The organism is Rhodoferax sp. U2-2l, from assembly GCF_020594515.1.
Lineage (GTDB): Bacteria > Pseudomonadota > Gammaproteobacteria > Burkholderiales > Burkholderiaceae_C > Rhodoferax.
Map to the genome: position 1 here is coordinate 1 of NZ_JAJCTH010000019.1, position 57,671 is coordinate 57,671.

A 57,671-nucleotide genomic window follows, 5' to 3' on the forward strand; every position below is an offset into this window, starting at 1 on the left:
ACACGGAACGACCGCATTTATCGCTGAAAATGCAAACGCCCGATGTGGTGCATCGGGCGTCTATCGCCGGTTAACCCCGGCACTTTTCAACCGTTCTGAGTGTCAACGCAATTCAGGACGGGTCAGTGGGTTGCAAGGAACCCCTTGAACTGACCAAGTCGCCACCCCGGGCGACTTGAACACCTCGCTAACCCGCCCCGAACACCAGATTCGGCAGGAACAACACGCTGGTCGGCCACACAATCATGAGGATCACCAAACCGATCACAGCAGCCAACAAGGGCATGGCTTCCTTGATGTACTCGTCCATCGGGCATTTGAGAATGCCGCAGACGGTGAACATCGCCACACCCACGGGCGGTGTCATGCCACCCAGCGTGACGCAGGTCATCATCACCAGACCAAAATGCACCGGGTCAATGCCCACACGCTGGATGATGGGCATCAGGATCGGCGTCAGCAGCAACACAATGACGGTGGACTCCAGGAACATACCCAACAAGATGATGAAGGTGATCAACAGCAGCATCAAAGCAATCGGGTTCTCAGTGATACCCACCAAGAAAGAAGCCGCATCCTGTGGCACGCCTTCGAGCGTGATCATGTAACCAATCATCGAGGAGAACATGATGATCAGCATGATCATGCCGATGTCAGACACTGCATGGCGCAGCGCGTTGAGCAGTGCGTCAAGTGACAGTTCACGGTAGATCACCATACCCACAAAAATCGCGTAGGCCACCGCAAATGCACCCGCCTCCGAGGGGGTGAATATCCCGTAACGGATCCCCACAATCAGCAGAATTGGGAACATCAGCGCCCATTTGCATTCCCACATGCGTATCGCAATCTCTTTGAAGGTCGGGGGTTTGGCGAGCTCGGCGGTGTAACCACGGCGCCGTGCCACGATGTAAGCCACACTCATCAGCACAATGGTCATCAACACACCTGGCACGATACCGCCGACAAACAGGCGGCCGATCGATACATTGCCCATGAAGCCGTAGAGGATCAGCCCGATGCTGGGCGGAATGGTGGCGGTGATCAGTGAACCCACCGCGATCACCGCGCTGGTGTAGCCACGGGTGTAGCCCCGTTTGATCATGTCCGGGCCCAGAATGCGGGCCTCCATCGCGGCGTCGGCCACGGCCGAACCCGACACCCCACCCATCAAGGCGCTGAGCATGATGGCGACCTGCGCCAGGCCACCCCGCATCCAGCCCGTGAGCACGGTTGACAAGGAGATCAAACGGCTGGTGATGCCCGAAGCGTTCATCAAATGCCCGGCAAACACAAACAGTGGCACCGCCAGCAGCGGAAAGGACTGCGTTGCGGTGGCAATCTTCTGGATCGCAATCTCAGGTGGAACCGGGCCAAAAATGTAGAACATCACGGCCGAGATGCCAATCGCAAACGCCACCGGCATGCCGAGGAACATCAGCACCAAAAAGAGAAGAGTAAGGATGCCGCTCATATCGCCGTCCCGTCATGACCTTCAAGTGAAAGAACCTCGCGCCCGGTCAAACCACGCCACAAACGTGTGACAGCGGTGGCCAGCATCAGGAATGAACCGACCGGGATACACGCGGTGACCCAGCTGTAGCTGATACCGACGTCACCCAGCACACGTTCCACGTTTTGCAGCGTGAGCTTGGTGCCGTACCAGACCAGGAAACACAGGAAAAAGGTGATGGCGAACAACCAGGTAATGGCCAGCACCTTCCTGACCGAACGCGGAAACTTGCGGGTCAGGATGTCGATTTCGATGTGGGTGTTTTTCTTGAGCGCCAGATCGGCACCCAGCACACACGCCCAGGCAAAACTGAGTTGGGCCAGGTCCACCGCCCAGATGACGGGCACACCCGCCGTCCGGGTGGCAGCCCCGATCAGCACAAAGATGGAGGTGGCTGCAAAGAACGCCATGGCCAGGCGTTCCTCCAGCTTAAATAGCAGATGTGCCACAAAACGTCCTTACTTGGCCAGTACCGCGTTCACCTGCTTGCGCAGATCGGTGTAGCCCAGCTTCTCATAGACCACGCTGGTGGAGGCGATGAAGGGTTTGGTGTCGATGTCCACAATTTGCACCCCTTTTTCACGCATCAGCTTTTCATAGTTGCCAATGGAATCGATGGTGGCTTTGGACGCGGTATCACCAGCCTTGAGGGCTTCATCACCGACCACCTTTTGCAGGTCTGCGGGCAGCTTGTCGAACCAGACCTTGGAGCCGACCAAACCGGTGATCAGGCTGATGTGGCCGGTCTTGGTGATGTACTTCACCACCTCAAACAAACGCTGGCCATAGGTGGCAGGGGCCTGTGCTTCGGCGGCGTCGATGGCCTTCATCTGAAGGGCTGAATACACCTCTGCCCAGGGCATCGGGGTGGGGGTCGCACCCAGGCCACGAACGGTTTCCAGCCAGACCGGCGCACCAGGGGTGCGCATACGCACACCAGCCAGATCAGCAGGCACCTTGACCGGCTTCATGGTCAACAACTGGCGGTCACCCTGGTACCAGTTGAACGACAGGATCTGGTGGCCACTGGCAGCGCGCAGCTTCTGGTTCCAGTCATCCATCAACGGCGAGGTCACCACCTTGCGCATTTCGGTGTAACCATGTGTCAGGTAGGGCGCGCCAAGCACTCCAAACTCTTTGACAAACGGTGCCAGTCGGCCACCGTCCACCAGCACCGCCACCCCGGCACCGGAGCGCGCTTGTTCAAGCACGTCTTCGTCCGAACCAAGCTGGGAGCTCGGGAACAAACGGACAGAAATCTTGCCACCCGAGTTCTTTTCAACACTATCCTTGAACTGCTGCAGACCCTTGAACATCGGGTCATCCACGGTTAGGGACGAGCTCACGTTCAGGTTGAAATCTGCCGCATAGGCCGATGCGGCCAGCAGGACATTGGCGACCGCCAATGACAACAGTTTGATCTTTTTCATAAGTGTTTCCTCGATCGATGGTTTGTGTGGAACTTTGAGCCCCCGGGTGCCCCCAAAGGCACTGGTATGGTAGTATACTTTTTGCCAGGCCGCAATCGTTTTTGTGCTGATCCATGCCAAGGCACAAACCATCAGCGGACACCCAACCAACCTTTTCCTCACGATGGATATGAACAGGAGTTCTCGATGAAAATCATTGCTGCGCAAGTGATCGTGTGCTGCCCGGGGCGCAATTTCGTGACCTTGAAGATCACCACCGATGACGGCGTGACCGGCTTGGGCGACGGCACCTTGAACGGCCGCGAGTTGTCGGTCGCCTCCTACCTGCAAGACCACGTCTGCCCGCTGCTGATTGGCCGCGACCCGCAAAAGATCGAAGATATTTGGCAATACCTTTACAAAGGCGCCTACTGGCGCCGTGGCCCGGTCACCATGTCGGCCATCGGCGCGGTGGACATGGCCTTGTGGGACATCAAGGGCAAGCTGGCCAACATGCCGGTCTACCAGTTGCTGGGTGGCGCCTCCCGCGAACACGTGATGGTCTACAGCCACGCCACCGGCCGCGACATCCCTGAAGCGCTGGACGCCTTTGCCAAATACCAGGAAAAAGGCTTCAAGGCGATTCGCGCCCAGTGCGGCATCCCCGGCATGAAGTCAACCTACGGCGTCTCCAAAGGCGGCGCGTATGAGCCCGCCACCAAGGGCTGGCCTGAAGAACAGGTCTGGAACACCGAAAAGTACCTGAATTTTGTGCCCAAGCTGTTTGAGGCGATCCGCGAGAAGTTTGGCTTTGACACCCACCTGCTGCATGACGCCCACCACCGCCTGACACCGATTGAAGCCGCTCGCCTGGGCAAGGCGGTGGAAGACTCGCGCCTGTTCTGGCTGGAAGACCCGACACCGGCAGAAAACCAGGAAGCCTTCCGCCTGATCCGCCAGCACACCACCACCCCGATTGCAGTGGGTGAAGTGTTCAACAGCATCTGGGACTGCAAACAGCTGATCGAAGAGCAGCTGATCGACTACATCCGCATGACGATCACCCACTCGGGCGGCATCACCCACATGCGCCGTATTGCGGACTTTGCGGCCATGTACCAGGTGCGCACCGGCAGCCACGGCCCGTCTGACCTGTCACCGGTGTGTATGGGTGCCGCCCTGCACTTTGACCTGTGGGCGCCCAACTTCGGCATGCAGGAGTACATGGGTTACCACGAGCAGACCATGGACGTGTTCAAGTGCGGCTGGAGCTACCAGGACGGCTTCATGCACCCGGGCGACCAACCCGGGCTGGGGGTGGAGATCGACGAAGAGCTGGCCAAGAAATTCCCCTATGAGCCAGCCTATCTGCCGGTGGCCCGCCTGGAAGACGGCACCTTGTGGAATTGGTAATCGACCTGCCGGGCTGCTTCTGACGGTAAGTCAGTAGTGGCCCCTACCGGATCACTCTGACTCGAAAAGATCCGGAAACTGCGCGGCGATATTGGGCAGCGAGACAATGATCTCGTGTAAATGCGCGCGGATGGCGTTGGCAGCGGCCACCGGGTCGCGCGCTTCAATGCTGTCCACAATGCGGGTGTGCTGATCAATCAGCACAGACAGCGGCGTGGCGTCGTCCAGACTGAGGTAGCGGATGCGGTCCATCTGCGCCTTGATGCCTTCAATCACCCGCCAGGCATGGGCGCGGCGAACCGACAACGCAATGGTGCGGTGAAACTCTTCGTCCAGCGCCAGAAAATCCTCGGCGCGTCCATGCGCCACGGCTTTTTGCTGCGCAATCAGATCTCGCAGGTCTTTGACGGCGCTGGGTGTGGCAGATGTAGCGGCTTCCTGAACCACGGCCACCTCAATGGCTTCACGCACAAAGCGGGCGTCCAGCACATCGGCCACCGAAATCTTGACCACAAACGTGCCGCGCTGGGGCAGGATCGCCACCAGCCGCTCTTCGGCCAGCTTGATGAAGGCCTCGCGCACCGGCTGGCGACTCGTCGCATATTGTTTGGAAATTTCTGACTCAGATAGCGCCTGGCCAGGGCGAAACTCACCACGGATGATGGCACCACGCAAATGCCGGTGCAGCTGGGCGCCAATGGTGAGGGGTTCGACGTGCTTGAAAACGCGAACGGAGCGGGGAGACGAGCGCATGCCCCAAGTATCGCACCTCGCCTGTCGGTGGAGATCTTTCCTGCCACTGCGCCCGGTCAGGCCCGCGCCACAGTGCGCCGGCCAACCCCAAGCGCTGCCACCACGCTGAGCAGCAGCACGGCGGCAGCACCCATCAACGTGGCGCCGTACCAACCGCGGTCCATGAAAGCGCCAAACACCAGCGGCGAGATGGCAAACCCCGTGTCCAGCCCCGAATACACCAGCCCGTACACGCGGCCGGTCGCGCCCTTGGGCGTGGCTTTTTTGATCATCATGTCACGCGATGGGCCACCAATCCCCACCGCGAAGCCGGTGGCGGCCAGCACCACCATGCTCCAGGTCGGGCCAAACAGACCGGTGCCACACAGCGCCAGCAACACCGCCGCGGCTGACATCGACATCGCCACCACCCGGTCGCTGTGGCGCGAATGCGCCGCCACAAAACCGCCAACCAACATGCCCAGGGCGCCGCACAACATGTAGGCCGTGAGGGTGAAGGTTGCCGACTCAAAACTGATACCGTGCATCGCTTTCAAAATCGACACCGAAAAACTCTGCACCACCGCCAAGGTCATGGTGGAGAGCAAAAAGAAGGCAAAACACCACCACACCACCGGCAACTTCATGAACGCCAGGCTGTGCTCGGCCGGCGTATCCGGGTGGTGCACCGCCGCCTGGGTGCTGAGTTGGTCACGGTTGAACCACAACAGCGCGATGATGGCCAGGTACATCACCGCCGCCACCAGATACGCGGTACGCCAGTTGTAAAGACTGCTCAAGGTGGCAAAAAACACCGGCGCCAGTGCCCAGCCCAGGTTGCCAGTCAGCCCGTGCGCGCTGAAGGCATGGCCCAGGCGGGGTGCCGACACCCGCTGGTTCAAAATCGTGAAGTCCACCGGGTGAAAGGTGGCGTTGGCCAGGCCTGCCATGGCTGCCACCCCCATCAGACCGCCGTAACCCGTGACCTGTGAAGCCAGTAAACAGGCCAGCACAAACAGGCCCAGCGCCCCAAACAGCATCGGCCGCGCGCCAATTTTGTCCACCACAAAGCCGGCCGAGGCCTGGCCAATGCCGGAGACCACAAAAAACGTGCTCATCAAGAGGCCCAGCTCGGAGTAGCTCAGCCCAAACTCGGTCATGAACACCGGAAACAGCGGCGGCAGCAGCAAATGGCCAAAGTGCGAGGCCGCATGCGCCAGCCCAACCAGGCCGATGATGCGGGCGTCTTGCTGCAGGGAAACGGGCGTGCGAAGCGTGTGGCTGGCCGACGTCATGCTCAGGCCCGCTGCAGCCGCGCCAGCACCAGCGAATAGCTGTAAAACTTCTTGTTGCCGGGGTTCAGGGTGTGCACGCGCTCCAGCAGCTCACGCGCCTCAGCGGCCAGCGCCTCCTTGTAGCCCGCCTTGCTCATCTGGGCGATCAGCAGGCCGCACAGGTTGACCAGCATCACCTCGCTGGAGGGCAGCTTTTTGACGGCTTCACGCAACAAGATGACGCCCTGCTCAAACTGACCCTGTTTGGCCAGCATCACGCCCTGGTTGTTGATGTCGATGACTTCCTGGCGCGATGACTGGATCAGCGCCTGGCCCTCGCCCGCCAGGTTTTCAGCTTCAAAAATGGCTTCAATCTGAGATGACAGTTGGGCATTTTCGTGGTCATTGCGGACCGCCTGGCCCAGCAACGCGCAGGCTTTGTCCGTGTGGCCCAGCTTCAGTTGCGACGTGGCCAGCTCCATCATCAGCTCGGGGCTGAACTTATCACCCAACTGGGTCGCGATTTGTTCGGCACTGGCCAACGCGGCCTGGGCTCGGTCGGCCTGGCCCAGCTTCTGGTAGATACGGCTCTCGGCAGCGGCTGTTTGCAGCGCCGCCGCGGCGTTGTAACGGAAGTCGGTCTTGCTGCGCTTGAGCACGTTCAGTGCCTCTTGTGACTCACCCTTGTCCACCAGCAACTCGGCCAGACGGGTATACACCGCCGGATTTTTGTGGGCGGAAAATTCGCTGATCTTGATGGTCTTCTCAAACGCAGCTTGCGCCACATCGAGCTCACCGTTTTTCAGGGCGGTGTCGCCCAGCTTCTTTTGCCGCAGGGGCGAGTTGGGCGAGAGCTTGATGGCGTCTTGCAGCACCTGCTGCGCCCGCACCGTGTCGCCCAGCGTCTCATGGGTTTTGGCCAGCCAGTCGGCGGCCTCGATGTACATCTGGTTTTCTGCCAGCACCTGCTCAAACAGGGCCGCCGCCCCGGCGTGGTCACCGGTGTAAAACAGCACCTTGCCTAGCCCGGTTTTGGCCCAGGCCACACTGCGTTGCGCCAGCACCGTGTCATACACGACACGTGCGGCATCAAAGTCGCCCAGCGTCAGCAGCAGGTCGCTCTTGATGCGCAACACCTCTTGCGGACTGGCCGACTGCATGCGCAGCAACAAGTCACACTGCGCCAGCGCGGCGCCAAAGTCTTTGGCGCGGATGGCGTTTTCCACCGCGCCCAGCGACTGCTTGCGGGCAATCAACTTCTCCAGGCGGCTTTGCAGCAGCACCTGGTTGATGGGTTTGAGCAGGTAGTCATCGGGCTTGATCTCGGCCGCGCCCATCACCATGTCGGCGGTTTTTTCAGCGGTGACGATAACCCAGATAGTGGAGACACCGATCAGGTTGCGTGCGCGGGCTTCTTCCAGCACCTGCTGGCCGTTGGCACCCGGGCCCAGGTTGTAGTCACAGATGACGATGTCGTAGCGGCTGGCGGCCAGGTGGCTGATGGCGTCCTTGCCGTGGCAGGCGGTGTCGATGCGCGTCATGCCCATCGATTTGACAAAGTCGCGCAGCATGGTGCGCATGCTCTGAAAATCATCAACGATCAGGGTATTGGCTTGCTGAAGGGTGAGCGGCGTGGCCATTTTTCAGTGACCCCAAATCAAGGCAGGGTGACCACAAAGCAGCCGCCACCAAAAGCGCCGCCATTGGCGATTGTCAGCGTGCCGACGCGGCCATGGTTTTGATGCAGTTGCGCCACCCGGGCCGAAAAATAAAACCCCAGACCGGTGCTGCCGTTGGAGAAATTGACGCCTTTGCTGGCCTGGACACCCTGACCTTGCAGCATGTGGGCGGGGTAACCGACGCCGTTGTCCTCCACCCTCAGTGCCAATGTGCCGTCTTGCACATGGGCGGCAATGCGAATCTTGTCGTGGGTGTAGCTGCAGGCGTTGTTCAGCGCGTTGAGCAACACCCCGGCCATCAGGTCGCGGTCAAAGTACCCATAACAGGTGTCCGCACAGTCCACCTCAACGCTGATGCCCTTGAAGTCGAGCACCGCGCGCTGCTGCAGCACCGCCTCGGCAATCAGTTCTGCCACCGAGTGTTCCTGAATGTCCAGCGGGTAAGTGGATTTGCCGAACTTGTACAAGCTGAGCAACTGGATCAGGTTGGCGTTGACCCGGTGCGCCTGCGCAATCACCCCCACCAGGCTGTTGAAAGCCTCCAGATCGCCCCGCGCCTTGGCTGCGTTGGCGATGTACTCCAGCGCATGCACCTGCACATTCACCGAATTTTTCATGTCGTGGATGGACGAGGCCATCAAATCGGTGAAGCTGATTTCTTCCAGGCTCATGGTGCTATGTCTGGGCGGGCCAGGCGGCAAGTGATCGGGTTTCGATTCTAGAGACAAACCCAGCGCCCCAACAAGGACTTGGGTCCAGCACGCACCGCCAGCCGACTGCCGCCACACAGCGCCGACGCAGATGGCAGGCTTTTTTTGGCAGCGCTTGCCAAACACATGCATTGCGAGGACGATCTGTTTTTTCCGATGTTCAAATCACCGGCCCCCGTGGCCTGAAGTCCTGTCGACAACCTGCGCCGCAAGGCGGAAAGGAGTTCGCATGCCGTTCACACTCACCGCCCGGCACCTGGCCAGCATCGCCGGACGCACCACGCCCCTGATGGCGGACTTGGCCCACTGGATGAACCAGCTGTGCCAGCTGGTCGAGATTGACACGCCGCAGGAGTTTTGCCACTTTCTGGCGCAGGCCTGCCACGAGTCAGACCATTTTGTGACGCTGCGCGAATACGCCTCGGGCCGTGCGTATGAGGGCCGTGCGGATTTGGGCAACACCCAGCCCGGCGACGGCGTGCGGTTCAAGGGCCGGGGTATCTTCCAGACCACCGGACGCGCCAACTACCTGCAACTGGGCATCAAAAAAGGCCATCGTGACCTCTTCATCAACAACCCCGAGTTGCTGGAGCAGCCCGAATACGCGGTGTGGAGCGCCTGCGAATACTGGCGCACCCGCCGCCTGAACGACATCGCCAACCATGCCGACACGGATGTGTTGAAGAAAAAATACCGCGGCAAGGTCATCGACGTGTCACCCGTTGAATACATCAGCCTGGCCATCAATGGCGGCTACAACGGCATGGACGAGCGCAAGAAGTTTTATGCCCGAGCGCAACAGGTGCTGGTCGAACCCAGCGCCGTGCCCACGCCGCGCGGTCTGCCTGCCGCGCCAGCCAAGCCCAAAAAACGCAGCGCACCCGCACGCAAAAAGCTTGCTGTGCCAGCACGCCAATCACCGGCATCCAAGCTGGCCAGCTTGGCACCCGCGCCAGGCCAAACCATCCATAGTGGCACCCTCACCGCCATCAACGGCCACCTACTGACCGTGGTCATGGCCAAAGGCAAAAAACAGACGCTGGAAACCAGCGCACTGCGCGGCCTCAAGCCCGGCGTGCTGATCGCCTGGTGTGAGGAAGATTGCGGCCGCCTACGCATTGGCGAGCGCTGGCGGAAAGTGAGAAAAATCGCGCCGGTGCAGCGCTGATCAGCTCATAAAAACAAAACTTCCAGCACCTGTTGCCAAAGCGCTGGAAGCTTCCTTTTAAAAAGCCGGCAACAACCCCGGCGCAGCCCGGTTACACCGCTGCGCCCTGGGTAAAGTTGAATTGCCCGGGTGCCTGGATCGGATCAACACCCACCGCAATGGTGTCTTTCGGCGCAAACATGCCTTCGAGCAGCAGCTTGGAGAGCGGGTTCTCGATGCGCTGCTGGATCGCGCGTTTCAGCGGCCGGGCCCCAAAAATCGGGTCGAACCCCACCTTGGCCAGTTCGGCCACCGCCGCGTCGCTCACCTCAAAGCCCAGCTCCATGTGCGCCAAGCGGGCTTTCAGCACCGCAAGCTGGATCTTGGCAATCTCGGCAATGTGGCTGGCATCCAGGCTGTGGAACACCACCGTTTCATCGATGCGGTTCAGAAACTCGGGGCGGAAGTGGTTCTTGAGCTCATCCGTCACCGCGTCTTTCACATCCTCATAGGGTTGCCCCACCATGTTCTGGATCATTTGCGAGCCAATGTTGCTGGTCATCACAATCACCGTGTTTTTGAAGTCCACGGTACGGCCCTGCCCGTCGGTCAGGCGGCCATCGTCCAGCACTTGCAGCAACACGTTGAACACGTCCGGGTGGGCTTTCTCCACTTCGTCGAGCAACAACACGCTGTAGGGTTTGCGGCGCACTGCCTCGGTCAGGTGGCCACCTTCTTCGTAACCCACATAGCCCGGAGGCGCGCCAATCAGGCGGGCCACGCTGTGCTTTTCCATGAACTCACTCATGTCGACGCGGATCAGGTGGTCCTCACTGTCAAACAAAAAGCCCGCCAACGCCTTGCACAGCTCGGTCTTGCCAACACCCGTCGGGCCGAGGAACAGGAAACTGCCGGTGGGCCGGTTCGGGTCACTCAAGCCTGAGCGAGACCGGCGGATGGCGTTGGCCACCGCGCCAATGGCTTCGTCCTGACCCACCACGCGCTGGTGCAACTTGGTTTCCATCTGCAGCAGCTTGTCGCGCTCGCCTTGCATCATCTTGCTCACCGGGATGCCGGTGGCGCGGCTCACCACCTCAGCGATTTCTTCAGCCCCGACTTGCGTGCGCAGCAGGCGCGGCGCGGTGCCCTCGCCTTTGGATTCTTTGGCCTGGGCTTCTTTCAGGCTCTTTTCAAGTGCGGGCAGCTTGCCGTATTGCAGCTCGGCCACTTTGTTGAAGTCGCCCTTACGGGTGAGTTCCTCGATCTGGAATTTGAGCTTGTCGATCTGCTCGCGCAGGTCGCCACTGCCTTGGGCGCTGGCCTTCTCGGCTTTCCAGATTTCGTCCAGGTTGGCAATTTCTTTTTGCAGGCTGGTGATTTCGTCGTTGATAAGGTCCAGGCGCTTGCGTGAGGCTTCGTCCTTTTCCTTTTTCACCGCTTCGCGCTCAATCTGCAGCTGGATCAAACGGCGGTCGAGCTTGTCCATGACCTCGGGCTTGGAATCCATCTCGATCTTGATCTTGCTGGCCGCTTCGTCAATGAGGTCAATCGCCTTGTCCGGCAAAAAACGGTCGGTGATGTAACGGTTGGAGAGTTCGGCAGCGGCGACGATGGCCGGGTCGGTGATTTCAACGTTGTGGTGCTTTTCGTAGCGCTCTTTCAGGCCACGCAGGATGGCGATGGTGGCCTCCACCGAGGGTTCACCGACCAGGATTTTCTGAAAGCGTCGCTCCAGCGCAGCGTCTTTTTCAATGTACTTGCGGTACTCATCCAGCGTGGTGGCACCCACGCAGTGCAACTCACCCCGCGCCAGGGCGGGCTTGAGCATGTTGCCCGCGTCCATGGCGCCTTCGGCCTTCCCGGCCCCGACCATGGTGTGCAACTCGTCAATAAAAACAATGGTCTGACCTTCGTCCTTGGCCAAATCTTTCAGCACGTTTTTCAGCCGCTCTTCAAATTCACCCCGGAACTTGGCCCCCGCCAAAAGCGAGGCCATGTCCAGACTCAGCACACGTTTGCCCTTGAGCGACTCTGGCACTTCACCGGCCACGATGCGCTGCGCCAGGCCTTCCACGATGGCGGTCTTGCCGACACCGGGTTCACCAATCAACACCGGGTTGTTTTTGGTGCGGCGCTGCAGCACCTGGATGGCGCGGCGGATTTCGTCGTCGCGGCCAATTACCGGGTCGAGCTTGCCCGCGCGGGCGCGCTCGGTCAGGTCAATGCAGTATTTTTTGAGCGACTCGCGCTGGTCTTCGGCATCGGCGCTGTCCACATTTTGGCCGCCGCGCACCGCCTCAATGGCCGCCTCCAGGCTCTTGCGGGTCAGGCCGTTGGCCCGCGCCACATCGCCCAAGGCGCCCTTGGCATCGCTCAAAGCCAGCAAAAACAGCTCGCTGGCGACAAACTGGTCATTGCGCTTGATGGCTTCTTTCTCGGTAGCTTGCAAAATTTTGCCCAGCTCCGGCCCACCCTGCACCTGGTCTTGCCCGGTGACTTGCGGCAGCCGTTTGACTGCAGCCTCGGCGGCAGACAGCAGACCGGGCACGTTGACCCCGGCGCGTTGCAGCAGCGCCTTGGGACCGTCGGTCTGCTTGATCATGGCCACCAGCAGGTGGGCCGGCTCAATGTATGCGTGGTCATTGGCGAGCGCCAGCGATTGCGCGTCGGCCAGCGCTTCCTGGAACTTGGTGGTGAATTTTTCGATACGCATGGAACACTCCAATGGATTTTGTACTGCCACTTACATGGGGTGACCAACCCGGCTTTCAAGCGGTCAATGCCGCACCTGCCGTCACGGCCCGGTGGCCGGTCGCAGCGCTTCGGGGTCGGCCGGTGCCGTCGGTGCACGCAACTGGCGGCGCAAAATCTTGCCGATCGTGGATTTGGGCAACGGCTCATCGCGGAACTCGACGACCTTGGGCACCTTGTAGTCGGTCAGATGCTGCCTGCAGTGCGCGAGCAAGGCTTCTTGCGTCAGCGCCGGGTCTTTTTTGACCACGACGATCTTGACGACCTCGCCAGAGTGCTCGCTGAACATGCCGATGGCCGCGACTTCGGCCACACCGGGGTGCAGCGCCACGGCGTCTTCGATCTGGTTCGGAAACACCTTGAAGCCCGAAACAATGATCATGTCTTTCTTGCGATCGGTGATCTTGAAATAGCCGCGCTCATCCATGTAGCCCATGTCGCCGGTGCGCAGCCAGCCGTCGGGGGTAAACACCTGGGCGGTTTCATCCGGCCGGTTCCAGTAACCGGGCGTGACTTGCGGCCCACGGATGCAGATCTCACCCACCTCGCCGAGCGGCAGTTCGTTGTCACTCTCGTCCAGAATGGTGGCCTGGGTGGAGGGGATCGGCATGCCGACGGTCCCCGTCCACGCATCGATGTCCAGCGGGTTGGCCATCACCACCGGCGAGGTCTCGGTCAGACCATAACCTTCAATGATCGGCACGCCTGTGGCTTGCTTCCAGCGCCCCGCCACCACCTGCTGTACCGCCATGCCACCGGCAATGACCACCCTCAGGGCGCGGGTGTCCACTTCGGCAAATTCAGGGGCATCCAGCAACGCCCGGTACAAGGTGTTGACCCCGATGATGGCCGTGAAGGGGTGCTTTTTGAGGTCATGGATGAAGGCGTGCATGTCCCGCGGGTTGGTGATCAGGACGCTGTGGCCACCCATCTTGACGAACACCAGCATCGCCGTCAGGGCAAAGATGTGGTAGAGCGGCAAGGGGCAGACGACCACCTCCTGGCCTTCGCGCAAATTCTGGGCAATCCAGGCACTCACCTGCTGCACGTTGGCCACCAGGTTGCCATGTGTCAACACCGCACCTTTGGCCACCCCCGTGGTGCCACCGGTGTATTGCAGGAAAGCGATGTCGTCCGGCGTCAGCGCAACAGGCTGCAGGGTGTGTTCGCGTCCGTCGCGCAAGGCGGCGTTGAACTCGACGGCATCGGCGATCTGCCACGGCGGCACCATCTTTTTGACGAACTTGACCACCATGTTGGTGATCACCTCCTTGACCAGCGGAAACAAGTCACCCACCTCGGTGGTGATGACGACCAGACTCATCAGCGGGTTGCGTTCCAGCACCGCTTGCACGGTGTGGGCAAAGTTCTCCAGCACCACAATGGCGACCGCACCCGAATCCTTGAGCTGGTGCGCCAGTTCAGGCACCGTGTACTGCGGGTTGACGTTCACCACCACCAGACCGGCGCGCAGCACGCCAAACAGCGCCACCGGGTACTGCAGCAGATTGGGGCTCATGATCGCCACCCGGTCACCCTTGTGCAGACCCAGCTCACACTGCAGGTAGGCAGCGAAATCGCGACTCAGTTGGTCAAGCTGGGCATAGCTGATCGACGCCCCCATGTTGCTGTAGGCCGGCAGGTCGGCAAAACGCTCGCAGCTGCTTTGCAACACCTGTGTGAGCGAGGCGAACGCGTGCACATCCGCCTCGGCCGCCACCCCTTTCGGGTAATGGTTCAACCAGATTTTTTCCATGTTGACGTCTCCTTTGGCTTGTACTTGAAGCCCACTGCGCGCCAGCGCGAAGCCCGTCAGGTCAGGCTGCCAATCCAGTCCGGCATCCAACCCTGTACCGCAAAAGTCTAACGATTAGCCGCCCGAACAGCTTGCCAATTTGGGTAAGGGGAACTACTGACGCAGAGGCTCACCCGCCCATGTCTGCGTTGCTGGCCTTGATGCCCCACTTGGCCAGCGCTGCGTCGTCGCTGACACGGGCATCAACCCAGTGTGCGCCGTCCGGGGTGGCTTCTTTTTTCCAGAACGGCGCCTGGGTTTTGAGGTAGTCCATCAAAAATTCGCAGGCCGCAAAACTCTCGCCACGGTGTGCCGAAGTGACGGCCACCATCACGATCTGGTCCAGCGGCGCCAACAGCCCCACGCGGTGGATGACGCGCGCGCCAAAGATGTCAAACCTGGCATGGGCCGCGTCAATCATCGCCTCGATGGCTTTCTCGGTCATGCCGGGGTAGTGTTCCAGCTCCATGCTGAGAACAGAATTTGTCGCCGCCGGGCCGCCCCAAGGCGACGGTGCTCCTGAGGGGCTGAGTCCTGCGGCTCCAGATGAGCCTGCGCTTATCTGGACAGGACGAAGAGACATCGCCTCTGGCAAGGGCACGTCCAGCGCCGCACACGAAGTGGCAAGCGTGGGGGCATTCCTCTCGCGCACGGTGCCAATAAAGCTGCAGACTGCGCCGATACGACCGTCCTGCGCGCGAAGCAGGGCAAGCTCGGCCGCCACATCAAAGTCCTGGGTCTGAATGGTCACGCGTGGTGTTTGATGCATCAAAATTCACTCCAGCGTTTGTGGCATGAGCGTCAACAGCTATTGAAAATGGAAGCGCCTAACCGCCCGTGACGGGTGGGAAAAACGCCACTTCAGCGCCCTCGCGCAAGGCCACCGATTCATTCACCATCACCTGATCCAGCGCAAGCCGCACCGCTTTGCCGCGCGCCAGGCTCTCGGCATGCTCACCGCCAAGCGCAATGAGTTCGTCACGCAAGCCCGCCAAGGTGCTTGCCTGCGTGTCGCGTACCTCGGCGCCCAGACCGATGGCCTCGCGGATGGAGGCGAAATACTTCACAGTGACTTTCATGACAACACCTCGGCAAACGGGATAAAGCGCACCACATCACCTGGCGCAATGGTCTGGCCGGGCGGGTTGTCCACCAAGCCATCGCCCCACACTGCCGAGGTCAACACCCCGGCGCTCTGGTTGGGAAACAAAGCCAGCGTCCCGGTCGCCGTACGACGCACACGCAAGAACTCACGACGTTGATCGGCTCTGGGCCAGGTGAAGTCTGCCGTAGCAGCTATGGAAGTTGGAGCAAGATTGGAGACCCCCTGCAGCTTGAGCAAAAACGGCCGCACCAGCATCAAAAACGTCACAAAGCTCGACACCGGGTTGCCTGGCAGACCGATGAAGTGCGCCAACCCTTTGCCTGCAGTCGCGTCCGCTGCAGCACTTGCCTCCCCGGCCACACCCACACGGCGCACCTGGCCGTAGGCAAAGGGTTTGCCGGGTTTGATGGCAATCTGCCACAAATCCAGCTGCCCCAAGGCCTGCACCGCGGGTTTGATGTGGTCTTCTTCCCCTACCGACACGCCGCCGCTGGTCAAGATCAGGTCATGGTGTTGCGCCGCCTCGCGCAGCGCTTGGATGGTGGCGGCGCGGTCGTCGGGCACGATGCCCAGGTCACTCACCTCGCAGCCCAGCCGTTTGAGCAGGGCTTGCAAGAAAAAACGGTTGGAGTTGTAAATGGCGCCGGGTGGCATGCGTTCAGGCGGCACGTCGCCCGGCATCACCAGTTCGTCACCCGTGGAAAAAAGCGCCACGCGCGGAGAACGCACCACCTGCAGCTGGCTCATGCCAATACTGGCTGCCAGCCCAATGGAGGCTGGCGTCAGGCGCTCCCCTTTTGGGAGGATCACGGCGCCTTGGGTCACGTCCTCGCCACGGCGTCGGATCCATTGCCCCAACGGCACCGGCGCGCTGATCCGCACCGCACCATCGTCCTGCGGCGTGCAATCTTCCTGCATCACCACCGCGTCGGCACCCGGTGGCACAGGCGCGCCGGTGAAGATGCGCGCCACAGACATTGGCGCCAACGCGTGGCCGCTGCTGCCCGCCGCAATGCGCTGGCTGACCGGCAAGGCCACACCCGCGGCCAGATCGGCGCAGCGCACCGCGTAGCCGTCCATGGCGCTGTTGTCCTGCGGCGGCACTTGCAGGCTTGAGACAACGTCTTGCGCCAGCACGCGGCCATCGGCCGCCAAGGTGGGCACGGATTCGGTGTTGCTCAGGCAGGTGGCATGGCCCAGCAGTTCGGCCAGCGCGTCGTCCAGCGAGCGCAAGGGTGCGCGGGCCGGTGCGGCCAGGCCAGGCGTGGCAACTTGGGCGGGGGTCATGCGTACAGCTCCGGGTTGTAGATGAAGCGCTCACCTTGTGAGAGCAACCAATCGACCACAGCGCTGGGATTGTTCAGGTCCAGCACCGGCAGACCGGTGGGTGTGGGCAGATCAGACGGTGAATCGGTGGCGATGGCGACGACAAAATCGTCGCTCGGGTACAGCACGTTTTTGCCGGTGGCGGCGCGCCAGACCTCGATCTTGAGCAGGTCTGCCTCGCGAAAACCTTCCACCAGCACCCAATCCACCCCGTCGTACAGCTCGGCAATGAGGTTGTGCACGGTCAGTTCGCAGGGCTGCTCGAACTCGCGCAGCAGCGCCAGGCGCTGTGGCGAGGCCACCACCACCTCCAACGCGCCAGCCTCGCGGTGGCGAAAGCTGTCTTTGCCCGGCGAGTCCATGCCAAACCCGTGGCGCGCGTGTTTGACCACCGACACACGCAGCCCGCGCGCGCGCAACAGCGCAATGAGCTGCGCCACCAAGGTGGTTTTTCCCGCGCCCGAATAACCGGCGAACCCTAGGACATGCATGCTTGATCGCTCTTGGTTAAACCGCTGTCAGCCCATGTCCATCAAGGGCAGCAGCATGATGTCAGGCACACGTCTTGGCAATGAAGTCTTTGACAGCGGCAGCGTCCGCAGCCATCTCGACGACCCGCTTGGGCAACGCTTCAATGCCATCGAACTTGGGCGGCCGATCCGGCTCGCGACCGGTCGCCTCGACGATGGTCTCGGAAAACTTGATCGGCAGTGCGGTCTCCAGCACGATCATCGGGACACCGGCTTGCAGGTGCTCGCGGGCCACCTTGACACCGTCGGCGGTGTGCGGGTCGATCATCATCGCGTGGCGCTCAAACGTGTCTTTGATGGTGGCCAGACGGTTGGCGTGGGTGCTGGTGCCGCTGACAAAACCATAACGCAGGCGGCAGTCGTTGAAGGCCGGGTGCTGGCTCAGGTCAAACCGGCCATCACGCGCCAGCGCATCACCAAACAGCGCCTTGACACGCGCACCGTCTCGGCCTAACAGGTCAAAAATGAAGCGCTCGAAGTTGCTGGCCTTGGAGATGTCCATCGACGGGCTGGACGTTTCATGCGTGTCGCTGCTGGTGCGCACACGGTAGACACCCGTCTGGAAGAACTCGGCCAGCACGTCATTTTCGTTGGTGGCCACCACCAGTTTGGCCACGGGCAAGCCCATCATGCGCGCCACATGGCCCGCGCAGACGTTGCCAAAGTTGCCGCTGGGCACGGCAAAACTCACCTTCTCAGAATTCTTTTCAGTGGCCTGGAAGTAACCGGCAAAGTAGTAGACGACTTGCGCCAGCAGGCGCGCCCAGTTGATCGAGTTGACGGTGCCAATCTTGTAACGGCGCTTGAAGTCCAGGTCATTGCTGACCGCCTTGACCATGTCCTGGCAGTCGTCAAACACGCCGTCCACCGCGATGTTGAAGATGTTGTCATCCATCAGGCTGAACATCTGCGCCTGCTGGAACGGACTCATGCGGCCAGCCGGGCTGGTCATGAACACACGCACGCCTTTTTTGCCACGCATCGCGTATTCGGCGGCGCTGCCGGTGTCGCCACTGGTCGCGCCCAGGATGTTGAGCTCTTCGCCACGGCGCGCCAGTTCGTATTCGAACAGGTTGCCCAGCAGCTGCATCGCCATGTCCTTGAACGCCAGCGTCGGGCCGTTGGAGAGAGCCTCCAGCCAGATGCCGTTGTCCAGATGACGCAGCGGCACGATCTCGCCGGTGCCAAACACCTCGGCGGTGTAGGTCTTGGCGCAGATGGCGCGCAGGTCGTCAGCCGGGATGTCGTCGATATAGAGCGACAGGATCTCGAAAGCCAGCTCAGCGTAACCCTGCACGTGGTAAACCTTGCGCCAGCGACTCAGGGTGGCGTCATCCACCTGGGGATAGGACTCGGGCAGGTACAGGCCACCATCGGGCGCCAGGCCTTCGAGCAGGATGTCACAAAACCGCTTGGGGCTGTGGTCGCCGCGGGTGGAGAGGTAGTTCATCAGGCCAGTTCCTCCTTGCGGATGCGGGTGATGGGCTCCAACACGCTCGGCAGGGCCTGCATCTGGGCAATGGCGGCGTTCATGCAGGCTTCCACACAGTCGTGGGTCAAAATGATCACATCGGTTTGTGGCACCTGGCCAATACTTGCCTCGCCGCTGATCTCGTCAGCCTCGCGTTGCAACACCGCGTCGATGCTGATGCCCGCCTCGGCCAGGATGCCGGTCACCTTGGCCAACACACCGGTCTCATCGGCCACCCGCAGGCGCAGGTAATAACTGGTGACCACTTCGCTCATCGGCAGCACCGGCAGGTCGCTCATGGCATTGGGCTGGAAGGCCAAATGTGGCACGCGGTGCGCGGCATCAGCGGTGTGCAGGCGGGTGATGTCGACCAGGTCGGCAATCACCGCGCTGGCGGTGGGTTCACTGCCCGCACCCTTGCCGTAATAGAGCGTGGTGCCGACCGCGTCACCCTGCACTACCACGGCGTTCATGGCACCTTCCACATTGGCGATCAAGCGTTTGGCGGGAATCAGGCAGGGGTGCACACGCAGCTCGATACCGTCGGCTGTGCCCTTGGTCGCGTCGCCTTGGCGACGCCTAGTTATTCCCAGCAGCTTGATGCGGTAGCCCAGTTGCTCGGCGTATTTGATGTCGGCGGCGCCGAGTTTGGTGATGCCTTCAATGTAGGCCTTGTCAAACTGCACCGGCACACCAAAGGCGATGGCGCTCATGAGTGTGGCCTTGTGGGCGGCGTCGACACCTTCGATGTCAAAGGTCGGGTCAGCTTCGGCGTAACCCAGCGCCTGGGCTTCCTTGAGCACCACAGCAAAGTCCAGGCCCTTGTCGCGCATTTCGCTCAGGATGAAGTTGGTGGTGCCGTTGATGATGCCGGCAATCCACTGGATGCGGTTGGCAGTCAGCCCTTCGCGCAGCGCCTTGATGATCGGGATGCCACCGGCCACGGCGGCCTCAAACGCCACCATCACACCTTTGGCGGACGCTGCCGCAAAAATCTCGGTGCCATGCACTGCCAGCAGCGCCTTGTTGGCGGTGACCACATGTTTGCCTGCGGCAATGGCTTCCAACACCAAAGCTTTGGCGATGCCGTAACCACCAATCAGCTCAATCACGATGTCGATGTCGGGGTTGGCGATGACCGCACGGGCGTCGCTGACCACGTTCACACCGGGTCCGACCAGCTCCTGGGCGCGCGCCACATTGAGGTCGGCCACCATCGTGATCTCAATGCCACGGCCAGCACGGCGTTTGATTTCTTCCTGGTTGCGTTGCAGCACATTGAACGTGCCTGAACCCACCACACCGATGCCGAGCAGACCAACTTGAATAGGTTTCATGATTTTCAATAGTTACAGGTTAAATTAGCCTCTGGCCCTTATGCAATAAGCGCGAGTAGCTCTAAAAAACAGAGTGAGTCAGTTGCTGTGGCGCTTGCGGTAGCCTTCCAGAAACTTGGCAATCCGACCGATGGCCACACGCAAATCTTCCTCATGTGGCAAAAACACAATGCGGAAATGGTCCGGCTGCGGCCAGTTGAAGCCGGTGCCCTGCACCAGCATCACCCGTGTTTCACGCAGCAGTTCCAGGAAAAACTGGCGGTCGTCGGTGATCGGGTACAGCGTCGGATCCAGCTTGGGGAACATGTAGAGCGCAGCCTCAGGCTTGACACAGCTCACGCCGGGGATGGCGGTGATCAGCTCATAGGCCAGGTCGCGCTGTCGGCGCAGGCGCCCGCCCTCACACACCAGGTCGTTGATGCTCTGGTAACCGCCCAGCGCGGTCTGGATCGCCCATTGGCCGGGGACGTTGGAGCACAGCTTCATGTTCGAGAGCATGGTCAGGCCCTCGATGTAGTCTCCGGCGGCCTTCTTGTTGCCCGAGACCACCATCCAGCCGGCGCGGTAACCGCAGGATCGGTAACTCTTAGAGAGCGAGTTGAAGGTCAACGTCAGCACGTCTGTCGACAGGCTAGCCAGCGCCGTGTGTTTGACACCGTCGTAAAGCACCTTGTCGTACACCTCGTCAGCCAAAATCACCAAGCCGTGTTCACGGGCGATGGTCACAATACCCTGGAGCAGTTCATCGCTGTACAACACACCGGTCGGGTTGTTCGGGTTGATCACCACGATGCCCTTGGTCCGGGGTGTGATCTTGGCGCGGATATCGTCCAGGTCCGGCATCCAGCCATTGGCCTCGTCACACAGGTAATGCACCGGTGTGCCACCCGACAGGCTGGTCGATGCGGTCCACAGCGGGTAGTCGGGCATCGGCAGCAGCAGCTCGTCGCCGTTGTCGAGCAAGGCGTTGGTGGCCATGGTGATGAGTTCACTGGCGCCATTGCCCAGGTAGATGTCGTCGAGCGTCACACCCACAATGCCCTGCTTCTGGGTTTCGTGCATGACCGCCTTGCGCGCCGCAAAAATGCCCTTGCTGTCCGAATAACCCGCCGAATTGGGCAGGTTGCGGATCATGTCCTGCTGGATCTCTTCGGGCGCATCAAAACCAAACACCGCCAAGTTGCCCAGGTTGAGCTTGATGATCTTCTGGCCTTCATCTTCCATCTGGCGCGCCGCGTCCATGATCGGACCGCGGATGTCGTAAAGCACATTGGCCAGTTTGGCTGATTTGCGTATGGTTTTCAAAGTCCCTCCGGGAGTGGCTGCACGTGGGCGAAACTTATAATTTGACCACAAGTGTTTGGCCGTTTGTCCGCGTTGCCGTCACTCGTTTGGTCCAAGCCGATCTACGGCCCCTGTAACTTCTGCAACACGATGAAAATACACCCTGACAAGATCAACGTCCAGTCGATCTGGGGCTATGGCCCAGGCTGGGTGCAGGTAGCTGACCAGAAAATCACCCACAGTGTCATCATTGGCTCACGCGGCGAGCGCATCAACTGGCTGTGTGAACGCTTTGAGGATCTGACGACCGGCCATTTCGATCAACTGGCCGAATTGCGCACCGAGCTGGTCATCTTTGGCAGTGGCGACAAACTGCGATTTGTCAACCCGGCCCTGTCCCGTGCGTTGATCGAGCAACAAATTGGCCTGGAAACCATGGACACACACGCCGCTTGCCGCACTTACAACATTCTGGCCTCTGAGGGGCGCTGCGTCGCTGTGGCACTTCTAATGCGTTAAAATCCAAGGTTGGCAGTCGGGGGCGCCGCAGCGCTATAACAAAAGGATAGTGCCCACGACTTGAGAGACTGACGCATCCTGTCACACGAGACCGAAGCACCATGGCGATTGTTGTCAATAAACCCATCCCCGAATTTGAATCCAATGCCACTGGCGGTATCCGGGTCACCAACACCTCCCACCTTGGTCACATTGTTGTCTTGTATTTTTATCCCAAAGACAACACCCCAGGTTGTACCACCGAAGCCATGCAGTTCCGCGACAGGTACAAGGATTTTGTCAAGGCAGGCGCCACGGTGTTCGGCGTGTCGCGCGACAACATGAAGTCGCACGACGATTTCAAGCAGAAGCTGGAACTCCCGTTTGAGTTGATCGCCGACACCGAAGAAAAAATGTGCCACATGTTTGGTGTGGTCAAAAACAAGATCATGTACGGCAAAAAGGTCAAGGGCATTGAGCGCAGCACCTTCCTGATCGGTGCCGACGGCTACCTCAAGGAAGAATGGCGCGGCCTGAAAGTGCCAGGCCATGTGGACGAGGTGCTGGAGGCCGTCAAGACGCTCAAAAAAGCCGCGATACCAGCTTGATCCGTCCTTGCTGCTGAGGTTGAGATTTTGTTTCCAACGAATCCCCGCCTTGTATCCTGGTCAAATGGCTCATGCATAATGATTTGAATGTTGCTGACAGTTTCGACCGATTCTTTTGAAACAGCCGCCGTGGTGACATGGCGGCTGTTTTGCTTTTAAAGCTACCTTTAACTCACTTCGAGAGTTTTCATGCCTTTGCCCTCTGCACCCACCAAACGCGCTGCCTTGTTGTCACTGCAAGAGTATGAAATACCCGCCAAACCGCGGCCCAGGGCCAAATCTGCCAGCAAGGGCGAGGCACCCAGTCCGCCAGCAGTGCAGACCAGCACGTCCCCTGCTGATCTGGTTGACGTAACGGCATCGCCTGCGCCCGCGCCGACGCGTTCGCAGGCACCGAAGTCTTTCAAACCAGCCACAACCACACCAGCGCCCACGGCGGTGACCGCCACGCCACCTACCGCGGCGACCAAAACGCCCGAGCGCGTGAAAGGCAAAGCCAAGCGCCCGGTGGGACCCAAGCGCCTGTTTGTGCTCGACACCAATGTGCTGTTGCACGACCCCACCTGTCTGTTCCGTTTTGAAGAACACGACATCTTTTTGCCGATGATCGTGCTCGAAGAGCTCGACGCCCACAAAAAAGGCATGACCGAGGTGGCCCGCAACGGCCGCCAGACCAGCCGCTCGCTGGACGCGCTGGCCGAACATCAAGGTGGCGACATCACAACCGGCCTGCCGCTGGACGCCACCGGTCACCCGGAGGCCCGCGGTCGCCTGTTCTTCCAGACGCAGCTGCTCAACTACGACCTGCCGCTGAGCCTGCCCCAAGGCAAGGCTGACAACCAGATCCTGGGGGTGGTCGAAGCCCTGCGCCAGCAACATGCGCCGCGTGAGGTGGTGCTGGTGTCCAAAGACATCAACATGCGCGTCAAAGCGCGCGCCCTGGGTCTACTGACCGACGACTACCAAAATGACAAAACACTGGAAGACGGCGATCTGCTGTACTCCGGTGCTTATGCGCTACCCGCTGATTTCTGGATCACCCACGGCAAGTCGGTGGAAAGCTGGCAGCAGGGTGCCCAAACGTTCTACCGCATCAGCGGTCCGGTGGTGCCGCAGTTGCTGGTGAACCAGTTTGTCTATTTCGAGTCACCGGGTGAACCCAGCCTGTACGCCAAGGTGACTGAAATCCGGGGCAAGGTGGCGGTGTTCAAAACGCTACGCGACTTCACCCACCTGAAAAATGCGGTCTGGGGCATCACCACCCGCAACCGCGAGCAAAACTTTGCCATGAACCTGCTGATGGACCCGGAGGTCGACTTTGTCACCCTGACGGGCACCGCCGGCACCGGCAAAACGCTGATGGCGCTGGCCTCGGGCTTGACGCAGGTGCTCGACGAGCGGCGCTACACCGAGATCATCGTCACCCGCGCCACGGTCAGCGTGGGTGAAGACATCGGCTTTTTGCCGGGCACCGAGGAAGAAAAAATGGGCCCGTGGATGGGTGCGCTCGATGACAACCTGGAAGTGCTGGGCAAAACCGACACCGCCGCTGGCGAATGGGGTCGCGCTGCCACCAACGAGTTGATCCGCAGCCGCATCAAAATCAAGAGCATGAACTTCATGCGCGGGCGCACCTTCCTGAACAAATACGTGATCATCGATGAGGCGCAAAACCTGACGCCCAAGCAGATGAAAACGCTCATTACCCGCGCCGGCCCCGGCACCAAAATCATCTGTATGGGCAACATTGCGCAGATCGACACACCCTATTTGACCGAAGGCTCCTCCGGCCTGACTTACGCCGTGGACAAGTTCAAGGGCTGGGCGCACAGCGGGCACATCACTTTGGCGCGGGGTGAGCGCTCAAGGCTGGCAGACTTTGCCAGTGAAGTGCTTTAAATTGAATAACTACTAGCCCTTACAAAATAAGGGCTAGAGGCTATTTCATCTATCAACCTGATGATGAGTGGGCCTACCTGGACCCGTCTCAGCAGGCCTAGAAGTCACCGGTGCCGCCGCTAGCCAAAGACTCAAACTTGGTGATGTTTTTCAGGAATGCCAGCTTGACAATCCCGGTCGGGCCATTACGCTGCTTGGCAATGATCACCTCGGCCACACCAGGCTCTTTGGAGGTTTCGCGGTTGTAGTAATCGTCGCGGTAGATGAACATGATGATGTCGGCATCCTGCTCAATGGCGCCGGATTCGCGCAAGTCGCTCATCATGGGGCGTTTGTCAGGACGCTGCTCCACGCTTCGGTTGAGCTGCGACAAGGCAATCACCGGGCATTTGAGCTCCTTGGCCAGCATTTTTAAACCCCGGGAAATTTCACCCAACTCGGTGGCCCGGTTTTCACCATCGCTGCCGTTGGAGCCACTCATCAACTGCAAATAGTCCACCACAATCAGGCCGAGCTGGCCGCATTGCCGCGACAGGCGCCGCGCATTGGCGCGCAACTCGCTGGAGGTGAGGCCCGCAGTTTCATCAATGTGCAGCGAAATGGTGCGCAACTTCTCAATGGCTTCTGTCAGGCGCGGCCATTCGTCGTCGGTCAGCTTGCCCGTGCGCAGGTGGCCCTGGTCGATGCGGCCAATGGAGCCCACAATACGCACCGCCAACTGGGCGGCACCCATTTCCATCGAGAACACCGCCACCGGCAGGCCCTCGTTCATTGCCACATGCTCGGCAATGTTGATGGCAAACGCCGTCTTGCCCATCGATGGCCGTGCGGCCAGCACCACCAGGTCACCCGCCTGCAGGCCTGCGGTCATGCGATCGAGGTCGTAAAACCCGGTCGGCACACCGGTGACATCGTTCGGGTTGTCGGCCATCTCCTGGACACGGTCGAGCAAATCGACCACCAGCGTGTCCATGCTCTGAAAGCCTTGCTTGGTGCGCGCACCCTCTTCGCCAATGTTGAAGATCTTCTGCTCGGCCTCGTCCAGGATGGACGCCACAGGCCGACCCTTGGGGTTGAAGGCGTTGGCCGAGATTTCTTCGCTGGTGGAGACAAGCTTGCGCAGGATCGAGCGGTCACGCACGATCTCGGCGTAACGGCGGATGTTGCCGGCACTGGGCACGTATTGCGCCAGCGCGTTGAGGTAACTCAGGCCACCAATCTCCTCTGCCTTGCCCGCACTTTGCAGATGCTCATACACGGTGATCACGTCAGCCGGTTTGGACGCGTTGATCAGCAACGCCATGGCAGCGAACACGGCACGGTGTTCGTAACGGTAGAAATCCTGCTCGGTCAGCACATCACTCACCCGGTCCCAGGCGGCGTTGTCCAGCAACAAGCCACCCAAGACACTGGATTCAGCCTCAATGGAGTGCGGCGGAATGCGCAACTGTGCCACCTGGCGATCTGGTATCTGGTCGTCGTGAAGCGCGGAAAAAACAGCGGACATGGGTGATTCCTTGGAGTCCTGAATGCTAGTGCCTGCCAGTCAGGGTGTCGAGTGAGAAGCTGGGGGCGACCTCTGTAAAACCTGTGTACAAGCTGTGCAAATGATGTCTGCACGACAGCACCAAAACAAAAGCCGCCGAGGTGTACACCCCGGCGGCTTTGACACAATCGTGTGAAGCTTAAGCGGTTTCGCCGTAAACCGACACAGTGATGTCCACCACCACATCGGTGTGCAAGGCAACGCCTACCGTGCTATCGCCCACCACCTTGATGTGGCCATGTGGCATGCGAATTTGTGACTTGGCCACCGCAAAGCCAGCTTTGGTCAGCTCTTCAGCGATGTCCGCATTGGTGACGGAACCGAACAAACGGCCATCCACACCGGCTTTTTGGGTCAGTTTGCAGGTGGTACCTGCGAGCTTTTCGCCCAAAGCCTGGGATTCGGCCAGCTTTGCGGCAGCTGCTTTTTCAAGCTCAGCGCGGCGGACTTCGAATTCTTTCTTGGCGGTTTCCGTGGCGCGACGGGCGCGGCCAGACGGAATCAGGAAGTTGCGGGCGTAACCGTCTTTGACTTTGACGATTTCACCGAGGTTACCAAGGTTCACCACCTTGTCGAGCAGAATGATTTGCATGGTAGGTAGTCCTTAGATCTTGTGCTGATCGCTGTATGGCAGCATGGCCAAAAAGCGGGCGCGTTTGATGGCAGTGTTGAGCTGGCGCTGGAAAATCGCACGGGTTCCGGTCAGGCGGGCCGGGATGATCTTGCCGTTTTCAGCAATGAAATCACGCAGCGTGTCGATGTCTTTGTAGTCAATCTCTTCCACACCGGTCACGGTGAAGCGGCAAAAGCGCTTGCGCTTGAACAGCAGGTTTTGTGCTGGGCGCTTGGGGCGCTTGTCTTTGTTGTTGAAACGTTTTGGTCCGGCCATGATGGACTCCTTAAATATTTGGAAATGCGTTACTGTTGAGCAAATTCTTGAATGTGAAACACAACGTGCTTTGCATGACGTGGTGTGGCCACAAACCCTTTGAAATTCCAGCTGCTACCGATGTCTTGTTTGGCCAGTTGTTCGGCAACTGCACCAAATGCCACGGATTTCATGATCGCTTTGACTTGTCTGAGTTGCCCGGCTTCTGTCGTCTCGGATTGATGCTCAAGTCGGCAGTTGACGGCAGGAACTCCTGACGGCGTGTACCGCAATGTTTCAATTTCGAGGATGCTGGCAGTCAGGCTCAGTTGGTTGTCAAAACGCACTGTTTGCTGGAAGTCTGCGGGCTCAAGCCTGGTATTCAGCTTGCTGTGTCTTGCGGGCGTCTTCGCGCTCGACCGTCTTCATCATGGAAGAGGGGCCGGTATCGGCCTTTTTCTTCAACACGGTGAGGTGGCGCAACACGGCGTCGTTGAACTTGAACGCATGCTCCAGTTCAGCCATCACAGCCTGGTCGGCTTCGATGTTGACACACAGGTAGTGGGCCTTGGCCAGCTTGTTGATCATGTAGACCAACTGGCGGCGACCCCAGTCTTCGACACGGTGCACTTTGCCACCGCCAGCGGTGATCATGCCCTTGTAGCGTTCCAGCATGGCGGGAACTTGTTCGCTCTGATCCGGGTGGATCATGAGGATGATTTCATAATGACGCATTGAAACTCCTTGTGGAAGTACCTCGACTGAGGCGAAAAACCACCCCCAGCGTCTGATTGGGGTGTGGCAAGGTTAGCCAAAGATTATAGCTTTTTAATCACTTCGTCCTGCACCTCAAGGTGGACGTGGTTCGGCAAACGGGTCATCCAGCTCACCAGCACGGTGACCGTGATGCCTGCAGCCACACCAAACACACCGGCCGAAATGGGTTCAATGCCGAACCACTGACCGGATGACGCCGTCAGTCCCAACCAGCTCCTGACGCCCGGCACGTTGATCAGCATGTAATACAAGGTCAGCCCCAGGCCACTCAACATGCCAGCAACGGCGCCCTGCCGCGTAGCACCACGCCAGTAAATGCCCAGGATCATCACCGGGACAAACGCTGCACCCGCCAGGGAAAAAGACGCCGACACCAGAATCAGGATGTCTGCGGGACGCTGCGCTGCCACGTAAGCCGCCACCAAGGCGACCAGCAGCAAAGCAAATTTGGACAACATGACACGCCGAACGGCACCGGTGCGGTCACTTTTTCCCTTGTAAAACAAGTCGTACGCCAGTGCGTTCCCAATGGTCAGCAGCAAACCATCCGCCGTGGACAAGGCAGCGGCCAGACCACCCGCAGCCACCAAACCGGAAATCACGTAAGGCAAGCCGCCAATTTCGGGGGTGGCCAGCATCACGATATCCGCGCCAAGTCGCAACTCGGCAAATTGCAAAATCTGGTCCCCGTTGATGTCACTGACTGAAATCAGCGATGGCTCCAGCCGTGTCCACTGCGCTATCCAGGTGGGCAATTCGTCAAACCGCTGCCCCACCAGATGCTCCATGATTTCGAACTTGACGAGCACCGCCAGGGCCGGTGCAGCCAAATACAGCAAGGCAATAAAAACCAGCGACCAGGTGGCTGAATTGCGCGTTTCTTTCACCGATGCTGTGGTGTAGAAGCGGGTCAGCAAATGGGGCAGACCTGCTGTGCCGATCATCAGACAAAACATCAGCGCCAGGAAATTGATCCGCGATGTCTCAAAGCTCATCTTCTCCTCACGAGTCCCATCAGGGTCCCCTGCGAACGGGTGAGTGTGTGGGGGCATGCCTGCCAGGGGCTTGGCCAGGTCCTGGTTCTCATGCATGGCGCGCGTCCAGCGCTCCCGGGCGCTGGCTTCGTCACGCGGCAAAGCGGCCATGGTGCGACGCGCGGCCACAATGCCCGCCTCGTCAGCGTGCGACTGGGTCAGACGCTGGATTTCGTCACGTTGCCGCTTCCTCTCGATCTCCAATGACTCGGGCAGGTTGCGGATCTTCTCGGCGTAATCCTGCGCCCGCCGGGCATATTCGTTGATCACCGCCAATTCGGACGACGAGATCATCAACTGGCGCTCCATCTCAGCAATTTTTGGCAATTGCTGACCGTAAATCATGGGCGCCATCGGGTTGCCAAGCTGCTTGTAAGCCAGCCACGACACGGGAATCAAGAAAGCCAGGATCAGCACTACATACTGGGTGACTTGCGTCCAGGTCACTGCCCGCATACCCCCCAAAAATGAACAGACCAACACGCCGCCCAAACCCAGCAGGATGCCAATTTCAAACTGCACGCCGGTCAGCCGCGAGGTGATCAGGCCCACGCCATAGATTTGCGCCACCACATAGGTAAACGAACACAGCACCGCCGCCCAGGCGGCAATGATGCGTGGCCAACGCCCGCCAAACCGGCGTCCAAAAAAATCCGGTACCGTGTACAGGTTCATTTTTCGCAAATGCGGCGCCACCAGCAATGCCACCAGACAGAACCCGCCGGTCCAGCCCAGCACATACACCAGGCCCCCTGGCTGCGAACCGGACCCGGAAAAACCCTGCAAATACAGCCCACCGGCCATGCTGATGAAGGACGCCGCGCTCATCCAGTCGGCAGCAACGGCCATGCCGTTGTACATCGCCGGGATGCGGCGACCCGCCACGTAATACTCAGAGGCTTTGGAGGTCCGGTCGTAAATACCAATCAAGGCATAGAGAAACACCGTCGCAAACAAAAAGATGGCCCCAACCCAGATCTTTTTCAGGCCGGCACGCTCCGCCAGTCCAAGGGCCACCACAAACAGCAGAAACAGGACGACATAGGCCAAAAATCGCTTGTGAATGCGCCGGGTGTATTTGGCAAAACCTGGGTCAACCAACAACGGGTCGTTGTCCGCACGGTTGGCGAACCAAGCGTAGCCGCCCACCACCAAAATAAAAACCATCAAGCTGCCTTGCGCAGCAAACCAGTACGAAATGGGCCAGCCAGCCAGCACCTGACGCAAATCGTGCGCAAAAAAAACGACGCCGAACGACGCCAGAAACCAGACCAACAAAAACCAAGCCTGCAAGCGCGAGAAGCTGGTCGTGGGTTGGGGTTCAGAAAAAGACACCTCTGGGTTCATCATCCGATGATGATGGCACCCGGTGGTGCCAAGCTCTATAGGTGTTTGCTATTGACTCGCCAGGCTTTGCCAGGTGGCCACCACGGTATCCGGGTTCAATGAAATCGACGAGATGCCTTGCGCCATCAGCCAGACCGCAAAATCTGGGTGGTCACTGGGGCCCTGGCCGCAAATACCGATGTACTTGCCCTGCGCCAGACAGGCACGGATGGCCTGGCTGATCAGTGCCGTGACGGCCGGGTCGCGTTCATCAAAATCTTTCGCCAGCAGTTCCAGACCCGAATCGCGATCCAGACCCAGCGTCAGTTGCGTCAAATCGTTGGAGCCGATGGAAAAGCCGTCAAAGTATTCCAGGAACTCGTTGGCCAAAATGGCGTTGCTCGGGATCTCACACATCATGATCAGCTTGAGGTCGTTGTCGCCCCGTTTCAGGCCATGCCCGGCCAGCAACTCTGTGACTTTCTTGGCCTGACCCAAGGTGCGGACAAACGGCACCATCACCTGGACATTGACCAGCCCCATGCTTTCGCGGACACGCTTGATCGCTTCACACTCCATGGCAAACGCCTCGCCAAAATCAGCGCTGACATACCGTGCTGCGCCACGGAAGCCCAGCATCGGGTTTTCTTCTTCCGGCTCGTAGCGGCTGCCACCGATGAGTTTGCGGTATTCGTTGCTCTTGAAATCTGACAGTCGCACGATCACCGGCTTGGGCCAGAACGCTGCGGCAATGGTGGCCACACCTTCTGCCACCCGGTCCACATAAAAAGCCCGCGGTGAGGCGTGGCCACGTGCCACCGACTCGACCGCAATTTTCAGGTCTGCGTCAATGTTGGGATAGTCGAGGATGGCTTTGGGGTGCACGCCGATGTTGTTGTTGATGATGAACTCCAACCGCGCCAGGCCCACCCCGTTGTTGGGCAACTGGCAGAAATCAAAGGCGAGCTGCGGGTTGCCCACGTTCATCATGATCTTGACCGGAATCTCGGGCATGGCGCCACGTTGCACTTCGGTGATTTCAGTCTCCAGCAGGCCATCGTAGATGAAGCCGGTGTCGCCTTCCGCACAACTCACCGTGACCAGCATGCCGTCCTTCAAGACCTGATCCGCGTTGCCGCAACCAACCACAGCGGGGATGCCCAGCTCGCGGGCAATGATGGCGGCATGGCAGGTGCGACCACCGCGGTTGGTGACAATGGCTGAGGCACGCTTCATCACCGGCTCCCAGTTGGGGTCCGTCATGTCGGTGACCAGAATGTCGCCAGCCTGTACACGGTCCATTTCGCTGATGCTGTGCACCACCTTCACCGGGCCGGTGCCGATCTTCTGACCGATGGCGCGTCCTTCAGCCAGCACGGCGCCTTTGCCCTTGAGCTTGTAGCGGTGCTCCACTTTGCCAAAGGCCTGACTTTTGACGGTCTCTGGCCGCGCCTGCAAGATGTACAGCTCGCCGTCCAGCCCGTCCTTGCCCCATTCAATGTCCATGGGCCGGCCATAGTGCTGCTCAATCACCAACGCGTAGGCGGCCAGTTTTTGCACGTCGGCATCGGTCAGCGAATACCGGTTGCGCAACTCGGTGGGCACATCGGTCGTTTTCACGAGCTTTCCGCTGGCCGCTTTTTCTTCGGGCGTGGAGAACTGCATCTGGATCAGCTTGGAGCCCAGATTGCGCCGGATCAGCGCCTGCTTGCCAGCCTTGAGCATGGGTTTGTGGACATAAAACTCGTCCGGATTCACCGCGCCCTGCACCACGGTCTCGCCCAAGCCATAGCTGGACGTGATGAACACCACATCGTCAAACCCTGACTCGGTGTCCAGCGTGAACATGACCCCGGCGGCGCCCAGATCAGAACGCACCATGCGCTGGATACCGGCGCTCAGTGCCACATGTTCGTGGGCAAACCCCTTGTGAACGCGGTAACTGATGGCCCGGTCGTTGTAGAGCGAGGCAAACACTTCGCGGATTTTGTGCAAAACGTCTTCAATGCCGGTGACATTGAGAAAGGTTTCCTGCTGGCCGGCAAACGAGGCGTCCGGCAGGTCTTCCGCCGTGGCAGAAGAACGCACCGCGAACGATGCCTCGGTGTTGGTGCCGCACAGCACCGCAAAGGCCGTGCGGATCTCCTGCTCGAAATCGGCCGGGAAGGGCTGGTTTTCCACCATGGCCCGAATCTCGGCACCCGCAACGGCCAGCGCATTGACGTCGTCGGTGTCCAGTTTGGCCAGGCGCTCATTGATTTTTTGGCTCAAATTGCCAAACGCCAGAAATTGACGAAACGCGTGGGCGGTCGTGGCAAAACCTGTCGGCACCTTCACGCCTGTGGGCAGGTTGGAGATCATTTCACCCAGACTGGCGTTCTTGCCGCCGACCGAGTCAACGTCGGTCATTCTTAATCTCTCAAACGGAACGACCAGATCAGTCGGTGCGAAAAGTGCTGTCATGTGAGAACTCCAGAAGTTAAAAAAACTGTCCTGACACCCTTGACAGGTTCAAAGGTCGTCAACGCCCAGCCCGACTCACTGCGTTGTTGTGTTGTTGTGCTGCTTCGGCAAGGCTGCGCGGCTAATTCCATGAAAGATAATAATTGTAGGCTTGCGGGCGATCGAAAGCCTTCGCGTCTGGCGCCCGAGCGCGCGCATTCGCCCAGCCGTTACCCATCTGAATGACCCCTTACCATGCCCAACCGCACTGTTTTTTTTATTTCTGATGGCACCGGCATCACCGCTGAAACGTTTGGCAATGCCATCCTGAACCAGTTCGAGGCGAACCTGCACCGCGTCCGCCTGCCTTTTGTCGACAGCGTGGATAAAGCCCACCAAGCGGTGCGGCAGATCAACCACGCGGGTGTGATTGACAACAAGCGGCCGCTGGTTTTCACGACCCTGGCCAACCAGCAGGTCCTGCAGGTGATCACGCAAGGCTGTCAGGGCATGCTGATGGACATGTTCAGCACCTTTGTGGATCCGCTGGAAAAGGAGCTCAACCTCAAATCCAACCACCGCATTGGCCGCTTCAGTGACTCCAGCAAAAGCGAGGAGTACCAGTCCCGCATCGAAGCCATCAACTTTTCGCTGGAACACGATGACGGGCAATCCAACCGTGACCTGGAGGGCTCTGACGTGATCCTGGTGGGTGTCAGTCGCAGCGGAAAAACCCCGACATCGCTCTACCTGGCCATGCAATACGGCCTGAAAGCGTCCAACTACCCGCTGATTCCGGAGGACTTTGAACGCCAGGACCTGCCCCCAGCCCTCAAGGCGCAGCGCAAAAAGCTGTTTGGCCTGACCATCCAGCCTGAGCGGCTCAGCGAAATTCGCAACGAACGCCGCCCCAACTCCAAATACGCGTCGCTGGCCAATTGCCGCTACGAGGTCAAAGAGGCTGAAAACATGATGCGGCGCTACGGCATCCGCTGGCTGTCCACCACCACCAAATCCATTGAAGAGATTTCCACCACCATCTTGCAAGAGCTGCGGCCAGAGCGGCTGACCTACTGACAGTTTCCGGCCCGCCATGGCAGACAGGCTGGCGAAACGACCAGCCGCTACACCCGAAAAAAACAAGTTTGAGGATCTTCTACATCAGCGTTGGCGTGGCGTGTTTTCACCTCGCGCTTTTGGGATGGGTTCGGGTCAACCAGCCCGCCAACCAGAGCGTCACCGTGCTGCCGGCCGTGCAGGTCCGGCAGATCGAGGCAGTACCGCGCCAAATGCCCCAGCCCGCCCCCATCACCCCAAGTCGGCCCGAACGGGCCCCCGTTCCACCCAAGAAAGCCGTGCCACCCCAGCCAATGCCTGCGCGATTGCCTGACCCGGTGCTCAGGACACCTAACGGCCCCTCCTGGCCATCACCAGCGCCCCCAGCCAACGACGCGCCAGCTCCATCGGACAAGGCAACAAGCGCCGGGACGACGCCCCACCCACCGTCCTCAACGCAAGCAACAGTGTCCGCCAAGGGCACCACCTTGCCATCCAGCCAGGCCGACTACCTCAGCAACCCGCCGCCGCCCTACCCGCCGCTGAGTCTGAGGCTCAACGAGCAGGGCAAAGTGGTTGTGCGGGTGTTGATCGGCAAGGACGGTCTCGCGCTGGATGGCAACATCGCCCAATCCAGTGGCTTTGACCGGCTGGACCGCGCGGCTTTGAAAGCGGTCATGGCATGGCGCTACGTGCCCGGGACCGTGGATGGGCAAGCACGGGACATGTGGTTTGATGTGCCAGTCCATTTCAAACCACCACGCTGACAAACCGAACGCGCTTGAACAGCCAGCGCAGCCATCGCCGACGCGTTTAGAAGCCAGACGACCTAGAAGCAACCGCCGTTGATATTGAACCTGCCGGACCTGCTTGATGGACCGCTCGCACGCCACAGCGTGCGACAACTTACCGCGGCGTGATCCGCTTGGGCTCCACATCCGTGACTTCCGTGACATCGGTGGCCGCCACATCCACCACGCTGCCAGGCGTCGGCGCAGCGCGGCCAGACTGGCCAAATCCACCCTGGTTAAAGCGCTGCCACACCGCTTGACGGTTCACTTGAAAGGTCCACGGACTGACCGGCTGGCCAGTCAGCTTGGCCCACAGCGCCCGCAGCAACCACACTAGCAGCACCAGCAAACCGGCTGCCAACAAGCTGGCAAAAAACACCAGCCCGGCCAGCAGCAGCCCCACGCGCACCACCCAACCCAACAATTTCAACAACACGTCACTCAAAACATCACTCCTTGTGAACCGGGTAAATGGGGAACCCCGGCGGCATTGCAAGCCACTTTACGTTGCCGACACAACCGGGGCGCTTGCACCCAGCGCCAGCGTCTGCCCGCGCACCCGGCGCAGCACCGCATAAGGCGGCAAACCCTGCAACATGCGCCGACCATACGGCTGGCTCAGCAGGCGCTTGTCGTAACACACCACCCGGGCCTGGTCGGTCTCGGAACGAATGGCGCGGCCGGTCCATTGCAGCAGACGGATGCCCGTGGCAGGCACCACCAGCTCGGTAAACGGGTCGCGCCCTTCGCGCTTGAGCCACTCGGAGCGCGCCTCCTCCACCGGGTCGGACGGCGAGGCAAACGGCAGCTTGGTGATGAACACGGTTTCACACAGCTGGCCGGGCAAGTCCAGCCCCTCGCCAAACGACTGCATGCCAAAAATCACGGAGGGCTGGCCCGACTCCACCCGCGCCATGTGGGTACCCAGCAGCCGCGCGCGTGACAGTTGGCCCTGCACCAGCACCACCCCCAGCAGGGTGGCATCCAGCGCATCGACTGCCGCTTTCATCTGCACACGTGAGGTAAATAACACCAGCGCCCCGTGTGGCACCTGGCGCAAATCAGCCAGCAAAGCCGCCACCATCTCGCGGGTGAAACTCTCCACGTGACGCGGATCGGCGACCGTGTCCACCACCACCAGTTCACCCTGCGTGCGGTAGTCAAACGGGCTGTCCACCGCCAACGTGGTCACATGGCCGACCTGATCCAGCCCGGTTTCAGCCAAAAAGTAGTCAAAGCTGCCACAACTGGTGAGCGATGCCGAGGTGACCACCGCACCCCGCACCTGGTTCCAGAGGTGTCGGCGCAGCAAATCACCCGGCACAATCGGACAGGCATGCGCGCTCAAGGACACCAGGCCACTGCTGGTGTCAGACTTGAGCCATTTGGCCATCGGCTGTGCCTCATGCGCGAGCAACATGGCGCTGGTGTTGAGCACACTGTTGAGCTTGGGCGCCATCTGGCCCAGCCGGGCGTATTGCACAGAGTTTTGTGCGGCTTGCGCCGGGTCTTCTTTGGCGCGGGCTTTGAGTTCGGCACCCAACGCCTCCAGCACCTCTGACAAGCCCCCCGCGTGACCATGGATCAGCTTCATCGGGTCAGTCAAGGCTTGCGGGAGCACGCCATCGGGGAAACGGTGCACGATGTCGTAACTGGCGGTCACGCCACGCAGCAGGTCCATGGCGATCCGGCCTGCGTCCAGCAGCGCGGTCTTGAGCTGCTGGGCCAGCGTGGTGACGTCCTGCTCCACGGCCACACCCATTTTTTCAGCCACTTCGTGCAGGATTTTGGGCAACTTGTCGAGCCAGCGCAGGCCGGTCAAGTCCATGGCGCCAGAAAACTGGTCCAGCGCCACGGCGGGCAGGTGGTGGCCTTCGTCAAACACCACCAGGCAGTTGTCGAGTTCGGGCAGCGCCTTCATGCCCAGAGAAGCCAGCACTAGGTCGTGGTTGGCCACAATCACCTGCGCCTGCGCCAGCAGCGTGCGGGCGTTGTAGTAGCTGCAGTTGCGAAACAGCGGGCAATGCCGCGCGGTGCAGGTGTGGCGCTCGGCCGCCACGGTGGACCAGTCGCGCGGCTCGGGCTGCTCGGCCAGGCTGTCGCGGTCGCCATCCCAGCGGCCAGACGCCAGCGCGTTGGCCAGCGTGTCGTACAGCGCCATGCGGCGTTCTTCGGGGTCTTGCCAGTCCTGACCCTTGAGCTGTTTGGCAAACGCGTTGGTCGGTGGTGGTGCGTCTTCGTCCGTGCCGAACAGTTCACTGCTGTCATCGCCACCGCTGCCGACCAGGCGCTCCAGCTTGAGCTTGCACACGTACCGGCCGCGGCCCTTGGCCAGCGCGTAGACAAACGGCGTCTCCAGCACCGCGGCCAGCGCAGGCAGGTCTTTGGTCATGAGTTGCTCTTGCAGCGCCACCGTGGCGGTAGAGACCACCACCCGCGTCTTGCGCGCCAGCGCAAGGGCCACCGTGGTGGACAGGTACGCCGCGGATTTACCCACACCCGTGCCCGCCTGGATGACGGTGATGGCCTGGGCGGGGTCGGCGTGCTCCCCCAGCGTGATGCCGTGCAGCTCGGCGGCAATGCGTTCAGCCATCTCACGCTGGCCGACGCGCGCGCGAAAGCCCACCGTGGCGGTGACCATCTGGTCAAAAGCAGCCAGCGACAAGGCGGCCAAAGGTTGATCAGTCACAACAAATTCTGTCCGGTTAATGAAAAAGGTCAGCAGCCACGCCGTGCTGCCTGGCTAACTGACACGGTTCCCAGCTACCCCGGACGATGATAGAAGTTTTTGTATTTGCACACCCCGGGTGGTGACCCGGGGTAAACCTGATCGGCAATTCAGGATCCGAATCCAAGAGAGGTGCCGGGCCACCCCGGGCGCGGTGCTGGATGCGCTGGCTACCGGATGAGATGCGCCAGGTCGGCAACCGCTGGCGCGGTTGCCTGAAGGTGCGCCAGGTCAGAGACGCTCAAAGATCACCGCAATCCCTTGCCCACCGCCGATGCACATGGTGGCCAGGGCGTATTTGCCGCCGATGCGTTGCAATTCATACACCGCTTTGGTGGCAATGAAGGCCCCCGAGCAACCCACCGGGTGACCCAACGCAATGGCACCGCCATTGGGGTTGGTTTTGGCCGGGTCAAGTCCCAGGCCCTTGTTGACGGCAATCGCCTGGGCGGCAAAGGCTTCATTGGCTTCGATGACATCGATCTGGTCCAGGGTCAAGCCAGCCTTTTTGAGCGCCAGCTTGGTGGCGGGGATCGGCCCCTCACCCATGATCTCGTTGGGCACACCGGCAATGGCGTAGGACACGATGCGCGCCATGGGCTTTTGACCCGCTTTGGCGGCCACATCAGCCGCCGCCAGCACAAAGAAAGCGGCACCGTCGTTGATGCCCGAGGCGTTGCCCGCGGTCACGGTGCCATCCTTCTTGAAGGCCGGTTTCATTTTGGCCAGCGATTCCAGGGTGGTGTTGGCCTTGCCGTGTTCGTCCACTTCAAACACCACGTCGCCCTTGCGGGTTTGCTGGACGATCGGCACGATCTGTGACTTGAAGCGCCCCTCGGCAATCGCCACGGCGGCGCGGCGCTGTGATTCGCAGGCAAAGGCGTCTTGTTCTTCGCGACTGATGTTCCACTTGGTGGCCAGGTTTTCGGCCGTGATGCCCATGTGGCCGACGCCAAACGGGTCGGTCAGCACCGCCACCATCATGTCAATCGCTTTGGCATCGCCCATCCGGGCACCCGAACGCAGTGCCGGCATCATGTAACTGCCGCGCGACATGACTTCCACACCGCCACCGATGCCGTAGTCAAAATCCCCCAGCATGATGTTTTGTGCGGCAGAGACAATGCCTTGCAGACCCGACGAACACAGGCGGCTGACCTGCATGGCGATCGAGTCCATCGGCAAGCCAGCCTGGATCGAGGCCACACGCGACACATAACCATAACGCGCATCGGTCGGAATCACATGACCCACCACGGCATTGCCAATTTGTTGCGGATCGACACCTGAGCGGGCGATGGCTTCCTTCATCACAATGCCGGCCAACTCAGCGGGCTCCATGCTGGACAACGAGCCACCGAAGGCGCCAATGGCGGAGCGGGCGGCGCTTAATACAACTACGTCTTGGGTCATCAAAAAACTCCTTGGATAAAACAATTTGGAAGCCGACCAATCATGCCCTATATCAGTCACCGAATCAACGCCGTCGCATTCAACACGTTACGCAGCACCCCAATCGGCCTTGCCCAGGGCATTGACCAGAAACTCGATCAACAGGCGCACCTTGGCAGAGACATGGTGTCGAGTCGGGTACACCGCGTAGATGCCAAACTCTGCGGCGCGAAACTGCGGCATCAAGGCCACCAGGGCGCCGCTGCGCAAGTCCTCTTCCACCAGAAACGACGGCTGCAAGATGATGCCTTGGTGCTTCAACGCGGCGGCTCGGCAGGTGTCGCCACTGTTGGTGCGTAGCACGGGTTGCACCTGCACACTCACCTCGCCCTGCGGTCCTGCAAACAGCCACTGATCTCCCGTGGCCAGCAGGCTGTAGGCGAGTACGGCATGCTGGCCAAGCTCGTCGGGATGCGAGGGGCAACCATGAACCGAGAGATACGTCGGCGAGGCACACAGCACCAGGCGCGTGGCGGCCAGCTTGCGGCTGATCAGCGATGAGGTCGCCAGGTGGCCAATGCGCACCGCCAAGTCGTAACCTTCTTCCACCAGATCGACCACCCGGTCCGACAGCGTGACGTCCAGCGTGACCCGGGGGTGCTGCGCCATGAAGTCGGACCACAGCGGCGCCAGGTGCAAGATGCCGAAGCTGTACGGCACATTGACCTTCAGCAAGCCGCTGGCCTGGGCCGAGCGGGCGGTGATCTCGGCTTCTGCCTCGTCCAGTTCGCCCAGCAGCGCTTTGCAGCGCGCGTGGAAGGTTCGTCCCTCTTCGGTAAGCGACAGCTTGCGGGTGGTACGGTGCAGCAGGCGCACACCCAGGCGCGCTTCCAGGTCCGCCACATAACGCGACACGGCGGCCTTGGACATCGCCAGGGCCTCGGCCGCGCGCACAAAGCTGCCCGCATCCACAACCGCGGTGAAGGTCTGCATTTCCAGGAACCTGTCCATTCATCCCTCCAATAGGAACTATCCATTCTATTTATCTGCATTTATGCACTCGTTAGAAACAAATGCCAGGCCGTCAGGAACTTGAGCGCCACCCAAGGGCGAGCCAAAAGCCCTACCCGGCGTCACTGGCTGGCCTGCGCATCCGCCAAGACAAGCGCATCTGCAAGAACCCGACGCACCCCCCGGCCAGCCACACACGCTGCGGGCACCACCAGCCTGTCGTTCCAGCGCGATCTCTAAAATCGCCCCATGACACTCCCTCCCGGCAACGGCCCCTGCGCACACCCCGTGCCCTATCACACCGCTTTCCTCGAACACGCCTTGGCCCTGGCGCAAAGCTGTCTGCTGCTCACCGCCCCCAATCCGCGGGTCGGCTGTGTCATCACCAGTGCTGACGGCCAGCTCCTGGGCCAGGGCCACACCCAAAAAGCGGGCGGCCCGCACGCCGAAATCATGGCACTGCGCGACGCCGCAGCCCGTGGCCACGCGGTTCAGGGCGCCACCGCCTACGTCACGCTGGAGCCTTGTGCGCACCAGGGCCGCACCGGCCCGTGTTGCGACGCACTGATTGCCGCAGGCATCCAAAAGGTGGTGGCCACCCACACCGACCCGAATCCGCGCGTGGCCGGCCAGGGGTTTGCGCGCATGCGTTCGGCTGGGATCGACGTGCACGTTTTGGCGCCAGATGACCCTCTGGCGATCGCCTCGCGCGAGCTGAACATCGGATTTTTCAGCCGCATGATCCGCAAGCGGCCATGGGTCCGTATGAAGATCGCCGCCTCGCTGGACGGTAAAACAGCGCTGACCAACTGCACCAGCCAATGGATCACCTCGCCCGAGGCGCGGGCGGACGGCCACGCCTGGCGCGCACGTGCCTGCCTGATGCTCACGGGCATCGGCACTGCGCTGGCCGACAACCCCAGGCTGGACGTGCGGTTGGTGGAGACACCCCGACAGCCTGCGGTGGCGCTGGTCGACAGCCACCTGGCCCTGCCGCTGGATGCGGGCTTATTTCTACCCGGTCGCCCCATGTACCTTTGGGCTGCCGACCGACCAGACGACAAATCTTCAGCCCTTGAAACGCGCGGCGCCCAGGTGTTTGTGCGGCCCGATGGCCACGGCAAGGTGGATTTGGCCGCCATGCTGCAGGACATGGCCGCGCTGGAAATCAACGAACTGCACGTGGAGGCTGGCCACACGCTCAACGGTGCGCTGATATCTGCGGGGTTGGTGGACGAATTTCTGATTTACCTGGCGCCCAAGCTGCTGGGCCTTGGGCGTGACATGGCCAGCTTTGGCCCCTTGACCGCGTTGTCGCAAGCCGTGCCGCTGACGTTTGTATCCACCCAGATGGTGGGGCCAGACCTGCGCGTGCTGGCCCGCGTGGCCGGGCGCGACCGGTTTTGACGTGGCTTCTGTCATGCCGGGCACCGCCCCGGGCCCCATCAATTCGGGGTCACGGAGGGTGGATCCAGCCCGCCATGACAGCCAAGGGGTCGCCAATGACAACGCCGAAGCTGCTGCACCACCCATGGCAGCGCCAATAACCTGCGAAAATACCGGCATGTTTACAGGAATCATCACCGGCCTCGGCCGTATCTCTGGCGTCCAGAACTTGGGCGACTCCGCCAGTCATGGCAAACGTCTCACCCTCACCTGCCCCGCACATTACCTCGACGATGTGGTGTTGGGCGACAGCATTGCGCTCAACGGCGCCTGCATGACGGTGACCTCGCTGGACGCCGCAGCGCAGCAGTTCACCGTGGATATCTCCGCCGAGTCACTGGACAAAACCGCCGCGCTGGACGCGGTGGGCGGGGTCAACCTGGAAAAAGCCCTGCGTGCCAATGATCGCCTGGGCGGCCACATGGTGTCCGGCCATGTGGACGGCATCGGCCAGGTGACCCGCTTTGAGCAAGTGGGGGAAAGCTGGGTGCTGCAGATTTTGGCGCCCGCTGCCATGGGCAAATACCTGGCTTACAAAGGCTCGATCACCGTCAACGGTGTCAGCCTGACCGTCAACAGTGTGCAAGACCTTGCTGACGGCTGCCAGGTGACCATCAACCTGATTCCGCACACCCTCCAGAACACCACCCTGGGCACCCTGGCGGCTGGCAAACGGGTCAATCTGGAGATTGACCTGATCGCACGCTACGTTGAACGCATGCTCAGCCCGGCCGCATCACACGCCGCTTAAGCCGAGACTGGCTTTTTCCCTTTTTTTGAAAATTTTTTGCCTATGACAACCCTGCAACCCGTGGCCATTTCCCCCGTCGAAGACATCGTGGCCGACATCAAGGCTGGGCGCATGGTGATCCTGGTCGATGAAGAAGACCGCGAAAACGAAGGTGACCTGATCATGGCCGCCGACCACGTCACCGCCGAGGCGGTCAACTTCATGGCGCGTTATGGCCGTGGCCTGATCTGCCTGACGTTGACCAAAGAACGCTGCGAACGCCTGCAACTGCCGCCCATGGCCGCGCGCAATGGCGACAAAAAAGGCACGGCGTTCACCGTGTCCATCGAAGCGGCCGAAGGCGTCACCACCGGTATTTCCGCCGCCGACCGGGCCCGCACCGTGCAGGCCGCCGTGGCCAAAAACGCCCAACCCGACGATCTGGTGCAGCCTGGCCACATCTTCCCGCTGCAAGCCGTGGATGGCGGTGTGCTGATGCGCGCTGGCCACACCGAGGCCGGTTGCGACCTGGCCGCCATGGCGGGCTGCGAACCGGCGGCCATGATCTGCGAAATCATGAAGGACGACGGCACCATGGCCCGGCTGCCGGATTTGCAGCTGTTTGCCGCCGAACACGGCCTCAAGATCGGCACCATTGCCGACATGATCCACCACCGCAGCCGGGTCGAGTCCTTGGTGGAGCATGTGGGGCAGCGCCCGTTCAACACCGCTTTTGGCCAGTTCACCGCCCACGCCTTCAAGGACAAAGCCGCCCATGGCGTGCACCTGGCGCTGGTCATGGGCGAGTGGACGGCTGACGACACCGTGCTGGCCCGCGTGCACGAGCCACTGTCGGTGCTGGACGCGCTTGAAAAAGGCCGCGCCATGCATTCCTGGAGCCTGGAAGCCAGCCTGACCCGCGTGGCCGCCGAGGGCAAAGGCGTGGTTGTTTTCCTCAACTGCGGCGAAAGCGGCGCCCAGCTGTTGGCCCAGTTTGAAGGCACGGCACGCGCCAGCCACGGCCCCGAGCGCGGTCGCCTGGACCTGCGCACCTACGGCGTGGGCGCGCAGATCTTGCGCGAATGCGGCGTGCACAAGATGAAGCTGCTGGGCAACCCGCGCCGCATGCCCAGCATGGCCGGTTACGGCCTGGAAATTGTGGGCTATGTCGCGCAGTAGCCACCCCACCTGATTGGATCACCCATGCTGATTGCAAACCAAGGCGCGCTTGACGCCGCCAACCCCCTGTTGAACGGCGCCAAAATGAGCATCGGCATCGTGCAGGCGCGCTTCAATGCCGACATCACCGATGCCTTGGCGCAGGCCTGCCGCGCCGAACTCATCGCCCTGGGTGTGGCCGAGGAGCACATCACCCTGGTCCAGGTACCTGGCGCGCTGGAAGTGCCGGTGGCCTTGATGGCCCTGGCCGAGAGGCGCAAATTTGACGCGCTGGTGGCGCTGGGCTGCATCATCCGCGGCGAAACCTACCATTTTGAACTGGTGGCCAACGAGTCAGGCGCGGGTGTCAGCCGCGTCTCGCTGGACTACCAGCTCCCCATTGCCAACGCCATCCTCACCGTCGAAAACATGGCCCAAGCCGTGGCCCGCCAGACCGACAAGGGTCGTGACGCGGCACGTGCGGCGGTCGAGATGGCCAACCTGCTCGAAAGTATTGAATGAGTGAATCAAGCCACCCCGGCCCCAACAAACGCCCACCCCGCCAGCCCCGCAAGGGCCTGACCAGCACCGGCGCACGCAAAGCGGCCAGCAAATCCGACCGCTCCCGCGCCCGTGAATTTGCCCTGCAAGGCCTCTACCAGGTGCTGGTCGGCAAAAATCCGCTGGACGATGTGGACGCCTTCACCCGCGACCTGGCCGGGTTTTCCAAAGCCGACGCGGTGCATTTTGATGCGCTGTTGCACGGCTGCACCGAGCACGCGGCTGAGCTGGACGCGCAGATTCAACCCGCGCTGGACCGCCCTTTGACCGAGATCTCGCCGGTGGAACACGCCTGCATGTGGATCGGTGTCTATGAGTTGGCCCACTGCCCGGACGTCCCGTGGCGCGTGGTGCTCAACGAGTGTATTGAGCTGGCCAAGGAGTTTGGCGGCACCGACGGCCACAAGTATGTGAACGCCGTGCTCAACAGCCTGGCCCGCCAGCTGCGCGAGGCCGAAGTGGCAGCCGACCGCACCTCGGGCCACAACAAGTCTGCCTGACCATGAACGTGTCCGAGCGCGCCCAGCGCATTGAGCCGTTTTATGTGATGGAGGTCGCCAAGGCCGCGCAGGCCTTGGCCGCCAGCACGGCTGACTCGGCCCGGCCGATGATTTACCTGAACATCGGCGAGCCCGATTTCACCGCACCGCCGCTGGTGCAGCAGGCCGCCAAGCGCGCCATCCGCGACGGCCTCACGCAGTACACCCCAGCCACCGGCCTGCCTGAATTGCGCGCGCGCATCAGCCAGTGGTATGCGCAGCGTTTTGGTGCGAGCGTGCCCGCACACCGGATCGTGATCACCGCCGGTGCCTCGGCCGCGCTGCAACTGGCAACCCTGGCGCTGATCAACCCGGGTGACGAGGTGCTGATGCCCGACCCCTGCTACCCGTGCAACCGGCACTTTGTGACGGCAGCGGATGGCAAAGCGGTGTTGATCCCCACCACGGCGGCCGAGCGCTTTCAGCTCAGCCACCACAAAGTGGCCGCAGCATGGCGCCCCCAGACGCGTGGCGTGTTGCTGGCTTCACCCTCCAACCCCACCGGCACCTCCATTGCGCTGTCAGAACTGCAGCGTATTCATGAGGTGGTACGTGGGCATGGTGGCGTATCGATCATTGACGAGATTTACTTGGGCCTGAGCCATGAGGCCGAGTTTGGCCAGACTGCGCTGGCCCTGGACGACCAGATCATCAGCGTCAACAGCTTTTCCAAATACTTCAACATGACCGGCTGGCGCCTGGGCTGGCTGGTGGTGCCGGACGCGCTGGTGCCGGTGATTGAGCGCCTCGCGCAAAACCTGTTCATCTGCCCCAGCACCATCGCCCAGCATGCCGCGCTGGCGTGTTTTGAGGCCGAGAGCCTGTTGGAATACGAGCGTCGCCGCCAGGAGTTCAAGGCCCGGCGCGATTTTTTCATTCCCGCGCTCAACGCCCTGGGCCTGACCGTGCCGGTGATGCCCGATGGCGCCTTCTACGCCTGGGCCGACGGCTCAGCCGCCTGTCAGAAGCTGGGCGTGCAAGGCAGCTGGGACCTGGCGTTTGAGTTGATGAACCGGGCCCGCGTGGCGGTCACGCCCGGGCGCGACTTTGGCCACTTTGAAACCGGCCGTTTCATCCGGCTGTCCACCGCCAACTCGATGGCGCAACTGCGCGAGGCGATTGACCGGCTACGCGCTGTGCTGGCATGAGCCGCGTGGCTGCGCCGCCGTCGGGCGCCGAAGCAGCACCGTTTGGCTGGCCGGTTCGGGTGTATTGGGAAGACACCGATGCCGGTGGCATCGTCTACTACGCCAACTACCTGAAGTTTTTTGAACGCGCCCGCACCGAATGGCTGCGTGAGCGCGGTATCCACCAGCAAGCCCTGAAGCTGGAGACCGGCGGCATGTTCGTGGTGAGCGAAGCGCGGGTCAAATACGTGAAGAGCGCCCGGCTGGACGATGAACTTTGGCTGACCACCTCACTCACAGAGTCGGGCCGCGCCGCCATGACCCTTCATCAGCAGGCCCATTTGAAACACGCGGGCGCGCCTGTGTTGCTGTGCGAAGCCACCATCCGGGCCAGTTGGGTCAATGCGCTCGGTAAACCCACCCGAATTCCCCAAGTTATCCTGGACAAGCTGTTATGAATCAAGACCTTTCTATCCTGAGCATGGTGCTCAATGCCAGCCTGGTGGTGCAACTGGTGATGTTGTTGCTGATGGGCATCTCCATTGCCAGCTGGGCCGCCATCTTCCGCAAGCTGTTTTCTATCGGCAAGGTCAAGGCGCTCAACGACAGCTTTGAGCGTGAGTTCTGGTCAGGCAGCAGCCTCAACGACCTGTTTGCCGGTGCCGCCAGAAACGCCAAAACCTCCGGACCGATGGAACGCATTTTTGCCAGCGGCATGCGCGAATACCAAAAACTGCGCGAAAAACGCATTGCCGACCCCGGCACGCTGGTGGACGGCGCCCGCCGCGCCATGCGCGCCAGCCTGCAGCGCGAGATGGACGTGATCGAAACGCACCTGTCGTTTCTGGCCTCGGTGGGTTCGGTGTCGCCGTATGTGGGCCTGTTCGGCACCGTCTGGGGCATCATGCACTCGTTCACCGGGCTGGCGGCGATGACCCAAGTGACGCTGGCCACGGTGGCGCCGGGCATTGCCGAGGCGCTGGTGGCCACGGCCATTGGCCTGTTTGCCGCCATTCCGGCAGTGGTGGCCTACAACCGCTTTGCGCGCGACATTGACCGCATCGCCATCCGGCTGGAGACCTTCATTGAAGAGTTCACCAACATCCTGCAGCGCAATGTAGGCGCGCAGGCCGTGAGTCACTGAAGCAGGAGCCGCACATGCCAGCCGTTGCAAGCCGGGGTCGGGGCCGCCGCACCATCAACGAGATCAACATGGTGCCCTTCATCGACGTGATGCTGGTGCTGCTGATCATCTTCATGGTGACCGCGCCGCTGATCGCCCCCAGCATGATCGACCTGCCCAGCGTGGGCAAAGCGGCCAAACAGCCGGACCAGGTGGTGCAGATCATCATTGGCAAAAACGACAGCCTCGAGATGAAACTCAAGGACACCACCACGTCCATCACCCTGAAAGAAGTCGCCAGCGCGGTGAAGCAGGCGCAGGCCGGGGCTGACAACCCGGCAGTGGTGATCAGCGCCGACAAAACCGTCAAATACGAAACCGTGGTGAAGGTCATGGACACGCTGCAGCGCGCCGGGGTGGCCCGCGTGGGCCTGTCGGTGCAGCTGGCGAACTAAGAGGCTGACCATGCACGCAGGCGCCGACCGGCTCGAATTTGCCCCCCCGCCCACACCCGGCCTGCTGCGCGCGCTGGGTCTGGCGGTGCTGGCGCATGCGCTTCTGCTGGTCGCCCTCACCTGGAGCGTGGCCTGGAAGCACGACAACCAGATCATCAGCGCCGAGGCCGAGTTGTGGTCTGCCGTGCCCGCCGAGGCCGCGCCACGCCTGGCCGAGCCACCACCAGCACCCGAACCGCCGCCCCCGCCACCACGCCCCAAAGCCCCGCCCGTGGTGACGCCACCCGCCCCGCCCAAGGTCGACATTGCGCTGCAGCAGGAAAAGCTGCGCAAACAGAAAGAACTGGCCCGGCTCGAAGAGATCAAACAGGACAAACTCAAACAACAGCTGGAAAAAGAGCGCCTGGAGAAAGACCAGCGCGACAAAGCCCGCCTTGAGAAGCAGAAACAGGACAAACTCAAGCAAGACAAACTCAAAGCCGAGCAAGACAAACTGAAAGCGGAAAAGGCCCAGCAAGCCGCCCAGGACAAAAACCAAGCCGCGCTGGAAGCCAAACAACTCGAAGCCCAGCGCCAGAAAAACCTGCAGCGCATGGCGGGTCTGGCTGGCGCCACCGGGGGTGCCAACGCCACCGGCAACGCCTTGAAATCGTCCGGACCATCAGCCAGCTACGGTGGGCGCATCCGCGCACGCATCAAGCCCAACATCGTTTTCATTGAGGAAATTGTGGGCAACCCCACCACCGAGGTCGAGGTACGCACGGCACCGGACGGCACCATCGTCGGTCGCAAGATCACCAAGAGCAGCGGCAACAAGGGCTGGGACGACGCGGTGCTTCGCGCCATCGACAAGACCGAGGTGCTGCCGCGCGACGTCGACGGCAGCATGCCAAGCGCCCTGTTGCTGGTGTTCCGACCCAAAGACTGAGCCCTCACTCTTTAAAAAATTGGGCCGTAGCCCATTTCTACGTATAAATTTCCTGCCCACCCAGACGGAACTCGTCGGCCTTGTTTTGCATGTCGGCACTGATCTGCGTGTCAGCCAGCGCAACGCCAGCGCCCACCGGCGCCGCCGCTGACTGGATGCGTGCGAACTCACGCACTTCCTGCGAGATCTTCATCGAGCAGAACTTGGGCCCACACATCGAGCAGAAATGTGCCAACTTGGCGTTGTCTTTCGGCAAGGTTTCGTCGTGGAAGGCCATCGCGGTATCCGGATCAATCGCCAGGCGGAACTGGTCTTCCCAGCGGAACTCAAAACGCGCTTTCGAGATGGCGTTATCCCACATCTGCGCGCCGGGGTAACCCTTGGCCAGGTCGGCCGCGTGGGCGGCGATCTTGTAGGCGATCAGGCCCTGTTTCACGTCGTCGCGGTTGGGCAGGCCCAAATGTTCCTTGGGGGTGACGTAACACAACATCGCGGTGCCGTACCAGCCGATGTTGGCCGCGCCCATGGCTGACGAGAGGTGGTCGTAGCCGGGTGACACATCGGTGATCAGCGGCCCCAGGGTGTAGAACGGCGCCTCAAAGCACGCGCTGAGTTGTTTGTCGACGTTCTCCTGGACCATCTGCAGCGGCACATGGCCGGGGCCTTCGATCATCACCTGCACGTCGTGTTTCCAGGCAATCTGGGTCAGCTCACCGAGTGTGTGCAACTCGGCAAACTGGGCCTCGTCATTGGCATCGGCAATGGAACCGGGGCGCAGGCCGTCACCGAGCGAGAAGCTCACGTCGTAGGCTTTCATGATCTCGCAGATGTCTTCGAAGTGCTCATAAAGGAAACTCTCTCGGTGGTGCGCCAGGCACCACTTGGCCATGATGGCGCCGCCGCGCGAGACGATGCCGGTGAGCCGGTTGGCGGTGAGTGGCACATAGGCCAGCCGCACCCCGGCGTGGATGGTGAAGTAGTCCACGCCCTGCTCGGCCTGTTCGATCAAGGTGTCGCGAAAAATCTCCCAGTTCAGGTCTTCGGCCCGGCCGTTGACTTTTTCGAGGGCCTGGTAAATCGGCACGGTGCCAATCGGCACCGGCGCGTTGCGCAGAATCCACTCGCGGGTTTCGTGGATGTTGTCACCGGTGGACAGGTCCATCACCGTGTCAGCGCCCCAGCGGATGGCCCAGACCAGCTTGTCCACCTCTTCTTCCACACTGGAGGTGGTGGCCGAGTTGCCGATGTTGGCGTTGACCTTCACCAGAAAGTTGCGGCCAATCACCATCGGTTCACTCTCGGGGTGGTTGATGTTGCACGGGATCACCGCGCGCCCGCGCGCCACCTCGTCGCGTACAAATGCCGGGGTCACCAGTTGCGTCATCAACGCACCAAAGGCCTGGCCGGGTCGGGGTAGCCGCTCGGTGGCCAGGCGCTCGGCCAGTTGGGCGCGCACCAGGTTTTCACGGATGGCCACAAACTCCATCTCGGGCGTGATTTGGCCAAGGCGGGCGTAGTGCATCTGGGTGACGTTGGCACCCGCCTTGGCCCGGCGCGGGCTGGGCAAACGGGCCAGGCGCAAGGCACTCAAGGTCGGCTCAGCCAAGCGCTGCTGGCCGTAGCGGCTGCTCAGGACGGACAAGGCCTCGGTGTCCTGCCGCTCGGCGATCCAGCCGCTGCGCAGCGGCGGCAGACCACGGCTGATGTCAATGGCGACCGCCGGGTCGGTGTAGGGGCCAGAGGCATCGGGCAGGCGCAAGGGCGGGTTGGGCACGCGGCGGGGTTCACTCTGTGTCGGGTCGCTCTTGACCAGCGTGTCGCCAAGCGCCACCTCGCGAAACGGCACCCGGATGTCGGGGCGCGAACCGGCGAGGTAAATTTTGGACGAGCCCGGAAACGGGGTGCGGGTGATGCCGCGGGTGATTTGTGTGGTGTCGACGGTGGGTGTCATGGCGGTCTCCAGTAGGTCAAGAAAAGCCTGCCTGGAGTGCCGGGGTCAACCTGGGAAGATCTTGTGAGCCGCCCTCAGGTGCACCGATGCCAATTGCGTTGTTCCCTACGCGGGCATGACCCCGATCAGGTTCAGCGGGTTCCACAGGAGTGGTCTCAGCCTCGACTTTCGTCTCTGGCGCCCCGACAAGCCTGTTCAGTGTAAACGCAGCCGCGCAAGGTGGGCAAAACTGCGGGGCGCTTCAAACCGATGTGGCCATCTGCCAAAACCACATCCCCTTATTTGATAGCTGCTCGCCTTTGAAAAATAAGGGCTAGAGACCCATTTCAGTCATAAACAATGGCAGCGGTGCCGGGCGCCACCTGCGCCCACCAGCTGGCCAGGGCCGCGTTGCTGGGGTAAAAACGGGCGCGTTCACCGAGCTGCAGTTCCACTGCCGCAGCGCCCTCATCACCCTGACAGGTCAGCGCCATGCGCACGGGCAAACCAATCACCGTTTCACCCTGCTCGGTCTGCTCGCGCTGCGCCGGGTAATCCTTGATCAGCCGCGCTACATCGGGCGCCCTGGCCTGCGCCTGCTTGGGCAGGGTCACCCGCAGGAACTTGCCAAAACGGCAGCGCGCCTGCTCCAGATCCCAGATCTGGGTCACCGTGAGCTGCATGCCACCCGAGAAGCGGTCGGGTTGCTGTTTGCCCATGACGATGACGAGTTCGTCGTCCTTGAGCAGATTCTTGTGGGCGTTGATCAGCGCCTCGTCAGCGCGCGCTTCGATCACGCCCGACTTGTCGTCGAGCTTGAACAGCGCCAGCTTGCCGCGCTGGCCGTTGATGACCCGGAAATCGGTGATGATGCCTGCGAGCAGCTGTGGCTCACGGGTGTCGATCAGGTCGTTGATGGGGCGCCGGGCAAAACGGCGCACCTCGTCGGTCACCTCGTCAAACAAATGGCCTGACAGATAAAAGCCGACCGCGGTTTTCTCAAAGGTCAGACGCTCTTTGATCCCCCAGGGCGTGGCCTGGACCAGCTCGGGCTCCTGGGTGCTGGAGCCCACCTCGTCTGGCCCCCCCATGTCAAACAGGCTGCATTGGTTGGCGTTGGCCAAGGTGGCCGCGCCAAACTCGAAGGCCAGATCGACGCTGGCCAGCAGGCTGGCGCGGTTGAGGTGGATGGCGTCAAAAGCCCCGGCCTTGATCAGCGCCTCGACCGTGCGTTTGTTGATGCGGCTGCGGTCAACCCGGGCGCAGAAGTCAAACAGGCTTTTGAACGGGCCGCGTGTGTCACCCAGCGGCCCCACACCTCGGCCCTCGCGTGCCGCCACAATGGCTTCAATCGCCTGCTGGCCGCTGCCTTTGACGGCACTCAGGCCATAACGGATGACTTTGTCAGAGACTGGCTCAAACCGGCTGACACCCCGGTTCACATCCGGTGGCTCAAACGTCAGGCCCATTTTGATGGCGTCTTCCAGCAAGACCTTGAGCTTGTCGGTGTCGTCCATTTCCACCGTCATGTTGGCGCAGAAAAACTCGGCGGTGTAATGCACCTTGAGCCAGGCGGTGTGGTATGCCAGCAGAGAGTAAGCAGCCGCGTGTGACTTGTTGAAGCCGTAGCCGGCAAACTTCTCCATCAAGTCAAACACTTCGTCAGCCTTGTCCTGACTGATGTCGTTTTTGGCAGCGCCATCGCGGAAGATCTGGCGGTGTTTGGCCATCTCTGCCGCGTCTTTTTTGCCCATGGCGCGGCGCAACATGTCGGCGCCACCGAGTGAGTAGCCGCCCAGAATCTGCGCGGTCTGCATCACCTGCTCCTGGTAGACCATGATGCCGTAGGTCTCAGACAACATGTTGGCCACCAGCGGGTGCGGGTACTCGACCACCTCACGCCCATGTTTACGCGCCACAAAACTCGGGATCAGGTCCATCGGGCCGGGGCGGTACAACGCATTGAGCGCAATCAGGTCTTCCAGCCGGGTCGGTTTGGCGTCACGCAGCATGCCCTGCATGCCACGGCTTTCAAACTGGAACACCGCTTCGGTTTTGCCGTCCTGAAACAGTCGGTAGGTGGGTTTGTCATCGAGTGGCAGATTCTCAAACGCAAAGTTCTCCTGACCTTTGTGTCGCTTGACGATGAACTCGCGGGCGATTTCCAGGATGGTCAACGTGGCCAGGCCCAAAAAGTCGAACTTGACCAGGCCGACGGCCTCGACATCGTTCTTGTCGTACTGGCTCACCGCCGATTCGCTGCCAGGTTGCTGGTAGAGCGGGCAGAAGTCGGTGAGTTTGCCCGGCGCAATCAGCACCCCCCCGGCGTGCATGCCGATGTTGCGAGTCATGCCCTCCAGTTTGCGCGCCAGCTCCAAGAGGGTGCGCACATCTTCTTCCTTGGCCTCACGCTCGGCCAGGATCGGCTCCGCCTCGGAGGCGTAGACCATCTTGTCGTCTTTGGGTCGGTCTGGCGGCGGCAACTGCAGGGTCACGGCGACACCCGGCTTGTTCGGAATCAGTTTGCTGATGCCGTCACAAAAGGTGTAACTCATGTCCAGCACCCGGCCCACGTCACGGATCGCCGCGCGGGCCGCCATGGTGCCAAAGGTGGCGATCTGGCTCACTGCGTCCTTGCCGTATTTGTCCTTGACGTAGTCGATCACGCGGTCACGGTTGCCCTGGCAGAAGTCGATGTCAAAGTCGGGCATCGACACCCGCTCGGGGTTCAAAAACCGCTCGAACAGCAGGTTGTATTGCAGCGGGTCCAGGTCGGTGATTTTGAGCGCGTAGGCCACCAGCGAACCGGCGCCGGAACCCCGCCCGGGCCCGACCGGGCAGCCGTTGTTCTTGGCCCAGTTGATGAAGTCCCCCACGATCAGGAAGTAGCCTGGGAAACCCATTTTCAGGATGGTGACCAGCTCGAACTCGAGGCGTTCGACATAACGCGGCATCTCGGCCTCGCGCTTGACCGGGTCGGGGTACAGGTGCGCCATGCGCTCTTTCAAGCCCTCATGCGAAGCGTAACGGAAATACTCGTCGGCCCCCATCACCACACCGTTGACCGGTGGAATCGGGAAGTCCGGCAGCTGCGGCTTGCCCAGCACCAGGCTCAGGTTGCAGCGTCTGGCAATCTCGACGCTGTTGGCCAGGGCGCTGGGCACATCGGCAAACAGCTCGGCCATCTGGGCCGCAGTCTTGAAGTGTTGCTCACGCGTGAAACGGCGCACCCGGCGCGGGTTGGCCAGGATTTCGCCCTCGGCAATACAAACCCGGGCTTCATGGGCCTCAAAGTCTTCGGGTGCTGCAAACTGGATCGGGTGAGTCGCCACCACCGGCAACTGCATGCGTTGCGCCAGCTGCACCGCAGCGGCCACCTGTGGCTCGTCTTCCGCTCGCCCGGCGCGTTGCAACTCCAGGTAAAAACGGTGCGTGAACACGTTGGCCAGTTGCATCGCGGCATCAAACGCCCGTGCTTCGTCGCCTTGCAGCAGCGCTTGGCCTACCGGTCCGGCCTGCGCACCTGAGAGGCAAATCAGCCCGCCGTTGAGCTCATTGAGCCAAGCTAGGCTGATGCTGGCCTGGGTTCTAGTGCCGTTTTGGGTCCAGGCGCGTGCCAGCAGCTCGGACAGATTCAAATAGCCCGCAGTGTTTTGCACCAGCAACACCACGCGGGAAAGTTGCGCGGCGTCCTTGCCCAGGCCTTCAAGCCAGATTTCCGCGCCGATAATCGGTTTGACACCGCGTTTGCGCCCCTCTTTGTAAAACTTGACGGCACCAAACAGGTTGCTCAGGTCGGTGATGGCCAGCGCTGGCTGCTGGTCCGCAGCGGCAGATTTGACGATCTCATCAATGCGGTTGGTGCCGTCGATGACGGAAAATTCGGTGTGAAGGCGCAGGTGTACAAACATGGTCCCCATTGTAGAAACGCAGTTGGAGCTTCTGAATTGAAAATTCTGGTCGTGGACGATCATGCACTGGTGCGTGCCGGGCTGTGCCAGGTGCTGCAAGGGCTGGCTGCGGACGAAGTCACCGAGGTCATTGAAGCCCCGGACTGCGCGCGTGCCTTTGAGCTGGCAGCCAGCCACCCCGACCTGGATCTGGTGTTGCTGGACTACCACCTGCCCGACATGAACGGTCTGGCCGCCTTGAGCATTTTTGGCGAGCGCCACCCGGAGCTGCCGGTGGTGATTCTGTCGGGCTCGGCCAACCCCAGCATCGCCCAGCGGGTGCTGGCCCAAGGGGCGGCCGGGTTTGTCACCAAATCGGGCCTGAGTGACGAACTCTTGCACGCGCTGCGTCAGGTGCTCAGTGGCGAGGTGTATTCACCCGCCGAGTTCCGGCCTGCGCCCAACACCGAATCAACGTCGTCCGACATCAAGGCGCCTGTTTTCACGCCGCGTCAGCTGGAAGTGTTGCAACTGCTGCTGGGTGGCTGCAGCAACCGCGACATCAGCGAACAGTTGTCGCTGTCGGATGAAACCGTCAAAAACCACGTCAGCAGCATCTTGCGGGGTTTTGGTGTCAAAACCCGTACCCAGGCCGCCCTGGAGGCCGGGCGCTGGGGTTATGACAAGGCAGCGCCCGTCGGACGCTGACCCGGCGGCGCCATCAGCAGATGCCGCAACAGGCTGCGCAACTTGGCCGGGCGCACGGGCTTGTGTAACAAGGTGAGTCCGGCAGCCTGCACCGCCTGGATCACCGCCGGATCGGTGTCACCACTCATCAGGCAGGCCGGCGTGGTCTGACCCAACTGCTGCCGTAACTGCTGCACCAGTTGCAGGCCGGTGAGACCGTCCTGTAACCGGTAGTCGCTCACAATCACATCGGGCAACTCGCCCTGTGCCAGGCACTGCAGGGCCGCGACCGGGCCATGGGCCGTTGCCACCCGCATGCCCCAACTCTCCAGTAATCCGGCCAGGGCGCTGCATGCCAGGGTGTCGTCCTCGACCACCAGGGCCGATCGGCCTGCCAGATCATCGGGCGCCGCCTTGTCCCTGGCCATGTCGTCCGCCAGAAACGGTTGGCTGGCCACCCAGGGCAGGCTCAGCGTGAAACGGGTTCCACGCCCCGGTTGGGACGCCAGCGTCAGCGAATGCGACAGCAAATTGACCGTGCGCTGCACGATGTTGAGCCCCAGCCCCAGGCCTTTGGTGCGGTCACGCGCCGCATTGCCCACCTGGTAAAACTCGGCAAACACCGCTTGCTGGTGCTCCGGCGCGATGCCGATGCCGCTGTCCCACACCTGCAACACCACCTGCCCCGAACCGCGCCGACGCGCCGCCACCAGCACACCACCCCGTTCGGTGTAACGCAGCGCATTGCCCACCAGATTGAGCAACACCCGGTAGATGAGCGTGGCGTCACTCATCACCCACAGATCGGTGGGGCGCAGGCGCAGGCGCAGGCCTTTCTCAGCCGCTTCGGCGCTCAGGTCCTGCTGCAATTGGTCAAACAGGGTGGCCAAGGCAAAAGGTCGCTTGTTCACCTGCACGGCGCGGGCCTCCAGGCGGGAAATGTCCAGCAAGCCGTCCAGCAGGTTCTGCATGGCGCGCACCGAGGCCTCCAGGTTACCGATCAGCGCACCGGTCTGGGCGTCATGCGGCAGCTGTGCCAGGCGCGAGACAAACAGCCCCAGGGCATGGGTGGGCTGGCGCAGGTCGTGGCTGGCCGCCGCCAGAAAGCGCGATTTGGCCAGATTGGCCTGCTCGGCTTCGTCTTTTTTCTCACGCAATGCCTGCGTGGCCAGCGCCACCTGCTGCTCCAACTCGCCGCGCGCCTGCGCCAGCCGGTCCGCCATCAGGTGAATATGCCCCTGCAACACCTGCAGCGGATCATGGTCGGTGTCACGGTCGCGCAACTGGTCCGCCGCCGCAAAATCGCCCCGGCCAATGCGCTCCACCAAGCGGGTGATGCGGTTGATCGGGCGGATCACCCCGCGGCTCAAAAACACGGCCAATGCCATGCCAAAAAGCAGCCCCACACCACCAATCACACCGCCGGTGATCAGCATCCGGGTCTTGCGCGCATCCACACTCTGGCGTGAGAACACCATCACCACCTGGCCCAGCTGGTTGGGTTGCCGGTCTGCCTCGACCGCGTTTTTTTCAAACAGGTCATCGAGCTGGACTTCACTGGGGTACACCGGTTGCACCAGCCAGTCCAACCCCGCCTGCCGGATAAACCCCTGCTGTTCTGAGGCACTCATGGCCGGCGTTGGCACGGGCCCGGCCTCACCTGCGCTGGCCAGGGTCTGACCCCGGCTGTTCATCACCACCACCCGGCGCACATCGGCCTCATGCAGGGCACCCGCCGCCAAGGCCTGCAGTTGTTGGCCGTTGCCGGCAAACAGGCCGTACTCGCTGGCCAACGCCATTTGTCGCACCACCGAGCGGTTGTGCTGCTCATACGACGTCTGCAAATCGTCAAAACGCACCGTCAGAAAAGCGGCCGCCAGCAGGGTGGTGATCAAGGTCAGCGGCAGCAAGGCGGCCAGCAACATGCGGGTACGTATATCCAGTGTTTTCATGGCAGGCGCTCCTGACGCCGCAAGGCCTGGCGCAACACGTCCACATCGAACGACCAGCCCAGGGACCGTGCCACCTGGGTGTTCACACCAACCTCGAAATCATTGGGCTCCATCGCCCGATCTGGCAGCGGTCTGCCGCGCAAGATGCCCAGCACCACCTCAGCCGCCTGTTGGCCCGCCTGCACCGGCGTGGTGTACAGCGCCAGCAGCGCACCGGCGCGTACATAAGCCGGGGAAAACGCCACCATCGGCACACGGGCGCGAAAGCTGGAGAGCAAAATATTCTGGATGGTGCTGCTGTTGAACACCAGCGGGTCAGCCAGGGCCAGCAACACATCACTCTGGGCCAGCAACTGCGGCAGGCTTGCGGCCAAATCGTCTAGGTTGTTCACGGTCACGTCCTGCAGACTCATCTCATGGGCCGCCGCCACAACGCGCAAGTTGGCCGCAAAGGCAGACGATTCCGGACCCAATACCACCGCCAGGCGCCTGGCCTGCGGCAGCGCCAGGCGAACCAGCGCCAGCTGACGGGCCAGCGGCTGGTCCAGATAAATGGCGCTCACCAGGGCTGACCCGGCCTTGCCGCTGCTGCGCAGGAGGCGCTCAAAACTGCGGCGCGGAATCAGCGCGCTCACCACCGGCGACTTCACAGGGCCGGCCAGCAGAACCCGCGTGGCTTCACTGCCCAGCGCCACACACACCGCCGGGCACAGAGGCAAGCCCGACTGCTGGCGCAAAACCAGTTCGGAGGCAAAAACCTGCGAAATATCCGAACGCGCCACGCCCTGGCGCACCAGCGTGTCGACCACCGCCTGCGCCGCCTGGGCATAGGCCACCGCGGTGTCGCTGCTGACAATGACCACCCGCACGGAAGGCCCAGAACCCTGCGCGCGCGCCACGCCGCCAGTCAGGCCCAAGGCCCAACACAGCAACAGGAGGCGCAGCGCACGGGTCATGGGCAGGGTCAGTCTTCCAGACGCAGGGTGATGAAGGCCTGCTTTTGAAACAGGTGCTCGCGCTTGAAATCTGCGTAGGCCGAGCCCAGGTTCTGCACCACCAGCGCCAGTTCACCGCGGCGTGCGCCCCAGCGCATGGCTTTGGCCAGGCGCAGGTCGGTCCGGGTGCGCGCTTGCGGGCGGTCGGCCACCAGACCCATCGCGCTGTTCTCGGAATGCAACAGCGTCAGGTCCAGCTGACCCGGCAATTGCTGGAAATAGGCCAGTGAGCTGGCGCGCCTGGGTGTGGCGGCGTTGATTTCGTCATCCCCCGGCGCAAAGTGCGAGTTGTCGATCCATGTCTGGTTGAAGATGATCTGCGCGCCTTGCCATGGCTGCCATTTGACCTGGTATTCGGCGCCTTGCAGGTCAAAGGCCGGGTTGTTGGCGTAGTCTTTGCCGATCCGCCCGCTGCGAATGTCGATCAGCTTGTCAAACCGCTCCTGAAACAGCCGCACATCCACCGCGACGCCCCAGGCAGAGAAATCGCCCAAATAACCCACTTCTTTGGCCAACAGCGTTTCGGGCACGGTCTGGCCGGTCGCCTGGGTGTCCACCTGCACACCCAGCAAGGGAACATCAAATTGCCGGTCGGCAAACTTTTCATAGGTGCTGGGCGGCCGGAACGCCTTGGACACGCCCGCACGCAGCGTGTGGCCAGGCGCCAGGTGCCAATTCATCATCAGACGCGGTGCCAG

The 57,671-nt window shown here is 61.3% G+C and carries 50 protein-coding genes and 1 riboswitch (1 of these 51 running past the window's edge); of the genes, 18 read left to right on the top strand and 32 right to left on the bottom strand.

What is annotated here, in order from left to right:
* Positions 1 to 187: 187 nt before the first annotated feature.
* The 3 genes from LHU53_RS16440 to LHU53_RS16450 are packed head-to-tail and all read right to left on the bottom strand — an operon-like array spanning position 188 to position 2,943.
* On the bottom strand, positions 188 to 1,474 hold the full coding sequence (locus LHU53_RS16440) for a TRAP transporter large permease (RefSeq protein WP_227333878.1): 1,287 nt from the start codon (positions 1,472 to 1,474) through the stop codon (positions 188 to 190).
* A complete protein-coding gene (locus tag LHU53_RS16445; protein ID WP_227333879.1) occupies positions 1,471 to 1,962 on the bottom strand; it encodes a TRAP transporter small permease in 492 nt (163 codons plus the stop codon). Before LHU53_RS16445 ends, LHU53_RS16440 begins: the two co-directional genes overlap by 4 nt.
* 9 nt (positions 1,963 to 1,971) lie before the next feature.
* Entirely contained in the window at positions 1,972 to 2,943 is a 972-nt protein-coding gene (locus LHU53_RS16450) for a C4-dicarboxylate TRAP transporter substrate-binding protein (RefSeq protein WP_227333880.1), read from the bottom strand.
* Between the two features lie 186 nt (positions 2,944 to 3,129).
* On the opposite strand from LHU53_RS16450, the gene manD reads away from it, so the two are divergent.
* Positions 3,130 to 4,335: a D-mannonate dehydratase ManD gene (gene manD, locus LHU53_RS16455; RefSeq protein ID WP_227333881.1), complete on the top strand. Its 1,206-nt coding sequence runs from the start codon at positions 3,130 to 3,132 to the stop codon at positions 4,333 to 4,335.
* A 51-nt stretch (positions 4,336 to 4,386) separates the two neighbouring features.
* Here manD and LHU53_RS16460 read toward each other — a convergent pair whose 3' ends face one another.
* From LHU53_RS16460 to LHU53_RS16475, 4 genes are read right to left on the bottom strand one after another with little or no spacing between them, the layout of a single operon-like run.
* Positions 4,387 to 5,088 carry a GntR family transcriptional regulator gene (locus LHU53_RS16460; protein ID WP_227333882.1) on the bottom strand — a complete coding sequence of 234 codons (702 nt, stop codon included), beginning with the start codon at positions 5,086 to 5,088 and terminating at the stop codon, positions 4,387 to 4,389.
* Positions 5,089 to 5,144: 56 nt separating this feature from the next.
* Positions 5,145 to 6,362: an MFS transporter gene (locus tag LHU53_RS16465; protein ID WP_227333883.1), complete on the bottom strand. Its 1,218-nt coding sequence runs from the start codon at positions 6,360 to 6,362 to the stop codon at positions 5,145 to 5,147.
* 2 nt (positions 6,363 to 6,364) lie between these two features.
* A complete protein-coding gene (locus LHU53_RS16470; protein ID WP_227333884.1) occupies positions 6,365 to 7,981 on the bottom strand; it encodes a tetratricopeptide repeat-containing response regulator in 1,617 nt (538 codons plus the stop codon).
* 17 nt (positions 7,982 to 7,998) lie between these two features.
* Positions 7,999 to 8,691: a sensor histidine kinase KdpD gene (locus LHU53_RS16475; RefSeq protein WP_227333885.1), complete on the bottom strand. Its 693-nt coding sequence runs from the start codon at positions 8,689 to 8,691 to the stop codon at positions 7,999 to 8,001.
* A gap of 268 nt (positions 8,692 to 8,959) precedes the next feature.
* On the opposite strand from LHU53_RS16475, the gene LHU53_RS16480 reads away from it, so the two are divergent.
* Complete coding sequence (locus tag LHU53_RS16480) at positions 8,960 to 9,898, top strand: hypothetical protein (RefSeq protein WP_227333886.1); 939 nt, start codon at positions 8,960 to 8,962, stop codon at positions 9,896 to 9,898.
* Positions 9,899 to 9,989: 91 nt separating this feature from the next.
* Here LHU53_RS16480 and clpB read toward each other — a convergent pair whose 3' ends face one another.
* The 9 genes from clpB to LHU53_RS16525 all read right to left on the bottom strand — a co-directional run bounded on the left by clpB (position 9,990) and on the right by LHU53_RS16525 (position 21,497).
* The gene (clpB, locus tag LHU53_RS16485) at positions 9,990 to 12,590 is read right to left on the bottom strand and encodes an ATP-dependent chaperone ClpB (protein ID WP_227333887.1); all 2,601 of its coding nucleotides are present in this window, start codon (positions 12,588 to 12,590) and stop codon (positions 9,990 to 9,992) included.
* Between the two features lie 81 nt (positions 12,591 to 12,671).
* Complete coding sequence (locus tag LHU53_RS16490; protein ID WP_227333888.1) at positions 12,672 to 14,384, bottom strand: AMP-binding protein; 1,713 nt, start codon at positions 14,382 to 14,384, stop codon at positions 12,672 to 12,674.
* Between the two features lie 169 nt (positions 14,385 to 14,553).
* A complete protein-coding gene (locus tag LHU53_RS16495) occupies positions 14,554 to 15,192 on the bottom strand; it encodes a molybdenum cofactor biosynthesis protein MoaE (RefSeq protein ID WP_227333889.1) in 639 nt (212 codons plus the stop codon).
* Between the two features lie 58 nt (positions 15,193 to 15,250).
* The gene (locus LHU53_RS16500; RefSeq protein WP_227333890.1) at positions 15,251 to 15,502 is read right to left on the bottom strand and encodes a MoaD/ThiS family protein; all 252 of its coding nucleotides are present in this window, start codon (positions 15,500 to 15,502) and stop codon (positions 15,251 to 15,253) included.
* Entirely contained in the window at positions 15,499 to 16,815 is a 1,317-nt protein-coding gene (gene glp, locus LHU53_RS16505; protein WP_227333891.1) for a gephyrin-like molybdotransferase Glp, read from the bottom strand. The genes LHU53_RS16500 and glp overlap by 4 nt, the downstream gene beginning before the upstream one ends.
* The gene (gene mobB, locus LHU53_RS16510; protein WP_227333892.1) at positions 16,812 to 17,345 is read right to left on the bottom strand and encodes a molybdopterin-guanine dinucleotide biosynthesis protein B; all 534 of its coding nucleotides are present in this window, start codon (positions 17,343 to 17,345) and stop codon (positions 16,812 to 16,814) included. The genes glp and mobB overlap by 4 nt, the downstream gene beginning before the upstream one ends.
* A gap of 61 nt (positions 17,346 to 17,406) precedes the next feature.
* A complete protein-coding gene (thrC, locus tag LHU53_RS16515; protein ID WP_227333893.1) occupies positions 17,407 to 18,834 on the bottom strand; it encodes a threonine synthase in 1,428 nt (475 codons plus the stop codon).
* Positions 18,834 to 20,192 carry a homoserine dehydrogenase gene (locus LHU53_RS16520; protein ID WP_227333894.1) on the bottom strand — a complete coding sequence of 453 codons (1,359 nt, stop codon included), beginning with the start codon at positions 20,190 to 20,192 and terminating at the stop codon, positions 18,834 to 18,836. The genes thrC and LHU53_RS16520 overlap by 1 nt, the downstream gene beginning before the upstream one ends.
* 78 nt (positions 20,193 to 20,270) lie before the next feature.
* Positions 20,271 to 21,497, bottom strand: coding sequence for a pyridoxal phosphate-dependent aminotransferase (locus tag LHU53_RS16525; protein ID WP_227333895.1), 1,227 nt, complete (start codon positions 21,495 to 21,497; stop codon positions 20,271 to 20,273).
* A 129-nt stretch (positions 21,498 to 21,626) separates the two neighbouring features.
* On the opposite strand from LHU53_RS16525, the gene LHU53_RS16530 reads away from it, so the two are divergent.
* The 3 genes from LHU53_RS16530 (at position 21,627) to LHU53_RS16540 (ending at position 24,481) form a co-directional block, all read left to right on the top strand.
* Positions 21,627 to 21,995 (top strand): Mth938-like domain-containing protein, encoded by a 369-nt coding sequence (locus LHU53_RS16530; RefSeq protein WP_227333896.1) that lies wholly within the window; start codon positions 21,627 to 21,629, stop codon positions 21,993 to 21,995.
* A gap of 101 nt (positions 21,996 to 22,096) precedes the next feature.
* Positions 22,097 to 22,582 carry a peroxiredoxin gene (locus LHU53_RS16535; protein ID WP_227333897.1) on the top strand — a complete coding sequence of 162 codons (486 nt, stop codon included), beginning with the start codon at positions 22,097 to 22,099 and terminating at the stop codon, positions 22,580 to 22,582.
* A 189-nt stretch (positions 22,583 to 22,771) separates the two neighbouring features.
* The gene (locus LHU53_RS16540; protein ID WP_227333898.1) at positions 22,772 to 24,481 is read left to right on the top strand and encodes a PhoH family protein; all 1,710 of its coding nucleotides are present in this window, start codon (positions 22,772 to 22,774) and stop codon (positions 24,479 to 24,481) included.
* Between the two features lie 97 nt (positions 24,482 to 24,578).
* Here LHU53_RS16540 and dnaB read toward each other — a convergent pair whose 3' ends face one another.
* The 7 genes from dnaB to ppsA all read right to left on the bottom strand — a co-directional run bounded on the left by dnaB (position 24,579) and on the right by ppsA (position 32,495).
* Positions 24,579 to 25,988 carry a replicative DNA helicase gene (dnaB, locus tag LHU53_RS16545; protein ID WP_227333899.1) on the bottom strand — a complete coding sequence of 470 codons (1,410 nt, stop codon included), beginning with the start codon at positions 25,986 to 25,988 and terminating at the stop codon, positions 24,579 to 24,581.
* A 178-nt stretch (positions 25,989 to 26,166) separates the two neighbouring features.
* Entirely contained in the window at positions 26,167 to 26,619 is a 453-nt protein-coding gene (gene rplI, locus LHU53_RS16550; RefSeq protein WP_227333900.1) for a 50S ribosomal protein L9, read from the bottom strand.
* A gap of 12 nt (positions 26,620 to 26,631) precedes the next feature.
* Complete coding sequence (gene rpsR / locus LHU53_RS16555) at positions 26,632 to 26,916, bottom strand: 30S ribosomal protein S18 (RefSeq protein WP_011464487.1); 285 nt, start codon at positions 26,914 to 26,916, stop codon at positions 26,632 to 26,634.
* Between the two features lie 29 nt (positions 26,917 to 26,945).
* Entirely contained in the window at positions 26,946 to 27,242 is a 297-nt protein-coding gene (priB, locus tag LHU53_RS16560; protein ID WP_227333901.1) for a primosomal replication protein N, read from the bottom strand.
* 22 nt (positions 27,243 to 27,264) lie between these two features.
* Positions 27,265 to 27,630, bottom strand: coding sequence for a 30S ribosomal protein S6 (gene rpsF / locus LHU53_RS16565; protein WP_011464485.1), 366 nt, complete (start codon positions 27,628 to 27,630; stop codon positions 27,265 to 27,267).
* 83 nt (positions 27,631 to 27,713) lie between these two features.
* A complete protein-coding gene (locus LHU53_RS16570) occupies positions 27,714 to 30,056 on the bottom strand; it encodes a VC_2705 family sodium/solute symporter (protein WP_227333902.1) in 2,343 nt (780 codons plus the stop codon).
* Between the two features lie 45 nt (positions 30,057 to 30,101).
* Positions 30,102 to 32,495, bottom strand: a complete 2,394-nt coding sequence (gene ppsA, locus LHU53_RS16575) for a phosphoenolpyruvate synthase (protein WP_227333903.1) — start codon at positions 32,493 to 32,495, stop codon at positions 30,102 to 30,104.
* 234 nt (positions 32,496 to 32,729) lie between these two features.
* Here ppsA and LHU53_RS16580 point away from each other — a divergent pair, with 234 nt between their 5' ends.
* On the top strand, positions 32,730 to 33,551 hold the full coding sequence (locus LHU53_RS16580) for a pyruvate, water dikinase regulatory protein (RefSeq protein ID WP_227333904.1): 822 nt from the start codon (positions 32,730 to 32,732) through the stop codon (positions 33,549 to 33,551).
* A 446-nt stretch (positions 33,552 to 33,997) separates the two neighbouring features.
* Entirely contained in the window at positions 33,998 to 34,297 is a 300-nt protein-coding gene (locus LHU53_RS16585) for an energy transducer TonB (protein ID WP_227333905.1), read from the top strand.
* A gap of 139 nt (positions 34,298 to 34,436) precedes the next feature.
* Here the strand turns inward: LHU53_RS16585 and LHU53_RS16590 are convergent, their stop codons facing one another.
* The 4 genes from LHU53_RS16590 to LHU53_RS16605 all read right to left on the bottom strand — a co-directional run bounded on the left by LHU53_RS16590 (position 34,437) and on the right by LHU53_RS16605 (position 39,452).
* Positions 34,437 to 34,757: a hypothetical protein gene (locus LHU53_RS16590; protein WP_370632337.1), complete on the bottom strand. Its 321-nt coding sequence runs from the start codon at positions 34,755 to 34,757 to the stop codon at positions 34,437 to 34,439.
* 66 nt (positions 34,758 to 34,823) lie between these two features.
* Positions 34,824 to 37,010, bottom strand: a complete 2,187-nt coding sequence (gene dinG, locus LHU53_RS16595; protein WP_227333907.1) for an ATP-dependent DNA helicase DinG — start codon at positions 37,008 to 37,010, stop codon at positions 34,824 to 34,826.
* Positions 37,011 to 37,280: 270 nt separating this feature from the next.
* Entirely contained in the window at positions 37,281 to 38,462 is a 1,182-nt protein-coding gene (locus LHU53_RS16600; protein ID WP_227333908.1) for an acetyl-CoA C-acyltransferase family protein, read from the bottom strand.
* 87 nt (positions 38,463 to 38,549) lie between these two features.
* Positions 38,550 to 39,452 carry a LysR family transcriptional regulator gene (locus tag LHU53_RS16605; protein WP_227333909.1) on the bottom strand — a complete coding sequence of 301 codons (903 nt, stop codon included), beginning with the start codon at positions 39,450 to 39,452 and terminating at the stop codon, positions 38,550 to 38,552.
* A 249-nt stretch (positions 39,453 to 39,701) separates the two neighbouring features.
* Between LHU53_RS16605 and ribD the strand changes: the two genes are divergently transcribed.
* The 10 genes from ribD to tolA all read left to right on the top strand — a co-directional run bounded on the left by ribD (position 39,702) and on the right by tolA (position 47,519).
* Positions 39,702 to 40,859, top strand: coding sequence for a bifunctional diaminohydroxyphosphoribosylaminopyrimidine deaminase/5-amino-6-(5-phosphoribosylamino)uracil reductase RibD (gene ribD / locus LHU53_RS16610; protein ID WP_227333910.1), 1,158 nt, complete (start codon positions 39,702 to 39,704; stop codon positions 40,857 to 40,859).
* Positions 40,860 to 41,016: 157 nt separating this feature from the next.
* On the top strand, positions 41,017 to 41,649 hold the full coding sequence (locus LHU53_RS16615; protein WP_227333911.1) for a riboflavin synthase: 633 nt from the start codon (positions 41,017 to 41,019) through the stop codon (positions 41,647 to 41,649).
* 42 nt (positions 41,650 to 41,691) lie between these two features.
* A complete protein-coding gene (ribBA, locus tag LHU53_RS16620; protein WP_227333912.1) occupies positions 41,692 to 42,807 on the top strand; it encodes a bifunctional 3,4-dihydroxy-2-butanone-4-phosphate synthase/GTP cyclohydrolase II in 1,116 nt (371 codons plus the stop codon).
* Positions 42,808 to 42,831: 24 nt separating this feature from the next.
* A complete protein-coding gene (gene ribH / locus LHU53_RS16625) occupies positions 42,832 to 43,308 on the top strand; it encodes a 6,7-dimethyl-8-ribityllumazine synthase (RefSeq protein ID WP_227333913.1) in 477 nt (158 codons plus the stop codon).
* Positions 43,305 to 43,847, top strand: a complete 543-nt coding sequence (gene nusB, locus LHU53_RS16630) for a transcription antitermination factor NusB (protein ID WP_227333914.1) — start codon at positions 43,305 to 43,307, stop codon at positions 43,845 to 43,847. Before ribH ends, nusB begins: the two co-directional genes overlap by 4 nt.
* 2 nt (positions 43,848 to 43,849) lie before the next feature.
* Positions 43,850 to 45,034: a pyridoxal phosphate-dependent aminotransferase gene (locus tag LHU53_RS16635; RefSeq protein WP_227333915.1), complete on the top strand. Its 1,185-nt coding sequence runs from the start codon at positions 43,850 to 43,852 to the stop codon at positions 45,032 to 45,034.
* Positions 45,031 to 45,471 carry a YbgC/FadM family acyl-CoA thioesterase gene (locus LHU53_RS16640; protein ID WP_227333916.1) on the top strand — a complete coding sequence of 147 codons (441 nt, stop codon included), beginning with the start codon at positions 45,031 to 45,033 and terminating at the stop codon, positions 45,469 to 45,471. Before LHU53_RS16635 ends, LHU53_RS16640 begins: the two co-directional genes overlap by 4 nt.
* A complete protein-coding gene (tolQ, locus tag LHU53_RS16645; protein WP_227333917.1) occupies positions 45,468 to 46,157 on the top strand; it encodes a protein TolQ in 690 nt (229 codons plus the stop codon). The genes LHU53_RS16640 and tolQ overlap by 4 nt, the downstream gene beginning before the upstream one ends.
* 14 nt (positions 46,158 to 46,171) lie before the next feature.
* Positions 46,172 to 46,591 carry a biopolymer transporter ExbD gene (locus LHU53_RS16650; protein WP_227333918.1) on the top strand — a complete coding sequence of 140 codons (420 nt, stop codon included), beginning with the start codon at positions 46,172 to 46,174 and terminating at the stop codon, positions 46,589 to 46,591.
* A gap of 10 nt (positions 46,592 to 46,601) precedes the next feature.
* Positions 46,602 to 47,519 carry a cell envelope integrity protein TolA gene (tolA, locus tag LHU53_RS16655; RefSeq protein ID WP_227333919.1) on the top strand — a complete coding sequence of 306 codons (918 nt, stop codon included), beginning with the start codon at positions 46,602 to 46,604 and terminating at the stop codon, positions 47,517 to 47,519.
* A gap of 37 nt (positions 47,520 to 47,556) precedes the next feature.
* On the opposite strand, the gene thiC is transcribed toward tolA, so the two are convergent.
* Both thiC and dnaE read right to left on the bottom strand, forming a co-directional pair.
* The gene (gene thiC, locus LHU53_RS16660) at positions 47,557 to 49,470 is read right to left on the bottom strand and encodes a phosphomethylpyrimidine synthase ThiC (protein WP_227333920.1); all 1,914 of its coding nucleotides are present in this window, start codon (positions 49,468 to 49,470) and stop codon (positions 47,557 to 47,559) included.
* An 85-nt stretch (positions 49,471 to 49,555) separates the two neighbouring features.
* Positions 49,556 to 49,665: riboswitch (TPP riboswitch) on the bottom strand.
* Positions 49,666 to 49,796: 131 nt separating this feature from the next.
* On the bottom strand, positions 49,797 to 53,360 hold the full coding sequence (gene dnaE / locus LHU53_RS16665) for a DNA polymerase III subunit alpha (RefSeq protein WP_227333921.1): 3,564 nt from the start codon (positions 53,358 to 53,360) through the stop codon (positions 49,797 to 49,799).
* Between the two features lie 36 nt (positions 53,361 to 53,396).
* On the opposite strand from dnaE, the gene LHU53_RS16670 reads away from it, so the two are divergent.
* Entirely contained in the window at positions 53,397 to 54,047 is a 651-nt protein-coding gene (locus LHU53_RS16670; RefSeq protein ID WP_227333922.1) for a response regulator, read from the top strand.
* On the opposite strand, the gene LHU53_RS16675 is transcribed toward LHU53_RS16670, so the two are convergent.
* The 3 genes in view from LHU53_RS16675 to LHU53_RS16685 are tightly spaced (at most 8 nt apart) and all read right to left on the bottom strand, a layout consistent with a single transcriptional unit that may run on beyond the window.
* The gene (locus LHU53_RS16675; protein ID WP_227333923.1) at positions 54,017 to 55,978 is read right to left on the bottom strand and encodes an ATP-binding protein; all 1,962 of its coding nucleotides are present in this window, start codon (positions 55,976 to 55,978) and stop codon (positions 54,017 to 54,019) included. The genes LHU53_RS16670 and LHU53_RS16675 overlap by 31 nt on opposite strands.
* Positions 55,975 to 56,934 (bottom strand): ABC transporter substrate-binding protein, encoded by a 960-nt coding sequence (locus LHU53_RS16680; RefSeq protein WP_227333924.1) that lies wholly within the window; start codon positions 56,932 to 56,934, stop codon positions 55,975 to 55,977. The genes LHU53_RS16675 and LHU53_RS16680 overlap by 4 nt, the downstream gene beginning before the upstream one ends.
* Positions 56,935 to 56,942: 8 nt before the next feature.
* On the bottom strand, positions 56,943 to 57,671 hold the final stretch of the coding sequence (locus tag LHU53_RS16685; RefSeq protein ID WP_227333925.1) for a TonB-dependent siderophore receptor. Its footprint extends 1,242 nt past the window's final position; 729 of the gene's 1,971 nt are visible here — the last part of the coding sequence; its start codon lies beyond the right edge, outside the window — the gene reads right to left on this strand; the stop codon is at positions 56,943 to 56,945.

Bases quoted from the DNA above. Each gene is read 5' to 3' on its own strand.
- thrC (WP_227333893.1), bottom strand. From the start codon at position 18,834: ATGAACTACCTCTCCACCCGCGGCGACCACAGCCCCAAGCGGTTTTGT.
- LHU53_RS16535 (WP_227333897.1), top strand. From the start codon at position 22,097: ATGGCGATTGTTGTCAATAAACCCATCCCCGAATTTGAATCCAATGCC.
- rplI (WP_227333900.1), bottom strand. From the start codon at position 26,619: ATGCAAATCATTCTGCTCGACAAGGTGGTGAACCTTGGTAACCTCGGT.
- ppsA (WP_227333903.1), bottom strand. From the start codon at position 32,495: ATGACAGCACTTTTCGCACCGACTGATCTGGTCGTTCCGTTTGAGAGA.
- LHU53_RS16680 (WP_227333924.1), bottom strand. From the start codon at position 56,934: ATGACCCGTGCGCTGCGCCTCCTGTTGCTGTGTTGGGCCTTGGGCCTG.
- LHU53_RS16470 (WP_227333884.1), bottom strand. From the start codon at position 7,981: ATGGCCACGCCGCTCACCCTTCAGCAAGCCAATACCCTGATCGTTGAT.
- tolA (WP_227333919.1), top strand. From the start codon at position 46,602: ATGCACGCAGGCGCCGACCGGCTCGAATTTGCCCCCCCGCCCACACCC.
- LHU53_RS16450 (WP_227333880.1), bottom strand. From the start codon at position 2,943: ATGAAAAAGATCAAACTGTTGTCATTGGCGGTCGCCAATGTCCTGCTG.
- LHU53_RS16615 (WP_227333911.1), top strand. From the start codon at position 41,017: ATGTTTACAGGAATCATCACCGGCCTCGGCCGTATCTCTGGCGTCCAG.
- ribBA (WP_227333912.1), top strand. From the start codon at position 41,692: ATGACAACCCTGCAACCCGTGGCCATTTCCCCCGTCGAAGACATCGTG.
- rpsR (WP_011464487.1), bottom strand. From the start codon at position 26,916: ATGGCCGGACCAAAACGTTTCAACAACAAAGACAAGCGCCCCAAGCGC.
- thiC (WP_227333920.1), bottom strand. From the start codon at position 49,470: ATGACACCCACCGTCGACACCACACAAATCACCCGCGGCATCACCCGC.
- LHU53_RS16465 (WP_227333883.1), bottom strand. From the start codon at position 6,362: ATGACGTCGGCCAGCCACACGCTTCGCACGCCCGTTTCCCTGCAGCAA.
- rpsF (WP_011464485.1), bottom strand. From the start codon at position 27,630: ATGCGTCATTATGAAATCATCCTCATGATCCACCCGGATCAGAGCGAA.
- LHU53_RS16440 (WP_227333878.1), bottom strand. From the start codon at position 1,474: ATGAGCGGCATCCTTACTCTTCTCTTTTTGGTGCTGATGTTCCTCGGC.
- LHU53_RS16520 (WP_227333894.1), bottom strand. From the start codon at position 20,192: ATGAAACCTATTCAAGTTGGTCTGCTCGGCATCGGTGTGGTGGGTTCA.
- LHU53_RS16605 (WP_227333909.1), bottom strand. From the start codon at position 39,452: ATGGACAGGTTCCTGGAAATGCAGACCTTCACCGCGGTTGTGGATGCG.
- glp (WP_227333891.1), bottom strand. From the start codon at position 16,815: ATGACCCCCGCCCAAGTTGCCACGCCTGGCCTGGCCGCACCGGCCCGC.
- LHU53_RS16640 (WP_227333916.1), top strand. From the start codon at position 45,031: ATGAGCCGCGTGGCTGCGCCGCCGTCGGGCGCCGAAGCAGCACCGTTT.
- LHU53_RS16495 (WP_227333889.1), bottom strand. From the start codon at position 15,192: ATGCATCAAACACCACGCGTGACCATTCAGACCCAGGACTTTGATGTG.
- LHU53_RS16675 (WP_227333923.1), bottom strand. From the start codon at position 55,978: ATGAAAACACTGGATATACGTACCCGCATGTTGCTGGCCGCCTTGCTG.
- LHU53_RS16570 (WP_227333902.1), bottom strand. From the start codon at position 30,056: ATGATGAACCCAGAGGTGTCTTTTTCTGAACCCCAACCCACGACCAGC.
- LHU53_RS16580 (WP_227333904.1), top strand. From the start codon at position 32,730: ATGCCCAACCGCACTGTTTTTTTTATTTCTGATGGCACCGGCATCACC.
- LHU53_RS16635 (WP_227333915.1), top strand. From the start codon at position 43,850: ATGAACGTGTCCGAGCGCGCCCAGCGCATTGAGCCGTTTTATGTGATG.
- LHU53_RS16475 (WP_227333885.1), bottom strand. From the start codon at position 8,691: ATGAGCCTGGAAGAAATCAGCTTCACCGATTTGATGGCCTCGTCCATC.
- mobB (WP_227333892.1), bottom strand. From the start codon at position 17,345: ATGCATGTCCTAGGGTTCGCCGGTTATTCGGGCGCGGGAAAAACCACC.
- LHU53_RS16650 (WP_227333918.1), top strand. From the start codon at position 46,172: ATGCCAGCCGTTGCAAGCCGGGGTCGGGGCCGCCGCACCATCAACGAG.
- dnaE (WP_227333921.1), bottom strand. From the start codon at position 53,360: ATGTTTGTACACCTGCGCCTTCACACCGAATTTTCCGTCATCGACGGC.
- manD (WP_227333881.1), top strand. From the start codon at position 3,130: ATGAAAATCATTGCTGCGCAAGTGATCGTGTGCTGCCCGGGGCGCAAT.
- LHU53_RS16480 (WP_227333886.1), top strand. From the start codon at position 8,960: ATGCCGTTCACACTCACCGCCCGGCACCTGGCCAGCATCGCCGGACGC.
- LHU53_RS16600 (WP_227333908.1), bottom strand. From the start codon at position 38,462: ATGACCCAAGACGTAGTTGTATTAAGCGCCGCCCGCTCCGCCATTGGC.
- ribH (WP_227333913.1), top strand. From the start codon at position 42,832: ATGCTGATTGCAAACCAAGGCGCGCTTGACGCCGCCAACCCCCTGTTG.
- clpB (WP_227333887.1), bottom strand. From the start codon at position 12,590: ATGCGTATCGAAAAATTCACCACCAAGTTCCAGGAAGCGCTGGCCGAC.
- nusB (WP_227333914.1), top strand. From the start codon at position 43,305: ATGAGTGAATCAAGCCACCCCGGCCCCAACAAACGCCCACCCCGCCAG.
- LHU53_RS16540 (WP_227333898.1), top strand. From the start codon at position 22,772: ATGCCTTTGCCCTCTGCACCCACCAAACGCGCTGCCTTGTTGTCACTG.
- ribD (WP_227333910.1), top strand. From the start codon at position 39,702: ATGACACTCCCTCCCGGCAACGGCCCCTGCGCACACCCCGTGCCCTAT.
- LHU53_RS16460 (WP_227333882.1), bottom strand. From the start codon at position 5,088: ATGCGCTCGTCTCCCCGCTCCGTTCGCGTTTTCAAGCACGTCGAACCC.
- LHU53_RS16490 (WP_227333888.1), bottom strand. From the start codon at position 14,384: ATGGAAAAAATCTGGTTGAACCATTACCCGAAAGGGGTGGCGGCCGAG.
- LHU53_RS16530 (WP_227333896.1), top strand. From the start codon at position 21,627: ATGAAAATACACCCTGACAAGATCAACGTCCAGTCGATCTGGGGCTAT.
- tolQ (WP_227333917.1), top strand. From the start codon at position 45,468: ATGAATCAAGACCTTTCTATCCTGAGCATGGTGCTCAATGCCAGCCTG.
- dnaB (WP_227333899.1), bottom strand. From the start codon at position 25,988: ATGTCCGCTGTTTTTTCCGCGCTTCACGACGACCAGATACCAGATCGC.
- LHU53_RS16500 (WP_227333890.1), bottom strand. From the start codon at position 15,502: ATGAAAGTCACTGTGAAGTATTTCGCCTCCATCCGCGAGGCCATCGGT.